General features: G+C 73.6%; 54 protein-coding genes, 1 tRNA gene and 1 pseudogene (1 of these 56 cut by a window edge). 27 read left to right on the forward strand and 29 right to left on the reverse strand.

Features of this window, described 5'->3' with window-relative positions:
• Positions 1 to 185 precede the first annotated feature (185 nt).
• Complete coding sequence (locus ACIQG9_RS11185; protein ID WP_400400352.1) at positions 186 to 1,706, reverse strand: FAD-binding oxidoreductase; 1,521 nt, start codon at positions 1,704 to 1,706, stop codon at positions 186 to 188.
• A gap of 83 nt (positions 1,707 to 1,789) precedes the next feature.
• Here ACIQG9_RS11185 and ACIQG9_RS11190 point away from each other — a divergent pair, with 83 nt between their 5' ends.
• Positions 1,790 to 3,886, forward strand: coding sequence for a S9 family peptidase (locus ACIQG9_RS11190; RefSeq protein WP_400400354.1), 2,097 nt, complete (start codon positions 1,790 to 1,792; stop codon positions 3,884 to 3,886).
• Positions 3,887 to 3,968: 82 nt separating this feature from the next.
• Here ACIQG9_RS11190 and ACIQG9_RS11195 read toward each other — a convergent pair whose 3' ends face one another.
• From ACIQG9_RS11195 to ACIQG9_RS11210, 4 genes and pseudogenes are all read right to left on the reverse strand, one after another.
• Positions 3,969 to 5,489, reverse strand: a complete 1,521-nt coding sequence (locus ACIQG9_RS11195; protein WP_400400356.1) for an FtsX-like permease family protein — start codon at positions 5,487 to 5,489, stop codon at positions 3,969 to 3,971.
• Positions 5,486 to 6,186 (reverse strand): annotated as a pseudogene (locus ACIQG9_RS11200) (ABC transporter ATP-binding protein). Before ACIQG9_RS11200 ends, ACIQG9_RS11195 begins: the two are co-directional and overlap by 4 nt.
• Positions 6,183 to 6,719, reverse strand: a complete 537-nt coding sequence (locus tag ACIQG9_RS11205; protein ID WP_400400359.1) for a PadR family transcriptional regulator — start codon at positions 6,717 to 6,719, stop codon at positions 6,183 to 6,185. The pseudogene ACIQG9_RS11200 and the gene ACIQG9_RS11205 overlap by 4 nt, the downstream one beginning before the upstream one ends.
• 46 nt (positions 6,720 to 6,765) lie before the next feature.
• Entirely contained in the window at positions 6,766 to 7,332 is a 567-nt protein-coding gene (locus tag ACIQG9_RS11210) for a TIGR03086 family metal-binding protein (protein ID WP_400400361.1), read from the reverse strand.
• Positions 7,333 to 7,363: 31 nt separating this feature from the next.
• On the opposite strand from ACIQG9_RS11210, the gene ACIQG9_RS11215 reads away from it, so the two are divergent.
• Positions 7,364 to 8,176, forward strand: a complete 813-nt coding sequence (locus ACIQG9_RS11215; RefSeq protein ID WP_400400364.1) for a DUF6597 domain-containing transcriptional factor — start codon at positions 7,364 to 7,366, stop codon at positions 8,174 to 8,176.
• A gap of 79 nt (positions 8,177 to 8,255) precedes the next feature.
• Here the strand turns inward: ACIQG9_RS11215 and ACIQG9_RS11220 are convergent, their stop codons facing one another.
• From ACIQG9_RS11220 to ACIQG9_RS11245, 6 genes are read right to left on the reverse strand one after another with little or no spacing between them, the layout of a single operon-like run.
• Positions 8,256 to 9,794, reverse strand: a complete 1,539-nt coding sequence (locus ACIQG9_RS11220) for a SpoIIE family protein phosphatase (protein ID WP_400400366.1) — start codon at positions 9,792 to 9,794, stop codon at positions 8,256 to 8,258.
• A gap of 2 nt (positions 9,795 to 9,796) precedes the next feature.
• Complete coding sequence (locus ACIQG9_RS11225) at positions 9,797 to 11,149, reverse strand: ATP-binding protein (RefSeq protein ID WP_400400367.1); 1,353 nt, start codon at positions 11,147 to 11,149, stop codon at positions 9,797 to 9,799.
• Positions 11,146 to 12,162 carry a SpoIIE family protein phosphatase gene (locus ACIQG9_RS11230; protein WP_400400948.1) on the reverse strand — a complete coding sequence of 339 codons (1,017 nt, stop codon included), beginning with the start codon at positions 12,160 to 12,162 and terminating at the stop codon, positions 11,146 to 11,148. The genes ACIQG9_RS11225 and ACIQG9_RS11230 overlap by 4 nt, the downstream gene beginning before the upstream one ends.
• Positions 12,159 to 12,575, reverse strand: coding sequence for an ATP-binding protein (locus ACIQG9_RS11235; RefSeq protein ID WP_400400370.1), 417 nt, complete (start codon positions 12,573 to 12,575; stop codon positions 12,159 to 12,161). Before ACIQG9_RS11235 ends, ACIQG9_RS11230 begins: the two co-directional genes overlap by 4 nt.
• Positions 12,572 to 12,991: an STAS domain-containing protein gene (locus ACIQG9_RS11240; protein WP_400400373.1), complete on the reverse strand. Its 420-nt coding sequence runs from the start codon at positions 12,989 to 12,991 to the stop codon at positions 12,572 to 12,574. The genes ACIQG9_RS11235 and ACIQG9_RS11240 overlap by 4 nt, the downstream gene beginning before the upstream one ends.
• Entirely contained in the window at positions 12,991 to 13,851 is an 861-nt protein-coding gene (locus tag ACIQG9_RS11245; RefSeq protein ID WP_400400376.1) for an STAS domain-containing protein, read from the reverse strand. Before ACIQG9_RS11245 ends, ACIQG9_RS11240 begins: the two co-directional genes overlap by 1 nt.
• Positions 13,852 to 14,010: 159 nt before the next feature.
• On the opposite strand from ACIQG9_RS11245, the gene ACIQG9_RS11250 reads away from it, so the two are divergent.
• Entirely contained in the window at positions 14,011 to 14,367 is a 357-nt protein-coding gene (locus tag ACIQG9_RS11250; protein ID WP_088642031.1) for an STAS domain-containing protein, read from the forward strand.
• A gap of 9 nt (positions 14,368 to 14,376) precedes the next feature.
• Here the strand turns inward: ACIQG9_RS11250 and ACIQG9_RS11255 are convergent, their stop codons facing one another.
• Positions 14,377 to 15,531, reverse strand: coding sequence for an MFS transporter (locus ACIQG9_RS11255; protein WP_400400950.1), 1,155 nt, complete (start codon positions 15,529 to 15,531; stop codon positions 14,377 to 14,379).
• Positions 15,532 to 15,688: 157 nt separating this feature from the next.
• Between ACIQG9_RS11255 and ACIQG9_RS11260 the strand changes: the two genes are divergently transcribed.
• The 4 genes from ACIQG9_RS11260 to ACIQG9_RS11275 all read left to right on the forward strand — a co-directional run bounded on the left by ACIQG9_RS11260 (position 15,689) and on the right by ACIQG9_RS11275 (position 17,636).
• Positions 15,689 to 16,372, forward strand: a complete 684-nt coding sequence (locus tag ACIQG9_RS11260; RefSeq protein ID WP_400400380.1) for a FadR/GntR family transcriptional regulator — start codon at positions 15,689 to 15,691, stop codon at positions 16,370 to 16,372.
• Between the two features lie 39 nt (positions 16,373 to 16,411).
• Positions 16,412 to 16,882, forward strand: a complete 471-nt coding sequence (mscL, locus tag ACIQG9_RS11265; protein ID WP_400400382.1) for a large conductance mechanosensitive channel protein MscL — start codon at positions 16,412 to 16,414, stop codon at positions 16,880 to 16,882.
• 80 nt (positions 16,883 to 16,962) lie between these two features.
• Positions 16,963 to 17,232, forward strand: a complete 270-nt coding sequence (locus ACIQG9_RS11270; RefSeq protein WP_400400384.1) for a hypothetical protein — start codon at positions 16,963 to 16,965, stop codon at positions 17,230 to 17,232.
• Positions 17,233 to 17,261: 29 nt separating this feature from the next.
• Positions 17,262 to 17,636 (forward strand): hypothetical protein, encoded by a 375-nt coding sequence (locus ACIQG9_RS11275; RefSeq protein WP_400400387.1) that lies wholly within the window; start codon positions 17,262 to 17,264, stop codon positions 17,634 to 17,636.
• A gap of 30 nt (positions 17,637 to 17,666) precedes the next feature.
• Here ACIQG9_RS11275 and ACIQG9_RS11280 read toward each other — a convergent pair whose 3' ends face one another.
• On the reverse strand, positions 17,667 to 18,959 hold the full coding sequence (locus ACIQG9_RS11280; protein ID WP_400400390.1) for a benzoate/H(+) symporter BenE family transporter: 1,293 nt from the start codon (positions 18,957 to 18,959) through the stop codon (positions 17,667 to 17,669).
• A gap of 60 nt (positions 18,960 to 19,019) precedes the next feature.
• Between ACIQG9_RS11280 and ACIQG9_RS11285 the strand changes: the two genes are divergently transcribed.
• Positions 19,020 to 19,580: a helix-turn-helix domain-containing protein gene (locus ACIQG9_RS11285; protein ID WP_400400392.1), complete on the forward strand. Its 561-nt coding sequence runs from the start codon at positions 19,020 to 19,022 to the stop codon at positions 19,578 to 19,580.
• Here ACIQG9_RS11285 and ACIQG9_RS11290 read toward each other — a convergent pair.
• Positions 19,565 to 20,599, reverse strand: coding sequence for a LuxR C-terminal-related transcriptional regulator (locus tag ACIQG9_RS11290; protein WP_400400395.1), 1,035 nt, complete (start codon positions 20,597 to 20,599; stop codon positions 19,565 to 19,567). The two genes, ACIQG9_RS11285 and ACIQG9_RS11290, sit on opposite strands and share 16 nt — an antisense overlap.
• Before the next feature lie 63 nt (positions 20,600 to 20,662).
• Between ACIQG9_RS11290 and ACIQG9_RS11295 the strand changes: the two genes are divergently transcribed.
• The 4 genes from ACIQG9_RS11295 to ACIQG9_RS11310 all read left to right on the forward strand — a co-directional run bounded on the left by ACIQG9_RS11295 (position 20,663) and on the right by ACIQG9_RS11310 (position 25,326).
• Positions 20,663 to 21,382 carry a PP2C family protein-serine/threonine phosphatase gene (locus ACIQG9_RS11295; RefSeq protein WP_400400398.1) on the forward strand — a complete coding sequence of 240 codons (720 nt, stop codon included), beginning with the start codon at positions 20,663 to 20,665 and terminating at the stop codon, positions 21,380 to 21,382.
• A gap of 51 nt (positions 21,383 to 21,433) precedes the next feature.
• Positions 21,434 to 22,618: an enhanced intracellular survival protein Eis gene (gene eis, locus ACIQG9_RS11300; protein WP_400400401.1), complete on the forward strand. Its 1,185-nt coding sequence runs from the start codon at positions 21,434 to 21,436 to the stop codon at positions 22,616 to 22,618.
• A gap of 406 nt (positions 22,619 to 23,024) precedes the next feature.
• Positions 23,025 to 23,774 (forward strand): ZIP family metal transporter, encoded by a 750-nt coding sequence (locus tag ACIQG9_RS11305; RefSeq protein WP_400400404.1) that lies wholly within the window; start codon positions 23,025 to 23,027, stop codon positions 23,772 to 23,774.
• A 355-nt stretch (positions 23,775 to 24,129) separates the two neighbouring features.
• Entirely contained in the window at positions 24,130 to 25,326 is a 1,197-nt protein-coding gene (locus ACIQG9_RS11310) for a hypothetical protein (RefSeq protein ID WP_400400952.1), read from the forward strand.
• Between the two features lie 118 nt (positions 25,327 to 25,444).
• Here the strand turns inward: ACIQG9_RS11310 and ACIQG9_RS11315 are convergent, their stop codons facing one another.
• The 3 genes from ACIQG9_RS11315 to ACIQG9_RS11325 all read right to left on the reverse strand — a co-directional run bounded on the left by ACIQG9_RS11315 (position 25,445) and on the right by ACIQG9_RS11325 (position 27,757).
• Entirely contained in the window at positions 25,445 to 25,924 is a 480-nt protein-coding gene (locus tag ACIQG9_RS11315) for a DUF1772 domain-containing protein (protein ID WP_400400407.1), read from the reverse strand.
• Positions 25,925 to 26,171: 247 nt separating this feature from the next.
• Positions 26,172 to 26,657, reverse strand: a complete 486-nt coding sequence (locus ACIQG9_RS11320) for a hypothetical protein (protein WP_400400410.1) — start codon at positions 26,655 to 26,657, stop codon at positions 26,172 to 26,174.
• Positions 26,658 to 27,100: 443 nt separating this feature from the next.
• On the reverse strand, positions 27,101 to 27,757 hold the full coding sequence (locus tag ACIQG9_RS11325; RefSeq protein ID WP_400400412.1) for a winged helix-turn-helix transcriptional regulator: 657 nt from the start codon (positions 27,755 to 27,757) through the stop codon (positions 27,101 to 27,103).
• Between the two features lie 169 nt (positions 27,758 to 27,926).
• Between ACIQG9_RS11325 and ACIQG9_RS11330 the strand changes: the two genes are divergently transcribed.
• On the forward strand, positions 27,927 to 28,313 hold the full coding sequence (locus ACIQG9_RS11330) for a VOC family protein (RefSeq protein WP_400400415.1): 387 nt from the start codon (positions 27,927 to 27,929) through the stop codon (positions 28,311 to 28,313).
• Positions 28,314 to 28,488: 175 nt separating this feature from the next.
• On the opposite strand, the gene ACIQG9_RS11335 is transcribed toward ACIQG9_RS11330, so the two are convergent.
• The 3 genes from ACIQG9_RS11335 to ACIQG9_RS11345 all read right to left on the reverse strand — a co-directional run bounded on the left by ACIQG9_RS11335 (position 28,489) and on the right by ACIQG9_RS11345 (position 32,950).
• The gene (locus ACIQG9_RS11335; RefSeq protein ID WP_400400418.1) at positions 28,489 to 30,534 is read right to left on the reverse strand and encodes a S8 family serine peptidase; all 2,046 of its coding nucleotides are present in this window, start codon (positions 30,532 to 30,534) and stop codon (positions 28,489 to 28,491) included.
• Between the two features lie 360 nt (positions 30,535 to 30,894).
• Complete coding sequence (locus ACIQG9_RS11340; protein ID WP_400400421.1) at positions 30,895 to 32,229, reverse strand: MFS transporter; 1,335 nt, start codon at positions 32,227 to 32,229, stop codon at positions 30,895 to 30,897.
• 88 nt (positions 32,230 to 32,317) lie between these two features.
• Entirely contained in the window at positions 32,318 to 32,950 is a 633-nt protein-coding gene (locus ACIQG9_RS11345; RefSeq protein ID WP_400400424.1) for a hypothetical protein, read from the reverse strand.
• Between the two features lie 240 nt (positions 32,951 to 33,190).
• Here ACIQG9_RS11345 and ACIQG9_RS11350 point away from each other — a divergent pair, with 240 nt between their 5' ends.
• Positions 33,191 to 35,767 (forward strand): LuxR C-terminal-related transcriptional regulator, encoded by a 2,577-nt coding sequence (locus tag ACIQG9_RS11350; RefSeq protein ID WP_400400427.1) that lies wholly within the window; start codon positions 33,191 to 33,193, stop codon positions 35,765 to 35,767.
• A gap of 107 nt (positions 35,768 to 35,874) precedes the next feature.
• Here the strand turns inward: ACIQG9_RS11350 and ACIQG9_RS11355 are convergent, their stop codons facing one another.
• The 7 genes from ACIQG9_RS11355 to ACIQG9_RS11385 form a co-directional block, all read right to left on the reverse strand.
• The gene (locus ACIQG9_RS11355) at positions 35,875 to 37,206 is read right to left on the reverse strand and encodes a thrombospondin type 3 repeat-containing protein (RefSeq protein WP_400400429.1); all 1,332 of its coding nucleotides are present in this window, start codon (positions 37,204 to 37,206) and stop codon (positions 35,875 to 35,877) included.
• Positions 37,207 to 37,610: 404 nt separating this feature from the next.
• The gene (locus ACIQG9_RS11360) at positions 37,611 to 38,027 is read right to left on the reverse strand and encodes a type II toxin-antitoxin system VapC family toxin (protein WP_400400431.1); all 417 of its coding nucleotides are present in this window, start codon (positions 38,025 to 38,027) and stop codon (positions 37,611 to 37,613) included.
• Complete coding sequence (locus ACIQG9_RS11365) at positions 38,009 to 38,263, reverse strand: FitA-like ribbon-helix-helix domain-containing protein (protein WP_400400434.1); 255 nt, start codon at positions 38,261 to 38,263, stop codon at positions 38,009 to 38,011. The genes ACIQG9_RS11360 and ACIQG9_RS11365 overlap by 19 nt, the downstream gene beginning before the upstream one ends.
• Before the next feature lie 112 nt (positions 38,264 to 38,375).
• Positions 38,376 to 38,447, reverse strand: a tRNA-Lys gene (locus ACIQG9_RS11370).
• Between the two features lie 291 nt (positions 38,448 to 38,738).
• The gene (locus ACIQG9_RS11375; RefSeq protein ID WP_400400437.1) at positions 38,739 to 39,518 is read right to left on the reverse strand and encodes a hypothetical protein; all 780 of its coding nucleotides are present in this window, start codon (positions 39,516 to 39,518) and stop codon (positions 38,739 to 38,741) included.
• A gap of 363 nt (positions 39,519 to 39,881) precedes the next feature.
• Positions 39,882 to 41,399 (reverse strand): chitinase, encoded by a 1,518-nt coding sequence (locus ACIQG9_RS11380; RefSeq protein WP_400400440.1) that lies wholly within the window; start codon positions 41,397 to 41,399, stop codon positions 39,882 to 39,884.
• A gap of 225 nt (positions 41,400 to 41,624) precedes the next feature.
• The gene (locus ACIQG9_RS11385) at positions 41,625 to 42,119 is read right to left on the reverse strand and encodes an FBP domain-containing protein (protein WP_400400442.1); all 495 of its coding nucleotides are present in this window, start codon (positions 42,117 to 42,119) and stop codon (positions 41,625 to 41,627) included.
• A gap of 100 nt (positions 42,120 to 42,219) precedes the next feature.
• Between ACIQG9_RS11385 and ACIQG9_RS11390 the strand changes: the two genes are divergently transcribed.
• From ACIQG9_RS11390 to ACIQG9_RS11405, 4 genes are all read left to right on the forward strand, one after another.
• Complete coding sequence (locus ACIQG9_RS11390; RefSeq protein WP_400400445.1) at positions 42,220 to 42,774, forward strand: TetR/AcrR family transcriptional regulator; 555 nt, start codon at positions 42,220 to 42,222, stop codon at positions 42,772 to 42,774.
• Between the two features lie 217 nt (positions 42,775 to 42,991).
• Positions 42,992 to 43,420 carry a hypothetical protein gene (locus tag ACIQG9_RS11395; RefSeq protein ID WP_400400448.1) on the forward strand — a complete coding sequence of 143 codons (429 nt, stop codon included), beginning with the start codon at positions 42,992 to 42,994 and terminating at the stop codon, positions 43,418 to 43,420.
• Positions 43,421 to 43,562: 142 nt separating this feature from the next.
• Complete coding sequence (locus ACIQG9_RS11400; protein ID WP_400400450.1) at positions 43,563 to 45,332, forward strand: protein kinase; 1,770 nt, start codon at positions 43,563 to 43,565, stop codon at positions 45,330 to 45,332.
• The gene (locus ACIQG9_RS11405; protein ID WP_400400452.1) at positions 45,329 to 45,925 is read left to right on the forward strand and encodes an FHA domain-containing protein; all 597 of its coding nucleotides are present in this window, start codon (positions 45,329 to 45,331) and stop codon (positions 45,923 to 45,925) included. The genes ACIQG9_RS11400 and ACIQG9_RS11405 overlap by 4 nt, the downstream gene beginning before the upstream one ends.
• A gap of 173 nt (positions 45,926 to 46,098) precedes the next feature.
• Here the strand turns inward: ACIQG9_RS11405 and ACIQG9_RS11410 are convergent, their stop codons facing one another.
• Positions 46,099 to 46,881 carry an SAM-dependent methyltransferase gene (locus ACIQG9_RS11410; RefSeq protein WP_400400455.1) on the reverse strand — a complete coding sequence of 261 codons (783 nt, stop codon included), beginning with the start codon at positions 46,879 to 46,881 and terminating at the stop codon, positions 46,099 to 46,101.
• A 151-nt stretch (positions 46,882 to 47,032) separates the two neighbouring features.
• On the opposite strand from ACIQG9_RS11410, the gene ACIQG9_RS11415 reads away from it, so the two are divergent.
• Together ACIQG9_RS11415 and ACIQG9_RS11420 are read left to right on the forward strand one after the other, a co-directional pair.
• Positions 47,033 to 47,503: a hypothetical protein gene (locus ACIQG9_RS11415; protein WP_400400458.1), complete on the forward strand. Its 471-nt coding sequence runs from the start codon at positions 47,033 to 47,035 to the stop codon at positions 47,501 to 47,503.
• A 194-nt stretch (positions 47,504 to 47,697) separates the two neighbouring features.
• On the forward strand, positions 47,698 to 48,324 hold the full coding sequence (locus ACIQG9_RS11420; RefSeq protein WP_400400460.1) for a phosphatase PAP2 family protein: 627 nt from the start codon (positions 47,698 to 47,700) through the stop codon (positions 48,322 to 48,324).
• Positions 48,325 to 48,412: 88 nt separating this feature from the next.
• Here ACIQG9_RS11420 and ACIQG9_RS11425 read toward each other — a convergent pair whose 3' ends face one another.
• The gene (locus ACIQG9_RS11425; RefSeq protein ID WP_400400463.1) at positions 48,413 to 49,141 is read right to left on the reverse strand and encodes a prepilin peptidase; all 729 of its coding nucleotides are present in this window, start codon (positions 49,139 to 49,141) and stop codon (positions 48,413 to 48,415) included.
• A 547-nt stretch (positions 49,142 to 49,688) separates the two neighbouring features.
• Here ACIQG9_RS11425 and ACIQG9_RS11430 point away from each other — a divergent pair.
• From ACIQG9_RS11430 to ACIQG9_RS11460, 7 genes are all read left to right on the forward strand, one after another.
• Positions 49,689 to 50,252, forward strand: a complete 564-nt coding sequence (locus ACIQG9_RS11430; RefSeq protein WP_400400466.1) for a hypothetical protein — start codon at positions 49,689 to 49,691, stop codon at positions 50,250 to 50,252.
• Positions 50,246 to 51,190, forward strand: coding sequence for a hypothetical protein (locus ACIQG9_RS11435; RefSeq protein WP_400400468.1), 945 nt, complete (start codon positions 50,246 to 50,248; stop codon positions 51,188 to 51,190). The genes ACIQG9_RS11430 and ACIQG9_RS11435 overlap by 7 nt, the downstream gene beginning before the upstream one ends.
• Before the next feature lie 115 nt (positions 51,191 to 51,305).
• Positions 51,306 to 51,959: an SAF domain-containing protein gene (locus tag ACIQG9_RS11440; RefSeq protein WP_400400471.1), complete on the forward strand. Its 654-nt coding sequence runs from the start codon at positions 51,306 to 51,308 to the stop codon at positions 51,957 to 51,959.
• 2 nt (positions 51,960 to 51,961) lie between these two features.
• On the forward strand, positions 51,962 to 52,765 hold the full coding sequence (locus ACIQG9_RS11445; RefSeq protein ID WP_400400473.1) for a ParA family protein: 804 nt from the start codon (positions 51,962 to 51,964) through the stop codon (positions 52,763 to 52,765).
• Complete coding sequence (locus ACIQG9_RS11450) at positions 52,755 to 54,302, forward strand: CpaF family protein (protein ID WP_400400475.1); 1,548 nt, start codon at positions 52,755 to 52,757, stop codon at positions 54,300 to 54,302. Before ACIQG9_RS11445 ends, ACIQG9_RS11450 begins: the two co-directional genes overlap by 11 nt.
• Positions 54,254 to 55,198 carry a type II secretion system F family protein gene (locus ACIQG9_RS11455; RefSeq protein ID WP_400400477.1) on the forward strand — a complete coding sequence of 315 codons (945 nt, stop codon included), beginning with the start codon at positions 54,254 to 54,256 and terminating at the stop codon, positions 55,196 to 55,198. The genes ACIQG9_RS11450 and ACIQG9_RS11455 overlap by 49 nt, the downstream gene beginning before the upstream one ends.
• A protein-coding gene (locus tag ACIQG9_RS11460) for a type II secretion system F family protein (protein WP_400400954.1) crosses the window boundary here: on the forward strand, positions 55,198 to 55,667 show its 5' portion. 391 nt of this gene lie beyond the right edge of the window; 470 of the gene's 861 nt are visible here — the first part of the coding sequence; the start codon lies at positions 55,198 to 55,200; the stop codon falls past the right edge of the window. Before ACIQG9_RS11455 ends, ACIQG9_RS11460 begins: the two co-directional genes overlap by 1 nt.

Below are 55,667 nucleotides of genomic sequence, written 5' to 3' on the forward strand. Positions count from 1 at the left end.
AGGTCGACCGGCGGGCAGGTCGGCGGACAGGCAGGTCGACCGGCGGGCAGGTCGGCGGACAGGCAGGTCGACCGGCGGGCAGGTCGGCGGACAGGCAGGTCGACCGGCGGGCAGGTCGGCGGACAGGCGAGGGCTCCGGCGGCGGGCGCACAGGCCGGGCGGGTGGTCAGAGGCCGGGCGGGTGGTCAGAGGCCGCCGGGCAGCCGCCCCGGGGCGAGCCGGCGGTGCGGGTCGAGGTGGTCCTTGGCGGCCCGCAGCCGGGGGATCACCGCCGCCTCGCCCCACACGTCGACCGCCCGGCGCACCGCCGGAGGCGCGGCGACCACCACGCATCGGCCCCGGCGGGCGAGGAGCACCCCTCGGACGGCGGCGAGGATCGAGGCCACCCGGTCGACCGGGAGCCCGCCGGGCAGCGCGGCGTGCACCACGCCCAGGCCGGCGGAGCCGCGCACCGGGACGGGGGTGCCGGCGGCGTCGCGCAGCGCGTACACGGCGGCGTGCAGGTCGGTGTTCGGCACCTCGACCCGGAGCGCGGTGTCGCCCGGGGCGAACGGGTAGCTCCGCCACCACGGCGGCGCCGCGTGGGCGAGCGTCGCCGTACCGCCGAGCAGGTGCAGCAGGGAGTCGGCCCGCTCGGCCACGTCGGTCGGGCCGCCCTCCAGCAGGATCGCCAGCTCACCCGCGCCCTCGCGGGCCGCCGACGGATCGGCCCGGCGGCCGGCCATCGCGGGATGGTTGGCCCGGGCCGCCGCCTCGGCGGCGGACATCGGCCGGCCGGCAGGTCCCGACGCCGATCCCGAGGCCGATCCCGAGGCCGATCCCGACGCCCATCCCGACGCCGACCCCGACGCCGACCCCGAGGCTGATCCCGACGTGGGGCTCGCCGCCGAGGCGGCGACCGCACGCGCTCGGGGGCCGGCGGCCGGTAGGTCCAGTTCGACGGCCGCCGGGTCGAGCCCGGCGCCGAGCACCACCCGCAGGAGGTCGTGCACCTCCAGCGGAGTCCACACCGGCCGGGACACCCACACCCGGCTGGCCGGCACGGCCTGCGCCCGCAGCGTGGCCGAGACGAGCACGCCGAGCCCGCCGTGCGAGCCGCAGAGCAGCCGACCGAGGTCGAGACCGACCGTCGCCGGGCCACCGGACAGCTCCGCCGCGCCCCGACCGGCGCTGATCAGCTCCCCGTCGGCGTCCAGCCAGCGCAGGCCGACCAACTGCTCGCAGGCGGTGCCGTGCCGGTGCCGCAGCGGGCCGGCTTCGTCGGCGGCCAGCACCCCGCCGAGGGTGGCCCCGGGCGAGGGCGGGTCCAGCGCCAGCCGCCGGCCGGTGCGCTCCAGTGTGGCCTGCACCGCGCGCAACGGGGTGCCGGCGCCGACGTCGACCACCGGGGAGCCCTGCGGCTGGTGGCCGACCCCGGCCAGCCGGCCGGTGTCGAGCATGATGTCGACCCGGGCCGGGGCGGCCCCCCAGTCGATCTTCGTGCCGGCGCCGCGCGGCACCACGGTCAGGTCGTGCCGGGCGGCCAGCCGGAGTACCTCGGCGGCCGCCCGGGGCCCGCCCGGGACGGCCACCCACCGGGCGGGCCGACCGGCCACCTCGTCGGCGGCGCCCGCGAACCGGGCGAAGGAGGGACCGCAGATCCCGGCCAACCGCCGGGTGATCTCCGCTGCGCCGGTCGAATCCGCTGCCATCGCCATGGCCGTCATCGTACACATGTTCTAATGGCTTGGCGGCGGGTCGCGCAGACGAGGCCCCGCCACCGACGGCGGCGGGCCGGTAACGTGACGCCGTGACCACCGAGACCACCCCGCCCGTCGCCCGACGGGTCCCCGCGGAGCGCGCCCACCACGGCGACACCGTCGTCGACGAGTACGCCTGGCTCGCCACCAAGGACGACCCGGCGACCATCGCCCACCTCACCGCCGAGAACGCCTACACCGAGGCCCGCACCGCGCACCTGGCGGAGCTGCGCGGCACGCTGTTCGAGGAGACCCGGCAGCGCACCCAGGAGACCGACCTGTCGGTGCCCACCCGCAAGGGCGGCCACTGGTACTACACCCGCACCGTCGAGGGCCAGCAGTACGGCGTGCACTGCCGCCGTGCGGTCCGTGACGACGAGACCACGCCCCCGGTCAGCACGGACGGCTCCCCGCTCGACGGCGAGGAGGTGCTGCTCGACGGCAACCAGCTCGCCGAGGGGCACGACTTCTTCTCCCTCGGCGCGTTCGACGTCAGCCCGGACGGACGCTGGCTGGCGTACTCGACGGACTTCTCCGGCGACGAACGGTTCACCCTGCGGGTCAAGGACCTCACCACCGGCGAGCTGCTCGGCGACGAGGTGCCCGACACCTTCTACGGCACCGCCTGGTCGGCCGACGCCTCGGTGCTGTTCTACGTCACGGTCGACGAGGCGTGGCGACCCAACCGGGTCTGGCGGCACACCGTCGGCACCCCGTCGGGCGAGGACGTGGTGGTGCACGTCGAGGACGACGAGCGGTTCTGGGTGGGCGTCGAGCTGACCCGCTCCGAGCGGTTCGTGCTCATCGACATCCACAGCAAGGTCACCAGCGAGGTCCGGGTGATCCCGGCCGGCAACCCCACCGGCGAGCCCGCCGTAATCGCCCCCCGCCGGCAGGGCGTCGAGTACGCCGTCGAACACCACGGCCACCGTTTCCTGATCCTGCACAACGACGGCGCGGAGGACTTCGCGCTGGCGTACACCTCGGCGGACGCTCCCGGCGACTGGGTGCCACTGATCGAGCACTCCCCCGGCACCCGGCTGGAGTCGGTCGACGCGTTCGCCGATCACCTCGTCGTCTCGCTGCGCAGCAACGGCCTCACCGGCCTGCGGGTCCTGCCCGTCGGCGGCGGTGACGGGCACGACATCGACTTCCCGGAGCCGATCCACAGCGTCGGCCTGGACGCCAACCCGGAGTACCGCACCCGGCAGATCCGGTTCCGCTACACCTCGCTGGTCACCCCCGACTCGGTGTACGACTACGACCTGGTCACCCGGGAGATGGAGCTGCGCCGGCGCAAGCCCGTCCGGCCCGGCCCGGACGGGCGGGAGTACGACCCGGCCGACTACGAGCAGCACCGCGACTGGGCGCTCGCCGACGACGGCACCCGGGTGCCGATCTCGCTGGTCTGCCGCGCCGGCACCCCGCGCGACGGCTCCGCCCCGGCCGTCATCTACGGCTACGGCTCGTACGAGGCGAGCATGGACCCGTGGTTCTCCATCGCCCGGCTCAGCCTGCTCGACCGGGGCGTCATCTTCGCCGTGGCACACGTCCGGGGCGGCGGCGAACTGGGCCGGCGCTGGTACGACGAGGGCAAGCTGCTGGCCAAGAAGAACACCTTCACCGATTTCGTCGCCTGCGCCCGGCACCTGGTCAAGGCCGGCTGGACGGCGAGCGACCGGCTGGTCGCCCGGGGCGCCTCGGCCGGTGGCCTGCTGATGGGCGCGGTGGCCAACCTCGCCCCGGACGCGTTCGCCGGGATCGTCGCGCAGGTGCCCTTCGTGGACGCGCTCACCTCGATCCTCGACCCGTCGCTGCCGCTGACCGTCACCGAGTGGGAGGAGTGGGGCAACCCGCTCGCCGACCCCGAGGTGTACGCGTACATGAAGTCGTACACCCCGTACGAGAACGTCACCGCCGCCGACTACCCGGCGATCCTCGCGGTGACCAGCCTCAACGACACCCGGGTGCTCTACCACGAGCCGGCGAAGTGGATCGCCCGGCTGCGGGCGGTCGCCCCGCAGGGCGACTACCTGCTCAAGACCGAGATGGGCGCCGGCCACGGCGGCCCCAGCGGCCGGTACGACGCGTGGCGCGAGGAGGCGTTCGTCAACGCCTGGATCCTGGACCGGCTGGGCCGCGCCTGAGCGGGGACCACGACCGACGGTGGCCGGGCGGCCGACGAGCCGCCCGGCCCCGGCGTACCCGCCGGGGCGTCGGCGGCCCGGCTCAGGTGGCCCGCAACTCCTCCAGTTCGGTGCTGGCGCGCAGGAAGAGCAGCCCGACCGCGACGGTGACCAGCACCGCGACGAGGGCGCCGGCACCGATCCACGCTAGCTGCGCCACGGGTACGCCGGGCGGGACGGCCACCTCCGGCACCTCCACCAACCGCAGGTAGGGCCGCCGGGCGACCGGGTCGTCGCAGACCGACCGGGCGGCGTCGCAGACCATGGTGGAGTGCCCGCCGCCCGTCGCCGGACGGCCGCCGACGGCCCTGCTGAGCAGGAATCCCACCACCAGTGCGAGCCCGATCGCGGGGACCGCCGGGGCGATCGCCTGCCAGGCGATCGCCCGACCGATGGTGGCCCGGGGCACCCCGGTGGCGACCAGCGCGGCGTACGCCCGTCGTCGGGCGACGATCCCGTCGACCAACGCGACGAGGAGGCCACCGGCGGCGATCGCCACCGCCACCCCGACCGCGAGGTCCACCAGGTCGATGCTGCGCAGGTAGAAGGCGTTGTTGGGGTTCGACTCCTGGAAGGTGAGCCGGTCGACCGCGATGTCGGCGTGGACGGACGCCCGCAGCCCGGCCGCGCCGGCACCCACCAGCACCGCCATCAGCAGCGCGGCGAAGGTGCGGCTGCCGGCCCACGGGTCGGTGGTCAGCCGGCGGGACGCCAGCAGCGCGGCGGGCCGGCGGGCGTACCGGTGCAGCAGCCGGCCCGCCGTGTACGAGAACCAGCCGCTACTCAGCACCACGCCCACCATGGCGGCGGTGGCGCCGCCGGCTATCAGCAGCGGCGGCAGCAGCACCGGCGGTTCCCGGTGCCGGACGGTGAACCAGTCGAGCACCCGGCCGAACGAGGCGAAGGTGGCCAGCCCGGCGACGAGCAGCACCCACGCCCAGGGGCCGGGCGCGTGTTCCCGGGTCCGGCGGAGCACGCCGAACGGCGTGGCGCTAACCCCGCGCAGCAGCACCGCGCCGACCAGCCCGGTCAGCACCGGCAGCCCGAGCACCACCGCCCCGATCGCCACCGGCGACGGGAGCACGTCGGTGGGCAGGGGCAGCCGCCCCCGCGCGTCGGGCTGGTCGAGCGGCACCCGGCCGATCAGGTAGACCGCCAGCCCGACGAGGGTGCCGACCAGGCTGGCCAGCCCGGTCTCCAGCACGACCAGCCGGGTCACCTGCCCGGGGGTGGCCCCGGCCAGCCGGAGCCCGGCCAGCCGCCGGTCCCGGGCCGGGGCGCCGAGCCGGACGCACTGCCCGGCCAGCGTGAGCACCGGAATGGTGAGCAGCAGCAGCGCGATCGCGGTGCCGCCGCGCAGGCCGGGCTCGCGGAGCAGCGCGTTGGCGTACTGCGCCGAGTCGTTGTTGCCGGGACCGCCGGGTGGGGTCGGGATGGCCAGCACGGTCAGCGCGGCCAGGCCGGCGACGGTGGCCAGGGCGACGCTGAGCGCGGTGAGCGTGACCCGGGCGGAGTCGGTGCGGTTGCCGGCCAGTGCGAGCTGGAGCGCGACGGTGGGTTTCACCGGACGCCCCCGGTGAGCGGCTGCTCCAGGCCGAGGCCGGTCGGGTCGACCACGCCGTCGCGGAGCATCACCTCCCGGTCGGCGTAGGCGGCGATCCGGGGCTCGTGGGTGACCAGGACGACGGTGGTGCCCTGGCCCCGGGCGAGCCGGACGAACCGGGTGAGGACCTCCTCGCCGCTGAGCGTGTCCAGCGCTCCCGTCGGCTCGTCGGCGAAGACCACCCGGGGCTCGGTGATCAGGGCCCGGGCGACCGCGCAGCGCTGCTGCTGCCCGCCGGACATCGCCCCGGGCCGGACGTCGGCCAGCTCGGCGACGCCCAGCCGCTCCAGCCAGCCGAGCGCCGCCTCCCGCGCTCCTCGCCGCCCCGTGCCGGCGAGGAGCAACGGGAGGGCGACGTTCTCCGCCGCGGTCAACTCGGGGACGAGCTGACCGAACTGGAAGAGCACCCCGAAAGCGGTACGGCGCAGCCGGGAGCGGGCGGCCTCGGGCCAGGTGTCGATCCGTTCGCCCCGCCAGCGCACCTCGCCGCCGTCGGGCGCAGGATGCCGGCGAGGCAGTGCAGCAGGGTCGACTTGCCGCAGCCACTGGGCCCGGTCACGGCGACGATCTCGCCCTCGGCGACGTCGAGGGTGACGCCGCGCAGGGCGGGGGTCGGGCCGTACGACCTGACCACGTCGCGGGCCTGGAGTTCACTCACGAGTGCACCTCCCGGTGCCAGTCGGCGACCCGGTCCAGGGTGGTCCGCAGCCACCTCAGGTCGGCGTCGAGGTGGGCGACGGCGTAGTCGGCCGCGACGACGTCGTCGAGGGTGGCCGAGGGGGCCGTCTTGACGGCGGTGAGTTCACGCAGCCGGTCGGTGTGCGCCCGCGCCTGGGCGACCAGGTACGACCGGGCGGTGTCCGGGTCGGCGGCCAGCAGCCCCACCACGACCTTGGTGAACAGCGTGCTGGTCACGTACGGCATGGGCGGCTCGACGGCGGTGAGCCAGCCGGCGAGGGCGGCTCGCCCCTGGTCGGTGAGCGCGTAGGCGGTCCGGTCCGGACCGGCCTCGCGTTCCTGGCCGGCGGCCACCACCAGGCCGTCCCGTTGCAGCCGGCCCAGGGTGGCGTAGACCTGCCCGAAGGCGAGCGGCTTGGCCCGGGGCAACCGGCTGTCGTGGGCCCGTTTCAGCTCGTAGCCGTGCCGGTTGCCGGCGGCCAGCAACCCGAGCAGCACATGCGACGTGGACACCCGCCCACTATTCATTCAATGAATAGTGGGCGTCAAGCGGCCCAGGTCAGCGGCCCCAGTCCGGGTCCCGGCCCATCCGGCCCAGCAGCCGGTCCAGTTCGGTCCCGTCGGCACCGGTCGGCACCTCCGCGCCGAACGCGCCCATCTGCCGCCCCGTCGGGCCCATCTCGTCCATGAAGCCGTGCAGCGCCCCGACCGTCTCCGGTGCCGGCCGGTACGGCTGCCCGGTCGCCCGGGCCAGGTCCCAGCCGTGCACCGTCAGGTCGGCCACCGCCATCAGCCCGACCGTCGCCTGGGGCAGGCCCATCCCGGCGGAGACGCCCTGCTCGCTGGCCGGGTCGGCCCAGGCCGCGGCGAGCCGTTCGGTGTCGGCCGCGAACCGGTCCCGCCAGCCCTCGGTCAGGTGGTCGGGCTTCGCGGACCAGTCCACCGCCCGCCCGGCGGCCAGCCGCTGGAAGTTGACGGTCACCTCGTACAGGTGGTTGAGCAGGTCCCGGACGGTGTAGTCGGGGCACGGCGTGGGCAGGTCGAACTGGTCGTCGGTGATCGCGCGGACCAGCGCCACGGTGCCGGGCGCGGCGGCGGCGAGCAGCTCGCTAGTCTTTGTTGCCATAGGGCCAGCGTATGAGGGTGGTCTTGAACGAATGCGACAGCCACGTGGGGACAACCGGGGCATCCTCGACCCCGGCCGGCTACGCCGGGAGCTGCGCTTCCGGCGGCACCTGGCCGCCCCCGCGCTGCGCCCCTGGGTGGAGCACTACTGGCTGGTCGACTGGGCGCTGAGCACACCGTTCGAGCAGCAGGTGGTGCCGCACCCGGCGGTCAACGTGGTCTTCCGACGTGCCGCCGACGGCCCGGAGACCGCCGAGCTGTCCGGCGTCGGCCGGACGTTGTTCTCGATCACGCTGACCGGCACCGGCACGGTCAGCGGCGTCCAGTTCCGTCCCGGCGGCTTCCGGCCGTTCTGGCGACGCCCGGTCGCCGAACTGACCGGCCGCCAGGTCCCGCTCAGCACCGACCCGGCCGCCGCCCACGCCGCCGGGTCCGCCGTCCCGCCGACTCGTTGCGAGGGTACGGACGACCAGCGCCGCCGCGCGCTGGACGCCTTCCTGCTCGCCTGGGCACCGGAGCCCGACCCGGCGGCGGCCGAGGCGATCATGCTGGCCGAGACGATCCGGACCGACCGGAGCGTGCTGCGGGTGGACGACTTCGCCCACCGGCACGGCCTCTCCGTCCGGCGGTTGCAGCGGCTCTTCCTGGACCACGTCGGCGTCGGCCCCAAGTGGGTGATCCGTCGTTACCGCCTCCAGGAGGCGATCGAACAGGCCGCCGCCGGGCCGCCCGACTGGTCCGCGCTCGCCGCCGACCTGGGCTACAGCGACCAGGCCCACCTGGTCCGCGACTTCGTCGCCGTCACCGGCCGCACCCCGGCCGCCTACGCCCGCGCACTGCACTGAGCCGGCCCCGACCGGACGAGGACTGGTAGGCGGCGACCGGCACCAGGCCCCGTCGCACCTGCGGACAGGTGCGGGACGGTCAGCGGCGGCGGACCGCGACCACCGCGACGTCGTCGTGGATCTCCGGCGGGGCCAGTTCGACCAGCAGCCGCCGGCAGAAGCCGTCCAGGTCGTCGTCCACCACGGCGGCGGAGGCCGCCAGGGCGGCCAGTCCGTCGTCGATGGTGCTGTCCCGCCGCTCGATCAGGCCGTCGGTGTAGAGCACCAGCGTGGCCCCGGCCGGCAGGGTGAACTCCAGGTCCTCGGGGCGGTCCGCGCGCACCCCGAGCAACGGCGCCGACTGCTGCACGAACTCCACCCGGCCGTCCCCGCTCACCAGGGCCGGCAGGTGCCCGGCGCTGGCCAGCCTGATCCGGCCGGTCGGCGGATGCAGCAGCAGGACGCACAGGGTGGCCAGCTCGTTGCGGAGCAGCGTCCGCATCAGCACGTTGAGCCGGTCCAGGATCACCCCGGGCTGGTGCCCCTCCACCGCGTACGCCCGCATGGCGTGCCGCAGCTCGGCCATCACGGTCGCCGCGTGCAGCGAGTGGCCGGCGACGTCGCCGATCGCCACCAACAGGTGACCGTCGAGCATCACCAGCTCGTAGAAGTCCCCGCCCACCTCGGTCTGCGCGCTGGCCGGTTCGTAGCGCACCGCCAGGTCGAGACCGGCCACCTCGGGCAGCCGGCGGGGCAGCAGGCTCCGCTGGAGGGTGACCGCGATCCGATGCTCCTCGTCGTAGGAGCGCTGCGCCTCTACCGCCGACGCGACCGCCTGGGCGAGCTGCACCAGCACCGGCGTCCGCGCGGTCTGCGTGCTGGTCGGCACCACCACGTAGAGCGGGGCGCGGTCCTCCCGCAGCCTGGCGGCGGCCACGGTCACCGTGTCACCGGCCGGCCACCGCACCAGGTTCCAGCCCGCCGGGTCGTCCACCCGCACCGTGGCGCCGGTCGGCACCCCGGTGTCGTCGACCACCCATGTCACCACCTCCGGTTCGGCGTCCGGGCCGGCGGCGATCCCGGCCAGGCACTCCCCGTCGAAGGTCTCCGCGATCACCGCGGCCGGGCTCCTGAAGATCTGCGCCGCACCGGCCGCCGCCTCCTGCAACAGGCGGGCGAAGTTCGGCGCGGCGTGCACCGCGACAGTGGTGTCGGCCAGCCCGGTGAGCCGCTCGGCCAGCAGTTCGGCCCGCTGCCGCGCCTGGTAGTACCGCAGCACCGCGTGCGCGGTGGCGACCAGCTCCTCCGGCTCGATCGGCTCGGCCAGGTACGCGTCCGCGCCCCGGGTCAGCCCCTGGGCGCGGTCCACCACGTCGACCGCGTGCGCGGACACATGGATCACCGGGATGGACGGGTGCCGCGCCTTGATCTGTTCGCACACCTCGAAGCCGCTCAGGTCCGGCAGCCGTACGTCGAGCACCACCAGGTCGACCGGGTCCACCCCGACCCGCGCCAACGCCTCGGCGCCGGTCTCCGCCTCGCGGACCGCGAAGCCGGCCCGGGTCAGCCAGCTGACCAGGAGGTAGCGCTTGGTGGGGCTGTCGTCGACCACCAGGACCGTCGCCGGGCCGCCGGCCACCGTCACACCCCGCCCACGGGCAGGTCGACCGTGAAGGTGCTGCCCCGGCCCGGCGCACTGGTCAGCTCCAGGGTGCCGCCGAGCAGCGTCACCAGCCGCCGCGCGTACGGCAGGCCGAGCCCGGTGCCGCTGCGCCGGCTGGTCCCCGGCACCTGGTAGAACTCCTCGAAGATGCGCTCGTGCAGCTCCGGCGGGATGCCGGGGCCGGTGTCGGAGACGACGATCCGCCAGCGGTCGGCGTCCCGCTCGGCACGCATCCGCACCTCGCCCCGGTCGGTGAACTTCACCGCATTGTGCAGCAGGTTGCGCAGCACCTGGGCGAGCAGCACCTCGTCCGAGCGGAGCACCGCCGGGGCCGGCGGCTCCTCCACCAGCAGCTCCACCTCGGAGTGGAGGGTGAGCGCCCGCAGCGTGCCGCGCAACTGCCCGAACAGTGCCCGCAGGTCGACCTCCGCCCACTCCGGCTCGATCCGGCCCGACTCGGCCTTGGCCAGGTCGAGCAGGTCGTTGACGAGCGACAGCAGGTCCGCCGCCGAGTCCCGGATCAGGTCGACCTGTTGGGCCTGCTCGGCGGTCAGCGGGTCGGACGCGGAATCGGTGAGCAGCCGACCCAGCCCGATGATCGCGGTCACCGGGGCCCGCAGCTCGTGGCTGACGTTGGCCAGGAAGCGGCTCTTCGACTCGCTCGCCGCGCGGAGCTGGGCCGACTTCTCGTCCAGCTCGGCGTAGAGCGCCACCACCCCCCGGTTGGTCTCCTCCAACTCCTCGGAGAGCTGGGTGTAGAGCGCCAGCACGCCCCGGTTGGTCTCCTCCAGCTCGGCGTTGAGCACGGACAGCTCGTCCCGCTGGCTGCGTACCTCGTCGAGGGCGGCGATCAACTGCTCGTTCTGGGTCGCCAGCTCGTCCAGGGCGCTGGCCGGCGCGCTGTTGCCGAGCTCGGCCCGCAGCTCGGCCAGCCGCGCCGTGGTCAGCGCCGCAGCGGCGGTCGGGATACGTCGGGACATCCTCACGACCGTATCCCCCTCCGAGCCGGCGAGGCCCAACGTGTCCACCAGACGCGCGACCGCGCCGGACTGCGGCTCGTACCGGTTGTCGGGGAGGGGCCGCACCGGGGCCAGGTCGATCCGGAGGACCGGCCGGCCGGCCACCTCCTCCACCAGGGAGAAGGTGACGTCCGCCCCGTCGACGACGCGCAGCAGGTCGCGGGCCACCTCGCTGAGCGCCGTGGCGACCCGGATCTGGTCCTGGTGCTCCAGGCCGACGGCCGCCGCGACCTCCCGGCCCCGCTGGCGTACGCCGAAGATGTCCTGCTCCACCCGGAGAGCCATGCGCAGAAGGGGCTCCCGGCCGGTCATGCCGGGGTCCTCGCCACCAGCACGCAGGCATCGTCCCGGCGCACCCCGGCGTCGCGCAGCAGGGTCGCGGCGATCACCAACGGCGACCGGCCGGTCAGTCCGGGGTGGTCCTCGACCCGCCACCGGTCGACCACGCCGTCGCTCTGCATCACCAGCGTCGCGCCGGACGGGAACGGGTAGTCGTACTCACGTACCACCGGGCGCTGGTGACCGGCGATGCCGGGCAGCGAGACCAGCCCCCGCCGGGTGCCGTCCGGGCCGAGGACGGTGCCGGCGATGTTGCCCAGCCCGGCGTAGCGGAGCACGCCGGCCGCCGGGTCCAGCTCGGCCACCGACAGGGCCGCCCCCCGGGTGTGCGACATCGCCCGGTGTAGGTGCTGCACCACGGCGGCGGGCGGCGCGGCCGGCGCGCCCCGGAAGGCGGCGATGGCCGCCTCGGTGGCGGCGTTGGCCAACGGCCCGTGCCCGAGGCCGTCGCAGACCAGCACCTGGTGCCGGCCCTCGGCCACCCGGACGGCGTGGCCGTCCCCGCTGACCTGCTCCCCGGTGATCGGCCGGGTCAGCCCCGCCGCCCAGGCGGGTACGACCACGGCGGGCTGCGGCCACACCTGGACGACGAAGACGGTGCCCAGACCCGGCCGGGACCAGGCGTCGTACCAGCTCGCCTGCCGGGTGATGGCACCGAGCCCGATGCCGAGGGTGCCGGTGGTGGAGTGCCCGTCCCGGGACGAGACGGTCAGATCGGCCATGCCGGGGCCGGAGTCGATCGCCACCAGCTCGACGCCGGCGGCGTCGAAGGACCGCACCGGCCGCAGCAGCAGGACGCCCTCCTGGGCGTGCTTGACCAGGTTGCTGGTCAGCTCGGCGGCGACGATGGCCAGTTCGGCGATCCGGTTGTCGCCGATGCCGAGCTGCCCGCCGAGGCGTTCGGCCGCCCGCCGTACGGTGCTGGCGGCGCCGCCGCTCTCCACCCGGTACCAGTGGCCCGCGTCCGGGACCACCTCGGCGGTCAACGCGACCACTTGGTGATGGTGATCCGGGTGCCCTCGCCGACGGCGGTCTGGATGTCGAAGTCGTCGACCAGCCGGCGGGCGCCGCTGAGGCCGAGACCGAGCCCGCCGCCGGTGGTGTAGCCGTCGGTGAGGGCGAGGGTCAGGTCGGCGATGCCCGGCCCGGAGTCGGCGAAGAGGATCCGGATCCCGCGTCGCCGGCCGTCCTCGACCGTGGTCACCTCGGCGGTCCCGCCGCCGCCGTAGATCAGGGTGTTGCGGGCCAGTTCGCTGGCGGCGGTGACCAGTTTGGTCTGGTCGACCAGGGAGAGCTTGGCGGCCACCGCCACGGTACGCACGAGCTGGCGCACCCGGACGACGTCCTCGTCGCTCCCGATCGCCTGGGTCCTCGGGCCCAGGTCGACGCCGGCGGTCATGCTGATGTCGCCGCCGTCCCGGCGTCCGCGTCCTCGGGATCGTCGCCGTACCCGAGGTCGTCCTCACGGGTCGCCGCGATCAGCTCCATGCCCCGCTCCACGTTCAGCGCGGTCCGGATGCCGTTGAGCGACAGGCCCAGCTCGACCAGGGTGATGGCGACCGCCGGGCGCATCCCGACGACCACCGTCTCCGCGTCGAGCACCCTGGAGATCGAGGCGATGGTGGAGAGCATCCGGCCGACGAAGGAGTCGACGATGTCCAGCGCGGTGATGTCGATGATGACGCCGTGGCAGCCGGTGGCCACGATCCGCTCGGCCAGGTCCTCCTGGAGGGCCAGGGCGGTCTGGTCGGACATGTCGATCTGGATGGAGACGAGCAGGATGTCGCCGATCTTCAGGATCGGCACCCGCTCCATCACGCCTCCCGGCGTGGGTGGCGGCGGGAGGTCTCGGCGCCGGTGAGCCGCAGCACGTGCCGGAGGGCGTCGGCCAGGCTGGCCTTGGTGGCGATGTCGCCGAACTCGATGCCGAGCGCGACGATGGTCTGCGCGATCTGCGGGCGGATGCCGGAGATGATGCAGTCGGCGCCCATCAGCCGGGCGGCCACCACCGTCTTGAGGATGTGCTGGGCGACCTGGGTGTCGACCGCCGGCACGCCGGTGATGTCGATGATGGCGTACGGCGAGCCGGTGTCGACCAGGGTCTGTAGCAGTCGCTCCATCACCACCTGGGCGCGGGCCGAGTCGAGGGTGCCGACCAGCGGCACGGCGACCACGCCGTCCCAGATCTTGACCACCGGAGTGGAGAGTTCGAGAAGCTGCTCGGCCTGGTCGGCGATCAGTCCCTCGCGGGTCTGCACGTAGGTCTCGAAGGTGAGCAGCCCCATCCGGTCGACCAGGCCGGTGAGGTCGATGACGTCGCGCAACGACAGCTCGACGCCGCCGGTCTCCACCAGTTCGACCAGCACGTCCTTGAGGGCGTAGATGCTGACCGCGGTCTCGGTGGCGGAGAAGCTCTGCCGGGCCCGGCTGCGGGAGAGGTCGGCGAGCACCGCCCGCAGCTCCCCGGCCTGGGGGGACTGGAGGTCCGCCAGGCCGGCACCACCGGCGTTGACCATGCTGGCGTGCAGCTCCTGCACCTGGAGCCGTAGCTCGGCCTGGCTGAGCCGGCCGCGCAGCGAGGCGGCGACGACCTCCGTCCACCGCTGGATGATCCGCTCCGCGTGCTCACCCAGCATCCCGGCGAGCCGGTCGCCCCCGTCTGCGGTCAACGCCATGGTTACCTCCTGTGAGCTGGGCCGGCCGGACTCTATCACCGGAAACATGCGCGGTAGTTGTCACGAGGCAAAGGAATGACGAGGCCCACCCGGACCCGCTCCCGTTCTGCGGTTGAGCCCCTTCGTGGGATACCGTTCCACCTCTAACAGGAGGTCCGAATGTCCTTGACGGTGCACACGGAACAGCGCGGCGACGTCGTCGTCGTGTCGGTCGCGGGCGAGCTCGACATGGCGACCGCACCGCAGCTTCAGGACCAGATCACCGACCTGCTCGACAAGGGCCGCAGCCGGCTGGTGTTCGACCTGGCGGAGGTGTCGTTCTGCGACTCGACCGGGCTGTCGGTCTTCGTGCGCGCGAAGAACAGCTGCGACGAGGCCGGCGGCGTGGTCCGGCTGGCCGCCCCGCAGCGCGGCGTGCTGCGCATCCTTGAGGTCAGCGGTCTGGTCGAGGTGCTGCACACCTACCCGACGGTCGAGCAGGCCGTCGCGGGTGACCCCACCCCGGCCTCCTCCTGACCGACCCCTCTATCGCTCGTCCTCGATAAATCGGGGGCGGGCGATCAGCATTCCCGCAGTCGCCTGCACGGCGAGGGCGGTGATCAGGAAACCGAGCGGCGCCGTCCAGCCCCCGGTCGCCTCGTAGAGGATGCCGACCAGCAGCGGACCGAGCGCGGCGATCACGTACCCGGTGCTCTGCGCGAAGGCGGAGAGCGCCACGGTCCCGTCCGCCGTACGGGCGCGCAGGCCGATGGTGGTCAGGATCAGCGGGAACGCGCCCTGGCCGATGGCCAGCAGCATGACCCAGAGCACCGCCCCGTCGTGCGGCGCGAGCGCCAGCCCCAGGTAGGCGGCGGCGGAGAAGGCGGTCAGCCCGAACACCAGCGGGCGCAGGGTCCGCATCCGGCCGGCCAGCGTCGGCATCAGCAGCGCCACCGGCACACCGAGCGCGGTGACCCCGGCGAGCAGCAGACCGGCGGTCTCGGGGACGAACCCGGCGTCCCGGAAGAGCTGGGCCAACCAGCCCATGATCGCGTAGCCGCTGAGCGCCTGCACCCCGAAGTAGACCGCCATCGCCCAGCCGAGCCGGGTGCGGCCCGGCCGGACCCGGCTCCGGGTGGCCGGGGCCGGCGTCGTGGTCGCGGCCCGCCGGGCGGCCCGGGCCCGCAGCGCCAGTGGCACCCACGCGAGTACGGCCACCGCCGCCAACGCCGCCCACACCCCGAGTCCGGCCCGCCAGGAACCGAAGGCGTGCGCCACCGGCACGGTGGCGGCGGCGGCCACCGTGGTGCCTGCCGTCAGGGCCATCGTGTACGCCCCGGTGACGAGCCCGGTGCGGTGCGGGAAGTGCTGTTTGACCAGCATCGGCAGCAGGATGTTCGCCACCGCGATGCCGGCGAGGGCGAGCGCGCTGGTGAGCACGAAGACCGCCGCCGAGTCGGTCACCACCCGCAGCACCTGGCCGACGGTGAGGGCGAGCATCGCCAGCACCAGCACCCGGGCGGCCGGCCAGCGGCGGACCAGCCACGGGGTGAGCGCGCCGAGGCCGGCGAAGGCGATGGTGGGCAGCGTGGTGACGAAGCCGGCCATCGCGCCGGAGAGCCCGAGCCCGGTGCGCACCTCGTCGAGGAGCGGGCCGAGGCTGGTCACCGCGGCCCGCAGGTTGGCCGCGACCAGCAGCATCCCGACCAGCACCAGGGCGCCGCCGGTGACCGGCGACGGGGTGCGGTGGGGCCGGTCGGCCACCGGATCGACGACGGGGGCCTCGGCGCTGGCGGTTGGCGGGGTCATGGCCTCGAACCTACAATCATGGGATGAATTTTGTCAGCAGGTGTAACCGGTGACACCGTCGGTCGATTCCGCCGCCGTGCCCCCACGCGGCCACCGGGTACGCCAGACCATCGAGCAGCTCCGGGGCCGGATCCTCGGCGGCGAGTGGCCGGTCGGCGGGCGCATCCCCACCGAGCCGCAGTTGGTCGCGGCGCTGGGGGTGGGCCGCAACACGGTCCGCGAGGCGGTCCGGGCGCTGGTGCACGCCGGGGTGCTGGAGTGCCGGCAGGGCTCCGGCACGTACGTGGTGTCGACCGACGAGCTGGCCCCGGTGGTGGCCCGCCGACTCACCGACGACCGGATGGCCGAGGTGATCGAGGTCCGGCGCGCCTTCGAGGTGGAGGCGGCCCGGTTGGCCGCGCTGCGGCGTACCCCGGAGGACCTGGCGGCGCTCGACGGCGTGCTCGCCGAACGGGAGGCCGCCTGGCGGTCGGGCCGGGTCGGTGAGTTCGTGGAGGCGGACGCCGCGCTGCACACGGCGGTGGTCGCCGCCGCCCACAACGGGATGCTGGCCGAGCTCTACGCCTCGGTGGGCACGGCGCTGCGCAGCACCGTCGCGCACGCGATGGGCGACGCCCTGGAACCCGAGCGGTACGTCGACCACGGCCGGCTGGTGGCGGCGATCCGGGCCGGCGACCCGGTACGGGCGGCGATCGAGGCCGGTGCTTTTCTGGAGCACCCGTCCGGGGCATAGGTTGTCCCGGACGGAGAATCGGACAGCATGGGAGTGCGGATGCTCAGGGGCTTCAAAGACTTCATCATGCGCGGCAACGTCGTCGACCTGGCGGTCGGTGTCGTCATCGGTGCCGCGTTCACCGGCGTGGTCACCCAGCTCACCAAGTCGTTCCTCGAACCGCTGGTCCGGGTGTTCATCGCGTTGCTGACCGGCAGCAAGAACGGCCTGACCGGCTCCACTCCGACGTTCCGGGAGATCCCCTTCGACTGGGTGGCCTTCGTCAACGCGGCGATCACCTTCCTGTTGACGGCGGCGGCGCTGTACTTCCTGGTGGTGTATCCGATGAACCGGCTCGCCGAGCGGCGCAAGCGCGGCGAGGAGCCGCCGCCCGCCGCCCCGAGCGAGGAGGTCAAGCTGCTCACCGAGATCCGGGACGCGCTGCTGGCCGGCGGCCACGCCACCCCTGGACAGCGTGGCGCGCTGGACGACGTGCTCGGTCGGCGTACGGAGCCGCCCGCCCCGCGCTGACCCCGCCCCCGCACATCGGCCCCTGTGGGAATCCCACAGGGGCCGTCCCATGTCGTACACATGTTCGATAGAGTCCGGCCATGGAGCAGCGTAGGCACTGGTGGAACGGCACATGGGGACGACTGGCCCGGCGGGACGTGTTCCTCCGGGTGGACGCCGACCGCTGGCACGTGGAGCAGCGGGCCGGCGGCGCGGAGGGCGTCTCCCAGTTCTACGAGTACGGCAGCGCGGAGGAGGCCGAGGAGACCGTCCGGGCCCTGCTGGCCGGGACGGACGCCTGGCGGGAACTGTCCCCGCGTCCGCCCAGCGCCTGGGGCCCCGACCCGACCGGCCCCGGTGGGGCGGTTTAGCACCGGCCGGGGCCGGGAACCGCTCGGGGATGGAGCAGCAGGGCACCGAACAACGCACGGTTCTCTCCCGGGTCACCACCGGCATGCGGGTGGTCGACACCGTCGGGGTCGAGGTCGGCACCGTCGACCTCGTCCAGCGGGGCGACCCGAACGCGGTGACCGTGCAGGCGTCGACGGCCGACCCGGGCGGCAGCCTGAACGAGCTGATCGAGTCCGCGGCGGTCGAGGAGCCGGACGTCCCGGCCGACCTGGCCGCCCGGCTGCTGCGCACCGGCTACCTCAAGGTCTCCACCGAAATGGCCCGCACCGGCGCGGTGTACGTGCTGGCCGACCAGATCGCCACGGTCACCGACGGCCAGATCCGCCTCGAAGTCCCCGTCGGTGACCTCCCGCCGGAGGAGTGAGACTTCCGGGCTCCCGCCGCCCACCCCGGGTCAGCGCGACGCGGGAGCCGGTGGCGACGCGGGCTCGGAGATCGCCGGCGCGACAGGGGCGGAAGCCGGCGTTGCGGGGACGGAAGCCGGCGTTGCGGGGGCGGGGGCCGGGTCGGTGCCGGGCGAGTCCGTCCCGGCGCGGTGGGTGGCCCGGGGGCGGAAGAGCAGCAGCATCAGCCAACCCGCCAGCAGCCCCCAGAACGCGCCGCCCACGCCGAGCAGGCTGACCCCCGAGGCGGTGACCACGAAGGTCACCACGGCGGCCTCCCGACCGGCCGGGTCGGCGACCGCCGAGGAGAGCGCGGCGGCCAGCGCGCCGAGCAGCGCCAGGCCGGCCACCGCCTCGATGAGCACCGGCGGGGAGAGCAGCACCAGGGTGGTCGCCACGCCCGCGCCGAGCCCGAGCAGCGCCAGGCCGACGCCGGCGGTGACCGAGGCGATCCAGCGCCGGTCCGGGTCGGGGTGCGCGTCCGGGCCGGCGGCCAGCGCGGCGGTGATCGCGGCCAGGTTGACCGCGTGCCCGCCGACGGGTGCGCCGAGCACGGTGGCCAGCCCGGTGACCCGTAGCGCCGAGGCGAGCGGCGGCCGGTAGCCGTAGCCGCGCAGCACCGCCGTACCGGGCACGTTCTGGGCGGCCATGGTGACCAGGAACAGCGGCAGCGCCAGGCCGACCACGGCGGGCAGGCTGAACGCGGGCACGGTCAACGACACCACCGGCCGGAGCCCACCCACGCCCCCGCCCGACGTGGTCAGCGCGATCGCCAGCGCCGCCACCACCAGCGCGGCCGGGACGGCCCAGCGCCGGGCGAACCGGTGCAGCACCAGCCAGGTGACGATCACGGGTGCGGCCAGCGCGGGCACCTCGACCAGCGCGCGGACCGGGGCGGTGCAGAGCGGCAGCAGCACCCCGGCCAGCATCGCCGCCGCCACCGGGGTGGGGATGGCGGCGACCGCCCGGCCCAGCGCGGGGAAGAGGCCGGCGGCGGCGATCAGCAGCCCGCAGAGCACGAACGCGCCCACCGCGGCGGGCCAGCCGCCGGGGACCGGCCCGGTGGCGACCAGCAGCGCCGCGCCCGGGGTGGACCAGGCGGTCGCGATCGGCATCCGGTGCCGCCACCCGAGCCAGACCGCGCAGATCCCCGCGGCGACGCTCACCGCGAGCAGCCCGGAGGCGGCCTGTTCCTGGCTGGCCCCCACCGCCCGCAGCCCGGCGAGCACCACGGTGAACGCGCTGGCGAAGCCGACCACCGCGGTCACCGCGCCGGCCAGCACCGGTTGCAGACGATCACCCACGGCAACCTCCCCCGATCATCGTTCCGTTTACGGAACAGCGCCGTGTAGCACCATAGCGGCATGACCCGGCCCCGACCAGACCGCAGGTCCCCGCTCGACGCCGACACCGACGCGGTCGGCCGCCGGATCCGCGCCCTGCGCGAGGAGCGCGGGATCTCCCTCTCCACGCTGGCCCGGGCCGCCGGGGTCGGGAAGGCCACCCTCTCCGCGCTGGAGAACGGCACCCGCAACCCGACCCTGGAGACGCTCTACGCGATCACCGCCCAGCTCGGCGTACCACTGGCCGCCGTGCTCTCCGGGCCCGCCGCGACCCCGACCGTCCGGGGCGCCACGGTCACCGCCACCCTGCTGGAGTCGTTCACCGACCGCGACGCCAGCTTCGAGCTGTACCGGCTGCGGGTGACGCCCGGCGGGGAGCAGCTCTCCCCCGCCCACCAGACCGGGGTCACCGAACACGTCACGGTCTTCGCCGGCACGCTGCGCGCCGGCCCGGCCGACGCCCCGCTGACCGCCACCGTCGGCGGCCACCTGCGCTGGACCTCCGACGTGCCGCACGTGTACGCCGCACTCGGCGACGAGGAGGTCGCCGCGAGCCTGCTGCTGCGTTATCCGCGCACCTGACCCACGTCCGGCGCCCGGTGCTGCACCGCCCAGAGCGCCGCCTCGGTCCGGGACGCCGACCCGGTCTTGCGGAGCAGGTTCGACACGTGCACGGTCACCGTCCGCACCGAGATGCCGAGCGCCCGAGCGGCCTGCTTGTTGGACATCCCGGCGACCAGGCAGCCGAGCACCTCCACCTCCCGGCCGGTCAGCTCGGCGTCGGGCGGGACGGCGACCCGGGGCGCCGGCATCCGCAGGTGCTCCGGCAGCGGCTCCCGGGCCAGCGCCTCCGGCCCCCGCCCGGCGTGCACGGCCAGCAGCTCGGTGAGGGCGTACGGGTTGCCGCCGGTGCGCTGCCAGACGGCGAGGCTCACCCGCCCCGGCGGCGCGCTGCCGTCGTACACCTGGGTGAGGATCTCGGCCACCTCGGCGGGGCCGAGCGGGCCGAGGTGCTGGCGCACCGCGCCGCGTACCCCGCACAACCGGGCCAGGGCGCGGAGGGTGAGGTCCGGCGCGACCGCGTCGGCCGGCGGCCGGCTCGCCACCACCAGCAGAGCCGGCAGCTCCGGCGCGGTGGCCAGCTCGACCACCAGGTTGAGGCTCGCCGGGTCGAGGGCGTGCAGATCCTCCACCACCAGTACGGCCGGGCCGGCGCCGACCAGCAGCCGGACGGTACGCACGGCGAGTCGGAGCAGCGTGCCGGGCGCGTAACGCTCGCGGGGCGCGGTGGGTTGCTGGGCCAGCCAGGCCAGCGCGTCGGGCGGCAGGTCGAGCCCGCTGGTGTCCCGGACGCTGAGCACCGCGGCCAGCCAGTCGTAGGGAGCCGGATCGTGCACCCGCGCCGCGCCGGAGAGGATCACCGCCGGCCGGGGGATGAAGCCCTCCACCGCCGCCGCGACCAGCAGACTCTTGCCCACCCCGGCGACGCCGGTGATCACCGTGACGGCCGGCGACGGCCGGCACCCGGCGACCACGGTGGACCACGCCCGGTCGAGCTCGGCCAGCTCGACGGCGCGACCCACCATCGACACCGGGATCATTTCTCCAACCCTACGTACTAGTGCGTAGAGACGGGCGGAGGGTGTTTCCGGCAAGCTTGACGCATGACGCTGATCCTCCGCTCGGCCATCCTCAACGACGTCGGCCTCGTCCGCACCAACAACGAGGACTCCGCCCTCGCCGGTGAACGCCTGGTGGCGGTGGCGGACGGCATGGGTGGGCTCCCCGCCGGCGAGGTGGCCAGTGAGATCGTCATCCGGATCCTGGACGAGCTGGTCCCCCCCACCGTCGCGGACGAGGCCGCCGAGGCGCTGCGGGCCGTGGTCTCCACCGCCAACCGGCGCATCCGCGCCGCCATCTCCGCCGACCCGGCCCGCGACGGCATGGGTACGACGCTGACCGCCGCCCTGCTCGCCGGGGACACCCTGGTCCTCGCCCAGGTCGGCGACTCCCGCTGCTACCTGCTGCGCGACGGTGAACTGACCCAGCTCACCCGGGACGACACCTTCGTGCAGGCGCTGGTCGACCAGGGCACGCTCTCCCCCGACCAGGCCCGGCACCACCCGCAGCGGTCCCTGGTCACCCGGGCGGTGCAGGGCGCGGACGCGCCGCCCGCGATCGGTGTGCTGACCATGTTCGCCGGCGACCGGGTGCTGCTGTGCAGCGACGGGCTCTCCGACTACGTCGCCGACCAGGCGATCCACGCGGCGCTCACCACCTACCAGGACCGGCAGCAGTGCGGCGAGCAACTGGTCAAGCTGGCCCACCAGGCCGGCGCGCCGGACAACGTCACCGTCGTGGTCTCCGACGTGACCGGGGGCTGAACCGGACCAAACCGGGTTGCGGCGGGCGGTCGGCCGGGTTGGGATGGACGGATGCTCATCCGTCGCCTGGCCGCCGAGGAACGACTGACCACCAGCTTCCCGCTCCAGGCGTACGCCTTCGAGGCGTCCCCGTTGACCGCCGAGCGGGTCGAGGCGTTCCACCGCTACCTGCCGTACAACAAGGGCAACCGGACGCTGATCGTCGAGGAGGGGGGCGAGACCCGGGCCACCGCCAGCGCCGTCCCGATGCGGCAGAACCTGCGCGGCGCGGTGCTGCCGATGGCCGGGGTGGCCGGGGTCGCCACCCATCCGCTGGCCCGCCGGCAGGGGTACGTCCGCGCACTGTTGCGGCAGCTCCTCGACGAGATGCGCGACGGTGGGCACCCGCTGAGCGCGCTCTACCCGTTCCGGGCCAGCTTCTACGAGAAGTTCGGCTACGTGGGGCTGCCCCGGGCGCGTACCGTCCGGTTCTCCCCGGCCGACCTGGCCCCGCTGCTGCGCACCGCGCTGCCGGGCACCGTGAGCTGGGAACGGATCGGCACCGGGTACGCCCGCTTCCGGTCGTTCACCGAACGCTGCCTGCGGGAACGGCACGGCTTCGCGCTCTTCCCCGACTTCCGGGACGTCGGCCTACGGGACCGGGACGACCGCTGGCTGGTCACCGCGACGGTGGACGGCGGCGTGGTCGGCGCGCTCACCTACCGGATCGACGACCACGGTGGCGAACTGGTCGGCGACGACCTGCTCGCCACCGACCCGTACGCCCGCGCCCTGCTGTTGCAGTTCCTCGCCCGGCACGTCGACCAGGTGGACCGGATCAGCCTCCAGGTCCCCGCCGACGAACTGCCCGAACTCTGGCTGACCGACCTGGCCGTGCAGGTCGAGGCCCGGGTGTCCCGCCCCGGCTCGCTGGCCCCGATGGCCCGGCTGCTCAGCGTGGACTCCCTCGCCGGGCTCCCCGCCGGCCCCGGCCGGGTCCGGATCGAGCTGGTCGGGGACCGCTGGCTCGCCGGGACCCACCTGCTCGACGGGGCCACCGGCCACCTGGAGCTGACCTCCGGCGGCCCGGCACCGGAGGCGACCCTCACCGCGGCCGGGCTCTCCGCGCTGGCATACGGGGTGCTCGACCCGGCCGAGGTGCACATCCGGGGGCTCGGCGACATCGGACCGGAGGCGGCGACCGAGCTGCGCCGCCTCTTCCCCCGCGTCCTCCCCTACCTCTTCGCCGACTTCTGACCCTGCCCGCCGACGTCCAGCCCCGCCTCGCCCGACTTCTGCACGACCAGGCACAGAGCCGGGCCAGGCCCGGCCCGGCCCGGGCCGGGCCGGCCGGGCCAGGCACAGAGCCGGGCCAGGCGCAAAGCCGGGAGCCGTCCGAGGATCCGCGCACCCTGCACCTGGTGACCGCGCCCGCCCTCCCACCCGGGCTGGCCTTGCCAGGCGCAAAGCCGGGCCAGGCACAGAGCCGGGGCAGGCCGGGCCGGCGCAAAGCGGGGCCGGGCACAGAGCCGGGGCAGGCCGGGCCGGCGCAAAGCCGAGCCGCACCGCATGCCGAGCCGCACCGTGTGCCGCAAGGCGCCGCGTGCGAGCCGGTCCGGTCCGGTCCGGTTGTCAACGTCGACGGCGGGGTACCGTCCGCGGAATGCCGGAGTGGTTGCAAGCGGGGGCGTGGGGTCTGCTGGCCGGTTCCGCCCTGCTGATCGGGGCGGTCACCGGATTCTTCGCCCGGGTGCCCCGGAAGGTCGTCGCGTCGATCATGGCGTTCGGCGCGGGGGTGCTGCTCTCCGCCGTCTCGTTCGAGCTGATCGCCGAGGCGCACGAGCAGGGTGGCCTCCTACCGACCGCGATCGGGGCGGCGGCCGGGGCGCTGGCGTACACCGGGGCGAACGTGCTCCTCGCCCGACGGGGTGCCCGGCACCGCAAGCGTTCCGGCGACGAGCAGCCCTCCGAGCAGGAGCAGCCCGGCTCCGGCTCGGCGATCGCGGTGGGCGCGCTGCTGGACGGCGTACCCGAGTCGGTGGTGATCGGCGCGAGCCTGCTCACCGGCGGCCCGGTCAGCCTGGTCACCGTCGCCGCGGTCTTCCTCAGCAACGTGCCGGAGGGGCTGTCGAGCGCCGCCGGGATGCGCCAGGCCGGCCGCTCCCGGCGGTACGTCTTCCTGCTGTGGACGGCGATCGCCCTGATCAGCGGCGTGGCGGCGCTGCTCGGCTACACCCTGCTCGGCGGCGCGCCGCCGGAGGTGCTGGCCGCCATCACGGCGCTGGCGGCCGGCGCGATCCTCGCGATGATCACCGACACGATGGTGCCGGAGGCGTTCGAGGACGCCCACCTGCTGGTCGGCCTGATCACCGTCCTCGGTTTCCTGGTCGCCTTCGCCCTCTCCCACACCTGACCCACCCCTGTCCCCACCCGACCGCGCCCACCTCTGTCCCACCCGACCGCGCCCACCTCTGTCCCCACCCGACCGTGCCCGCCACCGGACCGCGACCCGCCACCCGCCACCGGACCGCGACCCGCCACCCATCCCCTGCCCCACCCGACCGCCACCCGCCGGTCACCGCCCGCCCGCAGCCCGCAGCCCGCAGCCCGCAGCAAGATCGTGCTACTTCCTGGTTGTAGTGGTCTCCTCGGGCAGGGACACCACTACAACCAGGAAGTAGCACGATCTTGCCGGCTTAGGACTGGGTTAATCCTCGACGGGCACCGACACCGGGGGACGGGACTCCTTCTAACATCGGCGGGTGCGCGTGAAGAGCCTCGTCGTCCTGCTCGCCCTCGGTGTCGCCACCGCCACCCTGCCCGCGTGCGGGCGCCCGGACGACCCCGGGGCGGGGCGTCCGGTGGCGGCGACGGCGGCCGTGCCGAGCGCCGTACCCTCGAACGGCACCGCGCCGAGCGGCAGCCCGCCGGCCCGGGTCGGGTTCGGCGGGCCGGGGCGGACCGCGTCGCCGAAGCCCGCCGACGCGGTGCCGAGGGCCGGGAATCCCCACGGCGGCGCGGCCGTGCCGGCGCAGGCGCGGGCGGTGGACACCTCCCGTCCGACCAGGACGGTCGGCAACGGCACGCCGGCCGGCTGCACCTCGGCGGCGGTGGTGCGGGCGGTCGCGGCCGGCGGGATCATCACCTTCGACTGTGGGCCGGACCCGGTGACGATCACCATGACGGCCACCGCCAAGGTGGTCAACCGGGTGGGCGGCCGGGTCGTCCTCGACGGCGGCGGGAAGGTGACCCTCTCCGGCGGTGGCAGCCGGCGCATCCTCTACCTGAACACCTGCGACGGCGCACAGAACTGGACCACCTCGCACTGCCAGAACCAGGACCACCCCACGCTCGTCGTGCAGAACCTGACCTTCCGGGACGGCAACTCCACCGGTGAACGGGCCGAGGGTGGCGGGGGTGGCGCGATCTTCGTCCGGGGCGGCCGGTTCAGGGTGGTCAACTCGCGCTTCGTCGACAACCGCTGCGACCGGACCGGCCCGGACCTGGGCGGTGCCGCCCTGCGGGTGCTCAGCCAGTACGACAACCAGCCGGTGTACGTGGTCAACAGCACCTTCACCGGGGGGATCTGCGCCAACGGGGCGGCACTGAGCAGCATCGGCGTCTCCTGGACGGTGCTGAACAGCGTGTTCCGCAACAACCGGGCGGTCGGCAGCGGCGCCAACCCGGCGCGGGGCGGCACTCCCGGCGGCGGCAGCGGCGGGGCGATCTACTGCGACGGGAACGCGTTCACCGTACGGATCGCCGGCACGATCATCGAGGACAACCGGGCCAACGAGGGCGGCGGCGCGATCTTCTTCGTCAGCAACGACCGCACCGGCACCATGCGGATCGAAGGCTCGACCCTGCGCCGCAACCCCAGCGCCGGCTTCGAGACGAAGGGTCTCCCCGGCATCTTCTTCCTCGGCGCCCGCGCACCCACGCTCACCACCTCCCACCTCACCTGACCCGGACTGGAGGCGGCACCACCAGGCTGGTGCAGCGGCGGGGCGGCCGTCGGGACCGTCCGGCCCCGACGGCGGGCCACCAGCTCCGGCGGCTCGGCGTACCGGAGTCGACCGCCCGTCAGGCGCGGCGGGACAGCAGCGCGGCGACCAGGCAGCCGAACGCGGCCACGTTGGTGAGCGTCCGGACCAGGTTCCACCGCACCCAGGGCACCTCGAAGGCCGCCCGCACCGAGGCGAGGTCGGCGATCCGGTCCACCGGCCCGGCCGCGTCGAGCCGGTCGTTGAGCGGCACGTTCAGCCGTATCGTGATCAGCAGGGTGCCGGCGTACAGCGCCAGCGCCGCGACCGTCCAGGCCAGCACCCGACCGCCGACGGTCAGGTGCAACGCGACGGCCAGGCCGATCAGCAGCACCGCGCCGAGGAACGCGGCGAGGAACCAGCCGTTGAGGATCCGCCGGTTGATCGACTGCATGGTGCCGACGAACGTCCGGTCGTCGACCGCGGAGAGCCCCGGCATGACCGCACAGGTGAACGCGAAGAAGAGCCCCGCCATGAGCCCGGTGGCCAGGGTGGCGGCGGCGAGGGAAAGAGTTCTCATGCCTCCATTCCAGCCGCCGACCGGGCCGGCGGCCATCGCTGGGCGACTCGTCGGCATACGTACGCGTCTGCCGCGGACGGCGGACAGCGGACAGCGACGGCGGACAGCGACGGCGGACGGCGACGGATCAGCCCGACGTGGCCAGAGCAAAAGCGGGCTAGGGCGAGGCGGGTCAGAACGAGGCCGGTCAGAACGAGGCCGGTCAGAACGAGGCCGGTCAGGGCGAGGTGGGCCAGAGCTAGGCGGGTCAGGGTGAGGTGGAGATGGCGGCGACCAGGCCGAAGCCACCGCAGCAGAGCACCCCGACCACGGCCAGCGTGACGAGCATGATGCTGTAGTTCGACCACATGCCGAACCTGGTCACGTCGGTGCCGTACCCGTCGTGGACGCGGTTGCGCCAGCCGCCGAAGCGGAACGACAGGTGGTGCAGGGCCCCGGGCTGCGCTACGAGCGTGGTGGTGATGACGGGGATGCCCATGAAGTCGGTGTACCGGATGTCGTGTGACCCCGCCGGAACGGCCACGTGCCAGGTGCCCTCGCCGGGGATCGGCACCGCCCGACCGTCGACCTTGAACCTGCTGGTGGTCGGGGCGGGCACGAGGTACGGCCCACGGTTGACCGAGACGGCCAGCACCGCGTGGCCCGGGGGCGGGGAGATCGGGTGGGGGTAGGCGGTCAGCGGCGTCACCGCGCCGGGCATGGGTGGGTGTGACGGATAAGGAGGGTACGACACCGCCACATCCTGGCACGGACCCGCACCTCCGCCGGCCCGCCGGAGATCACGAATTGGACGCTCGACGGAAGCAGCGAACGGTCGGCAGCGCCGAGTGACGACACGGTGGTCGGCAGCGCCGAATCCGGATCGGGACTCGTCGGCCGTCGCCCCCGCCGTCGCGGCACCCGACGCTGATTTTGCACTTCTCTTTCCATTCCCCCACCTCGTCAGAACCGACCACGCACGCGTGGCCGCGCATCCGGCGCATGGGCGACAATATCCGTCTATATCAAACTGGCTGGTTGCGGGCACCGCCGGGCGCACCTCGTCGCTGCCCGCCCCATCCGCGAACGGTGCGGACCGGCGGCGTACCGCAATGCCGCCGCCCGGTGGATTACGAGCCGGCCGAAATCCCACGGGTCGTCGGCGGCGGAAGCGGGTGGCGCGGCGCGGCGCGGTGGCTACCCGGCGGCGGAAGTCGGGGCGGTGATCGCTTGCAGGAGCCTGGGTAGCGCGGACGGGTCGCCGGTGACGACGAGACTCCCATCGGACACGGCGGCGTCGAGCATGGTCGGATCGGCGAGCAGCGCGTTCAGTGTTGCGGGGTCGGTGCGGAAATCGACCTCTGCGCTGGTGGGTTCGCCGGGCTCGACCTGCACCTGGCCCTCGGCGGCGCGCAGTGTCCACACCCGGTCGTCGAGCTGGACGCGGTACGTGGTGGGGGGCGCTTCCGGGTCGGGATGCGCGGCTCCGCGCAGATAGAGCAGGACGGAGGTGGCGCTGAGGGTCGGCGCGGGTGGTAGCGGGACGCGGAGACCCCAGCCACCCAGGGCCAGTACGACCGGTTCCAGCTCGCGGCCCCAGTCGGTCAGTTCGTAGACCCACGAACCGGCCGGCGGGGGTAGTTTCCGGCGGCGGATCACGCCGCGGCCGTCGAGCTCGCGAAGCCGGTCGGAGAGCAGGTTCGAACTCGCGCCGGCCAGCGCGCGCCGCAGGTCGGAGAAGCGTTGCGGTCCGAGGAGCAGCTCGCGTACGACCAGCAGCGCCCAGCGTTCCCCGACGACGTCGAGTGCGCGGGCTATCCCGCAGGCGTCTCCGTAGCTACGGCTCGTGGGCATGACCGCCTCCGCCGACTTCCCTCCACTTTGGTTCAAACTTACTACAAGCAGGTTGTTTTAAACAACCACGGTGGTTATGGTGATGACTCCAGCCAGGTCGACGTACAGCGAGGGCTGTGCCCGGCCGAACACCGTCGAGGCCGGGCGAGCGGCGCGGAAAGGATCGATCATGGGGCAGCCGGTTGTGCACTTCGAGATCATCGGGAACGATCCGAAGAACCTGCGTGCGTACTACGGCGACCTGTTCGGGTGGGAGTTCGACACGAGCGGTCCGGTCGCGGAGGCGATCTCCCAGCCGGGCAACTACGGGTTCGTGCACAGCGACACCGCCGGCGAGGGGGTCGGGATCCCCGGCGGTGTCGGTGGAGGCGAGGGCTACCAGGGTCACGTCGTCTTCTACATCAGCGTTCCCGACGTAGAAGCGGCGCTGCGAAAGGCTGAAAGCCTCGGCGGGACGCGACGGATCGGCCCCGTTCAGGCGCCGGGTTCGCCCCTCGTGGTCGGCCACTTCACCGACCCCGAGGGCAACCTGATCGGCGTTGCCGGAACGGCGTAGCCGTCGGCGCCGACCGTCCACGATCGCGAACGGTCGGGGCCGCACCTCATCGGCTACTTGCCTCCCGGGGCCTGCCCAGCTCGAAAGTAGCGCTGCCTCTTCGCCAGGTTCAGCCCCGGTACAGCAGTGGCGGCCCGGGGCAGGATGTCCCGGGCCGCCACTGTCTGGGCGGGTCCTACTTGAACAGGAAGTTCGCCGAATGGGTGGTGCCGTCGATCAACGTGACCTCCAGGCGTCCACAGCTACTCGCCAGAGACTTGTCCGTCTTCCAGACGTACTGGTACTGCTTGCTGACCGGGTCGTACGTCAGGGTGCTCGCGCCTGCGGTCGCCGTCTGCACGGCCACCTCCTGCGTGGTCGACGTACCGCACACCGTCGCACGCAGCTTGGGAGAGCCCACGGCGAGGATGTCCAGACCCTGGTCACCACCGAGGCCGAACTTCACCGGAACAGCGCTGCCGGCCTTGACGGCGTTGACCTTGTCGGCGCTGACCGGCGCGGCGAAGGGCCGCCAGTCGTACACCACCTGGTAGGTGACGCTGACCGGGGCGGCCTTGTTGCCGGCGCGGTCCCGACCGCCCGCGCAGGTGGCGGTGAAGAACCCGACGCGCGGTCCACCGGTGACGGACAGGGCGGCGACGGTTGCCACGCCGCTGGCGTCGTCGGTGGTCGAGCAGCCCGGCGTCACCGACGTGCCGAGCGTGATCTGCTGGCCCTGGCCGACCCCGGTGACCTTCACGGTCGGCGGCGTCACGTCCTCGTCCTCGGTGACCGCCTTGTATGCGTTGACCAGCCCGTAGCCGAAGAACCCGTTGACCTTCGGGTTGTCCGGGTCGACCTTGCACCGGCCCTGGGTGTAGTCGGTGCCGGAGGTGGGGCAGGCCAGCGGGATGGCCTGCTTGCGCAGCAGTTCCGCGAGGTAGTCGGGAGTGGCCCCGGGGTGCTTCGACGCCAGCAGCGCGGCGACGCCAGCGACGTGCGGTGAGGCCATCGAGGTACCGGACAGCGTCCGGTAGCTGGCCACCCCCGTCGAGGGCGAGGTGGAGTAGATGCCCGAACCGGGCGCGGCCACGTCCACGACCCCCAGACCGAAGCTGCTGAACGACGAGCGTGCCGGCTGCGTGGTCAGGCCCGGGTACCACGGTCCGACGGCGTTCGCGGGAGCGGCGGGCTGGGTGGTCGACGACACCGACACCACGTTGGGCAGCTCCGTCGGCAGGTTGAGGCAGCTCGGGTCGAGGGTACGCCGGATCGGGGTGGTGTCGTCCGGGCTAGTGGAGTCGACCGTCTTGTTGGCGAGGTCCTGGTTCTCGTTGCCCGCCGCCGCGACGTTCAGGATGCCGTGCTCGGTGGTGTAGTTCACCGCGCGTCGGACCGCCTCGACCACCGGCGCCTGGTCGGGCTGGCTCTCACACCAGTAGAGCCACGGGTCGATGTAGTAGCTGTTGTTCGTGATCTGGATGTCGTGCTGGGCCGCCCATACGAACCCGCAGATCGCGTACTCCGGGTAGATGAACCCGGAGGAGTTGACGACCTTGATGGCCGCCAGCTTCACGCCGGGCGCGACGCCAGCGATACCGACGTCGTTCTTCGCCGACGCGATGGTCCCGGCCACGTGCGTTCCGTGGTAATCGGCGGTGAGGCTGGTGGGTCGCCAGGCGCCCGGCGTGGTGTCCGGAGCGCCGGTGCCGACGCAGTTCACCGACTTCGACTGATCCACCACCGGGGCAAGGTCCTGGTGGTTGGCGTCGATGCCGTCGTCCAGCACGCCGACGGTGACCGTCGAGCTGCCCAGGTTGACCTCGTGGGCCGCGCGGGCACCGATGAGGATCATGTCGCTCTGCCGGGTCGCGTTCTCCAATGCGTCCGGCACGTACGCGTCGACGTCCTCGGTCTCCTCTGCCATGGCGGGCAGGGCAGCGGTCCGGGTCGTCCCGGCGGAGTGGACGGCAGCGCCGTGCGCGACGGCCCTCACCTTCTCGGCGAAGGCGGCGTCGGTGGAACGGGCGATGACCACGCCGATCTGCGCGTACGAGACCATCACCTGGCCGCCGGCCTCGGTGACCGCGGTGGCGGCATCCGCCGTCCGGGCCCTGTCGACGGCGTTGACGACGTAGCTGAGGGTGGGACCGTCCGCCGCCGCGGCGCTCGGCGCGAGGAACGCGCCGAATGCCGCGACGAGACTGGTCGTTGTGGTGACGATGAGGGTTCGTCTGCGCAACCTGGAGTGCATTCCGGGCCTTTCGGAAGGGTGAAGGGGGGGGCACCCGATCTTGAGTTGAGCGATAATATGGCAGATTCTCCACATCACACACTCCGCTGGGCGGCTGGCGGGCTCGCCCAGGTAAACGCATACCTCCTGGCAGGTCGGGTGGCTGCCAATCGGTCTTGTCGGCATTTCCACGTCCGCCAGACACGCGCGGGTGGCGACCAATTTCGAAGCGGATATGCCGCAGCGTCATATTTATGCCGGGAAGGCATACCGGCGTCCGGGCGTGGTGTCGGCCGGCACGGGAGGTTGGTGCCGAATCTCCGTTTCCGTGGGCCCGCCACCCCCAACCGCCACTGACACCACTGCGCGTCAAGCGCCGGCGCCGCCTGCCGACTGGGACGAACCGACGGCGGTCTCCCGCACCGCCGGCTCGGATCGCCGGCCCGGCTGGTCCGGCCGGTCCCCGTCCAACCGGTTCCGTTCCCGATCGGCCGGTCCCGGGCGGACGGCCAGGAGGGCGGCGCCAAGGCAGAGTGCCGCCGCGAGCAGCAACGGCAGTCGGCGGTCCAGCAGAATGAGGGCCGCGCCCACCGGGGTGGCGACGGCAACCGGCGCGAAGAGCAGGGTGCTCGCGGTCGCGGAGACCCGGCCGAGCAGGGCCTCGGGGGTTCGGGTCTGGATCGCGGTCATGGCGGCCACCAGGGTCCAGGGCAGGCCCAGTCCGACGAGGACGGAGCAGCCGATCGCCGCCGGCCACCACGGGATGCAGCGGGCCACGGTGCCGACGGCGAACAGCACCGCGCCGAGCGCGCCGACAGCGAGGGCGCCTCGGGTACGGAGGAGCCGGCCGACGATCAGACCGCCCAGCAGCGACCCGGCGCCCTGTGCCGAGGCCAGTACGCCGACGAAGGTGGCCGGCCGGTGCAGGTCCTCGATGATGACGGCGTACACGGCGGCGGTGGTCAGCCCGGACATCGCGATGGTGAGCGAGCCGATCAGGACGGTGATCCGCAGTTCGGGAAGCGACCAGAGGAACCGGATGCCCTCCCGGATCCGTCCGGTCGACCGTCCCGCCGCCTCGGGCTCGGCCGTCGCCGCCCGGGGCTCCGGCGTTGTTCCGGGCCCGGGTGGGCGGATCCGGACCAGCGGGTAGAGCGCGGCGGCGACCGCCAGCGTCCCGGCGGTCACCACGGCGACCGAGTGGCCTCCCCACCAGGTGAACAGCCCGGCACCGACCAGCGGCGCGACCAGTTTCACCCCTTCCTGCGCGCTCACCCGCAGCCCGTTGACGTTGCCGAGGGCGTCCGGTGGCAGGGCCGCGGGCAGCAGGGCCGCCTCACCGGCGTCGACCAGCACGAAGCTGACGCCGTAGCCGAGCATCACGGCGTAGATGAGCCACACCTGCGCTTCCGCGCGGACGGCGAGCAGCGACAGCACGGTGGCCGCGGTGACCAGGTGGGTCCAGATGATCAGTCGTCGGCGGGGGAGCCGGTCCACGATAGCGCCGAGGGCCGGACCCGCCAGCGTGGGGACGAAGAGGAAGAGCCCGGCGAGCGCGGCCAGGCTGCTGGACCCGGTGAGTTCCAGCACCCAGACCCCGGCAGCCAGCAGCATGAGGGCGCTGCCGAAGCCAGAGAGCAGGGAGATGCCGACGAACAGCAGCGTGTTCCGGTCGCTCGTGATGCCCTGTCGTTTCGCCCGCACGAGTGTCTCCCCGAGTGGTTGAGTCTCAGCGACTCACATCCTCGGGTCAACTGCCGTCGATGTCAATCAGAACCTTAGTCAGTGCGGCTCAACTCTGGCCGGTGTTCGTCGGTGTGGCCGCGTCGACCGCCCGGCGAAGCCGGTCCAGGGCCGCCGGCAGCGGTGCCGGCAGCCGGTCGATCGGGATCGCCCCGAGATCGTCGATCACCTGGCTGGCCAGGGCGAACAGCGCGCCAGGGTCGGCCGAACCGGCCAGCGCGAGGGTGCTCCGGGCCAGGCCCGCCCGGGGGTGTCGGCCGTCCCAGTCGGGGTCCGCGCACAACTGCCCGTGTACGGCGCGGACCGCCGCGCGGAGCTGCCCGATCGGTACGCCAAACGGTGCATCAACAGATCGTTGACGCTGCCGATCGCCGCGCACCCGCTCCGGGTCCCGGGTCGCCGCGCCGGACAACCGCAGCCAGCGCTGCTCGGCGGCCTGGCGACTGGCCAGCCCGAGCGATCCGGCGATCTGCCCCCAGCTCGCCCGCTGTTCCCGGGCGGATTCGATGAGCTGCCGCTCGGCGTCGTCGAGGCGCGCCCGTACCGCGCCGAGCAGTCGCAGCGCCGCCAGCGACTCCGCTCGTCCGACATCCGCCCCGTACGCGGCGGCGAGCACCGCCGGGTAGTCATCGAGCAACCGCCATTCCGTCGCCGCCTCACCGGGCTGGCCCGCACGTCGCATGGCCCCATCGTGCGGAACCCGACGAGCCATGTCAACGATTCGTTGACGAGATGGTCGCCGCGAACCTGCCGTCGCGGGCGCTGCGGCTGCGCTGCTCCTGGGCCGCCGCCCGGGCCCGCCGCGCCCATCGATCTCGTCAACGTCTCGTACGCGTTTGGTGAACCTATCCGGCTCACGAGCGCCGGGGGCGCCGGTCGTCACGGTGTATGCACCACCGGGGGGTGGGAGATGATCCCCGGCATGACGATGATCGGCCGGGCCCAGGAGTTCAGCGACGTCCTCGCCGCAGTGCGCGATCCACAGACGAACGTGGTCCTGATCACCGGCGAGGCCGGCGTGGGCAAGACCCGGCTGCTCGACGCCGTGTCCACGTCTCTCCCGGCCGTCCGCGCCTGGGGCACGCGAGGGCTGTCGCACGTCCCACTGGCGGCTCTGGCGCACCTGGTCGACCCTGCCACGACGTCACTCGCGGAGATGGTCGCCCAGGTGCTCCGAGCGGTCCCAGCCGGAGCGGTGCTCGCCGTCGACGACCTGGACGGGTGCGACGAGGTCTCCCTGGCCGTCGCGGTGCGGGTCGCCCGCGACGCCGGTCGCACACTGGTCGGTACCGTGCGGACCGCCGACGGTCGCGTGCCGCCCGCCGTGGCCGAACTCGCGGCGTCGTCGAGCACCGTGGTCCTGCCGATTGCGCCGTTCGACCGGACATCGACGGAGAAGCTCGTCGACGCGCTGCTCGACGGCCCGGTGGACGCCGGGGTGGTCGACGACGTGTGGCGGCGGACCGGCGGGAATGCCCTGTTCGTCACCCAGTTGCTCGACGGCGCGCGGCGCTCCGGCGCGTTGCACCGTTCGGCGGTCGGCTGGCACGCCGTCGGGCCGCTCCCGGTCCCCACCGGGCTGCGCAGCCTCCTGCCGACCCGCCTGGCGGGCCTGCCCGACGACGCCGTCGCCGCCGCCCGCTTCCTGGCCGCCACCGGCCGGGCGCACGACGACGAGATCGCACAGGCCGGGCACCTCGCCGGAACCGAGCACCTGGTCACCCACGGGATCGCGGTCTGGACGGCCGAGACCGCGCGGTTCGTCCACCCGTTGTTCGCCGAGGTGCTGTGGGACGGGCTGTCGCCCGCCCGCCGGCGGGCGGTGCTCCGCGAGCACCTCGCGGTCGCCCGGACCCTCGCGCCGCACGACCACGTGCGGTGCACCGTGCTGAGCCTGGACGCCGGAGAGGCCGCAGAGCCGGGGCCGCTGCTGGCCGCGGCGCGGGTCGCCGCCGGGGGCGGCGCGACAGACGTCGCGGTACGGCTGGCCCGGGCGTGCCTCGACCGGGTCCCCGAAGTCTGGACCGCCCACCCTGAGGTCGCCGTCGGTGCCGCCCTCGTCCTCGCGGTCAACCTCTGGGAGACCGGGCGTGCCGACGAGGCCGTGGCCGTCCTGCGCGACGCGCTGGACCACACCCCACCCGGCAAGGACGCCGCCCTGCTCGCCGTGACCCTGCACAAGGTGATCCTCTGGGGCCGCTACGACCTGCCCGCCGCCCGGGAGGTGCTGCGGCAGCAGTCCGCCCGGTATCCGGCCGGTGCACCGGTCGGAGCCCTGTTCGCGGTCGCCGAGGCCGACGCCCTGGCATACGCCGGGTTCCCGGACGAGGCGCTGGCGCTCGCGTCCGTCATCGGGGACGGCGCCAAGCTGCCGCTGCCGGTCCGGACCATGCTGGCGACGAGCCGCAGCAACGCGCTGGCCCACATCGGACAGACAGGCGAGGCGGTCGCCGTCGTCGAGGAACTGCTCGACCAGGTCACGGCCGCCGGGCCGGAGGCGGCTGCCGGGACCCGCGACAAGCTGCTCGTGTACGCGAGCCACGCGCTGCGCGAGCACGGTCGGCTCGACGACGCCGCACACACCGCCGAGCGTGCGTACCACAGCGCGCTGGCCGACGGCGTCGTCTTCGAGCGCGCCTGGGCCGCCGTGTGCGTCGGCGCGGCCCGGTTGCAGGCGGGGCACCTGGACGATGCGACGCTCTGGGCGCGGCGGAGCCTCGTGACCTCGGTGGCCGCCGGGATGACCGACTGCACCCGGGTCAGCCTGTCCGTGCTGACGGTGGCCCACGGCTCACGCGGTCTGACCCCGGAACCGGCGTGGGTGACCCACCTGCGCTCGCCACAGGCGGGCCTGGGGTTCCTGCGCCACACCGTCCCGATCGCCCTGGGCTGGGCCGCGTACGCCGAGGGTCACCACGCCCTGGCCCGCGACCTGCTGCGGCAGGGCCAGGCCAGAGCCGCGCAGGAACGGGCGGTGGCAGCCGAGTCCTGGATCCTGCACGAGCGCCTCCGGATGCACGACGGCACCGGGGTACGCGCCCGGCTCACGTCGCTCGCCGTCGGGTCCCCGGTCGGCGCGGCGCGGCTGGCCCTGGCCACCGGGCTGGAACGTGCCCGCCCCGAGACCCTGCTGGAGGCCGCGGTGGCCTTCGAGGCCGTCGGTTCGCCCCTGTACGCGGCGGAGGCCGCAGCGGCGGCGGCCCGGTGCGCGTCCGGTCGGGCCGCGGCTGCGGCCCGACGACGGGCCGACGAGCTTGCGCACGAGGTGGGTGACCCGCCCACCCCCCTGCTGGGCCGGTCACCCGTGCCCGCCGACCCGCTGACCTCCCGTGAGCGCCTCGTCGCCGAGCTGGCCGCGGGCGGGGCGACGAACGCCGAGATCGCCGAGCGCCTGGTCCTGTCGGTGCGGACGGTGGAGAACCACCTGTCCCGTGCCTATGCGAAGCTCGGGATCACCTCCCGGGGTGACCTCGCCCGGTACGGGATTCCGCACCGGTAGGCACCCTGTCCGTTAGCGGTGCGATTGTCGGTGGCGGTGTGATTGTCCGGTGGCGGGGCGGCGGGCGTCGGCGACGACAGCCGCACCGCCGTCGGACAGCAGCGGTCTCAGCAGGTACCGCCGCCGGCGCCGCAGCCTCCGCTGCCGGGGGCCCCGCCGCCGGTCGCCCCGTCGAGCGGATTGGGCAGGTCGGGGCGGGTCTCCGGCGCGGCGGTGTTCCAGCCGGCCCCGACGACCATCGCCCCGACGTGGGTGCTGATGTCGTCACCCGAGAACAGGGAGATCAGGTCCCGGTGACGCAGGGCCGCCTTGACGTCGTCGTCGGTCAGGACGCCGACCACGGAGGGTGCGTCCTGGACCGGGGTGACCGTCGCGCCCTTCATCGTGAGCAGCTTCTTGAGCGCGGCGGCCGCCTCCGTGTGCGAGAGCCAGGCCGTGCCGGGCAGGGCCGGGCCGGTGCCCTCCTCGCCGGTGGTCATCGCATCGGTGCAGTTCTCACCCTTGGCGTCGCACTTCTGGGTCTTGGTGGTCGAGGAGGTCTCCTTGCCGTTCTTGTCGACCGTCCGCTCGGTGTGGGTCTTCGTCGTCCCGGTGACCTTGCCGTTCTTGTCGCGCTCGTAGTCGGTGGTGTCCTTCGTGATCGTCGTGCTGCCGTCCTTGTTTCCCGTGTGGATGGTCTCCGTCTCCTTGACGACGTTCCCGTTCCCGTCGCGCTGCGTCCGCTCGGTGTGGTACCTGCCGCTCAGGTCGTAGTACGCCTCGTCGGTCGACTCCCCTGCCTTGTTCAGCTCCGGGTCGTAGTACTCGGTCCGGCTGCTCGACGTGCACAGCTCCTCGCACCCCGGCGTGCCGGGAAAGGTTCTCGACGAGGACCCGTCGCCGTACTCGGTGACCCTCGTCTCCTTGTCGGTGCCCGTGCTCTTCTCGCCGCCGTGGCTGGCCGCCCACCAGGCGGTCACGCCGTCGTACGCGCCGTACCAGCTGCCGTTGAACCGGCCGAGGTCGATCCCCAGATTCTTGCCGCCGCTGTCGAGGGTCAGGCCGAAGGTCAGGCCGGCCTTCCAGGGCGCTTCGACGCCGAGGCCCTTGAGCAGCCCGTCGTCGATCCCGGCGAGCGCGAGGCTGCCCCTACGGGTGGGAATCCCGAAGACCTGCGACGGAAGGCTCGGCTCGCCACCCCCGGGCAGGTCCTGCAGGTGGAGCCACTTCTTTTCGAGGCCCTTGACGATGTCCTCCGGGAACACGGCCCAGGTGCCGTACCCGAGCGCGTAGGTCGGCAGCTTCCCGTCGAACGTCGCGCCCAGGACAAGGGACAGCGGCGGGGTGCTGGCCGGGTCGAGCGGGTCGTAGCCGAGGGCGATCTCGTCGGCGTCGGCCACCCCGTCGCCGTCGGAGTCCACGACCCCCAACGCCAGATAGCAGGCGGACAGGTCGCACACCCGCAGGTCGGAGAGCCTGTCGCCGCGTCGACCGTCGTCGGCGCTGGCCGACGAGGCGAGGATCGTAGGGAGCAGAAGGGCACCGCAGGTCAGGGTCGTCAGTGCGCGCCGGAACCACGTATTGGAGGAAGTGACGGATTGAGAGGACATCATGGGTGCGAACCTAAGGAACCGTCGCAGGCACGTCCTGAGTAGTGCGTACTCAAACGTGCGCCGCCCGCGCCGTGATCGCCTCAGGCCGCCGCGTTGCGGGGCTCGAAGCCCACGTCGGGGCTGACTTTCAAACCCGTGGTGGGCCGGAGGTACCACCATGCGAACCGCAGTACGACGATCGTCGGTGAGCCGCTTCCACTCAGGTTGGCCGGTCCAAGGGCGTCAGGCCGATGATCCTCGGGCGGCCACTGTCAGGACGCCGCGAGCAGTCGGATCTCGCAGCGGACGCCGCTGGCCTTGGCGAGCCGACCATCACCGGTCACGAGTGGGCAGGCCATCAACTCCGCCGCCGCGACGTAAGCCGCGACGTACGCCGTGACATTGCCCCGCAACTGCCACATCCGGTCAAGCAGCATAGCGACGCCAACCTCATCGATGACCAACGAAGGCAGAGTGTCGATCGCCTCCTGCGCCCGAGCAAGGGCGAGCTTCCCCCCGAGGACCTTGCCTCTGATCACGGACATGACCTCGACCAGAAGATGGCTCGGCGCGGCCCAGTGCGGATCTCCGGTCAGTTCCGCCCGCGCCGCGTCGCCGACCGGCCCGTCGTCAACCAGGGCATCGGCCAGAACCGACGCGTCCACGACGATCACGCGGCGCTTCCCCACGGTCCGCGCTGCTCCCGCTGGTCATTCAACTCGGCGGCACTCTCCCCCGGCAGGGAGCGAGCACCGTCCGATCGGCCGGCGAAGCGATCAAGGGCCGCCGTGTTGCGCAACCGTCGAGCCTGCGTCTCCACCAACTCCAGCAGGTACGCCTGGAGTGACTGCCCGCGCGCCTTGGCCTGGGCCGCCAGGGCGTCTCGCACGTCTTCCGGCACGTCCCGAATCTGGAGAGCAACCATGCATTCATTATGCATGCAGCATCGCTCACTTGCCAGGGAAACTCGAACCCTCGATCAACCGGTTCGAATGGCGACTGCAGCAAGGCCAGAAACCGCAGGTCAGAGAAGTGCGTGGGCCGCCTGGGACTCGAACCCAGAACCTAAGGATTAAAAGTCCTCAGCTCTGCCATTGAGCTAACGGCCCGCTGGCTCAGAGGCTACCCGAACGCCACCCCCGGGTGGATATCCACCCGAGATACCCATCGACGAGGTAGCCCACCACGTTGGCCGGGAACACCGGCCGCCCCACCCCGCCCGAGACGAGTCACCCACCGGCGGACCCGCACCGAGGGGTACGGGTCCACCGCCGTCGCGCCGGTTCGGTCGGTACGGGTGCTCGTTGATCGGGCGAAGGAGGAACGACCCGACGACCGGGGCGCAGGTGCCTACTGACGAGCCCCGGTCTCACCGGAACCTCTGGCGCCGGGTACGAACCTCACGGCGCGGTGACCGCGCCACTCAGCGTCTCCGAGGTGATCTCGCCGACCCGGCTGTTCACGAGCACCTGGAAGTGGGTGTTGGCGTCCTGGTCGGCGAGCACCAGCGACATCCGCCCGGTCCCGGGTTGGGCCGGTACGACGATGGACGCGGTCACCGGCTCCAACCAGGAGTAGTTGTCCTCCCAGTGCCGACGCAGATAGCTGAGCGTGACCAGGTACGACGTCTCGTCGGTCGCGTTGTCCGTCCAGGCCAGTCGCAGTGTGCTCCGGTTGTAGTTGCTCTCCGCCGACAGCACCAGGTCGGTCGGCTTCGACGGCCGCGAGTCCACGCAGCCCAGTGGCACGGACGGTGCCGCCGGCGTGCTGCCGTCCGGCACGTTTCGGGCGGTCGCGCACAGCCGCCGGACCGGCCCGGTCGGCGGGACGACGACGGTGTGCGTGAACCCGATCGGCCCGGCCGGCAGCCGAACCCGGAAGTCGCTGGCCGGCTTGGACGCGACCAGCGCCCCGTCGAAGGTGATGTCGACGGTGACCGGCCCACCGTTGCTGTCGGTGGCCCACCCGGTGATGCCGAGAATTCCATTGTCCTGTACCCCGGTGGCCTGGGCCGCCCCGGTGGGCGCCTTGTCGGTCCGGGCCGGAGGCGGCGGGGGCGGCGGGGGCTCGCATCCCATCGGGTTGGTCTCACAGATCGGGCTGGCACTCGCCGCTCCCGACGTCGCCAGCACCCCGAACACCAGGAGAAGGGCAACGGCCCGGGCAATCGTACGTTTCATGGGGAGAATCACCACACGATCGACTTGGCGTCCGCTTGGCGTCGGCTTGGTGACCACCTGCCGCCCGACTCGGCGCACCTGCTTGGCGCGGGGGGTCACGAGAAGCGCCGCCGGCCCGGGACTCGGGAACGGCGGAATCCCTGGTGGCCGAGCCGACGACACCCGTCCACGAACCGCCGAGCGCGGGCGCTCCCCCGACGCCGGCACCGGGCTTCATCCTGAGCGGCATGGTGTCGGAAGACTACGCGGCAGCGCAGGCCAGGACGACGAGGGACGCCCGGACTCTCCGGGATGTCTGCGCCGCCGACTGACCACGGACGCCGCCGTCACCGGCGGCGTCCGCGACTGGTCCGGCAGCTCGGGTCAGGGCAGCGCCTTCAGGAAGGGGCCGTGGCTGAGCCGGAACTCCCAACTGGAGAACCGGTCCCAGTTGATCGACCAGGTCATCAGACCCCGGAAGCCGGGGTTGGTGCCGCTGCGCGGGGTGTAGCCGCCGCAGTTCTGGCCCTTGACCAGGCAGGTCACCGCCTGTTGTACGCCCGCCGGGCCGAGGTGCCCGTTGCCGGCGTTGGTCGAGGCGGGGACCCCGAAGGCGACCTGGTCCTCCCGTAGCGGCGGGAAGACGGCGCTGGTGTTCCCGGCCACCGGGAAGCCGGCGAGCAGCATGTCGGTCATCGCGATGTGGAAGTCCGCGCCGCCCATGGTGTGGTACTGGTTGTCCAGCCCGACGATGGGGCCGGAGTTGTAGTCCTGCACGTGCAGCACCGTGAGGTCGTCGCGCAGCGCGTGGATCACCGGCAGGTACGACCCGGCCCGGGGGTCCTGTCCACCCCACGGGCCCGACCCGTAGAACTGGTAGCCGAGCTGCACGAAGAACGTCTCCGGTGCCATGGTCAGCACGAAGCCCGCCCCGTAGCGCTGCTTGAGGGTGCGGATCGCCGAGATCAGGTTGACCACGACCGGGGTGGTCGGGTTACGGAAGTCGGTATCCCCGGCGTTGAGGTAGAGGGAGTGGCCCTCGAAGTCGATGTCCAGCCCGTTGAGGCCGTACCGGTCGATGATCGCGGACACCGACCGGACGAACGTGTCCCGGGCGGCGGTCGTGGTGAGCTGCACCTGCCCGTTCTGGCCGCCGATCGACAGCAGCACCTTCTTCCCCTGCTGCTGCTTGGCGCGGACCGCCGCGGTGAACTCCGCCTCGGTCTCGACGTTGGGGCACTCGGTGACCGGGCAGAGCTGGAAGCGGATGTCACCGGAGGTGACCGAGGTGGGTTCGCCGAAGGCGAGGTTGACGATGTCCCAGTCCGCCGGCACGTCGGCCATCCGCAGGTAGCCCGCGCCGTTGGCGAAGCTGGCGTGCAGGTAGCCGATCAGCGCGTGCTTGGCCAGCCCACCGGCCGGTGGGCTGGTGGGCGGCGGGGTGGTCGGGGGCGGGGTGGTCGGGGGCGGGGTGGTCGGCGGCGGGGTGGTGGGGGTGCCGCCGCCGCACGGGGCCCCGTTGAGGGCGCAGTCTGTGGGGGAGCCCGCGCCGGTAACCAGGAAGCCGAACGACACCGAGGCGCCGGGGGCGACGGTGCCGTTCCAGGACCGGTTCGTGAAGGTGTGCCGCTGGCCGGCGCTGCTCACCGTGGCGTCCCAGTAGGTGCCGAGCGTCGTGCCGGGCGGCAGCGTGAAGGCGACCTGCCAGCCGGTGATGGTGCTCGGGCCGCCGTTGGTGATGGTGTAGCGACCCTCCCAGCCGGTGCCCCAGTCGGAGGTCTTGGTGAACACGGCCGTGGGACCGGCGGCTCGGGCCGGGGTGGCCAGGGCCAGGGTCGCCGAGGTGGCGGTGACGAGGGCCGCCAGGACGGCCAGGAGCGGTGTTCGGAGACTGCGCTGCATCCGCTTTCCTCACGGTAGGGGGTTGCCCCGCCGGAGGGGTATCGACGGGTGACTAATTATTAGGTTTGTTAACTGTAGTTGTCCAGGCAGGATCCGCAGGCCGGACGGGCGGCACCGGCCGGGCGGCACCAGGTCGGCGGCGGGGGCGGCGGGCGAGCGGCGGCCACCTGCGGGGAGCGGACCCAGCGGCCGGCGGGTCGGCGATCGCGGCGGGTGTGCCCCGGGTCACTCGACCACCTTGTCCAGGAACCCGGCCAGGTTCGCCGCGATGCGCTCGATCTTCTCCGCCAGCGTGATCGACTCGTGCAGCCGACCGCCGAGCCCCGCCACCTTCCTGCCGCGCAGGTAGAGCGAGCAGGCCAGGTCGGCGCAGATGTAGACGCCCACCGAGTTGCCCTGCTGACCGCTCCGCCCCGCCTTGCGGGCCGTCATCAGCGAGACGCCGCCGCCGGTGTGCGTGGTCAGGCACAGCGAACACATGCTGCGCCGGGTCTGCCCGGCCCGGGGCGACGCCAGCCGCAGCGCCACCCCCACCAGCCCGACGGCGGACCCGGCGACCAGGTAGGCCCGCTGCGGCGCGGCCGGGTCCCGCCAGCCGAGGAAGTCCAGGTCACCCCACGGCCGTTCGGCCAGGTCCCTGGGCATGGCCAGGCGCTTCGACTCACCCTTGGTGCAGTTGACGAACGATGCGCGGATCTGCTGCTCGGACAGGGGTTCCATAGCCGAAACCGTACCGCCACTAGGAGAAAGCGTCTAATGATTAGGTGGTAACCTAGAGTCCCTAGGTTGAGGGCAGGGGTAACGCATGACACGTGCGAGGGTGACCGTCGAACGCCTGACCCAGGCGGCGGCAGAGCTGGCCGACGAGGTCGGCTTCGAGAAGCTGACCGTCTCGGCGCTCGCCCGCCGTCTCGGCGTCCGGGACGCGAGCCTGTACTCGCACATCACCAACGCGCAGGACCTACGGATGCGGGTGGCGGCGCTGGCCCTGGCCGAGCTGGCCGACCGGGTCGCCGCCGCCCTGGCCGGCCGCGCCGGCAAGGATGCGCTGGTGGCCTTCGCGAACGCCTACCGGGACTACGCGAAGGAGCATCCGGGCCGGTACGCCGCGGCACAGATCGAGCTCGACCCGGAGACGGCAGCCGCCAGCGCGGCCCGCCGGCACTCGGAGATGACCCGGGCGGTCCTGCGCGGCTACCCGCTGCCCGAGCCCGACCAGACCGACGCGGTACGGCTCCTGCACGGCACCCTGCACGGGTACGTCAGCCTGGAGAAGGCGGGCGGGTTCCGCCACCATCCACGCGCGGTGGACGCCTCGTGGCGCAGGTCCCTGGACGCCCTCGACGCCGTCCTGCGCAACTGGCCGCCCGCCTGACGACCCCGTTACCCGGGCCTGGGAACGGCGTGGCGCACAGCGGTGCCGCCCAGGGCCGGGCAGGGCTCGTCCGGCGATGTACGCGCACCCGACGGGGCGACCGGAGGCGTACGGCGGGGAGGAAAAGGTCGACGGTTCGGCACCTGTCGGCACCGCGCCGGGCCTGGTTCGCTGGTCAGCAGTTGATCACCGTTCACCCCAGCAGAAGGCAGGCCAGATGTCGATCCTCCGCCGTTCCCTCGCGACCGCTGCCGCGGTCCTCGCCACCGGCGCCGTCGCCCTCGTCGACGCGTCGCCCGCACTGGCCAGCACGCCGGCGAGCTGCTCCAGCGTCCGGCAGATCGGGACGACCCGGGTGCTCACGGTCGGCGGCATGCAGGCGGCGTCGGTGAAGCAGTACTACGGCTGCGGCTACAACTACGCCTACATCTACGTCTGGGAGCAGTACCGCGCCTCGCACTCCACCTGGGACCTCTACGTCCACGTCATCGACGAGTCGGACAGCGGCACCGACTACGGCGTGGGCGAGCTGAACAACACCAGCCGGACGGAGTTGTGGGGCAAGCCGGCCAACACGGCCGCCCACTGCACCCACGTCACCGGCTACCTGAACTCGACCGGCGGCTCGACCAGCACGGTCTGCTGAGCCGGCCGACCGTCACTCGGCCCGGGTCCCCCATGCCGGGGACCCGGGCCGGTGGCGTCATCGGGTCGGAGGCGAACGGGCCACGGGTGCCGTCCCACGCCATCGGTAGCATTCAGCGGCGATGGTCCACTCAGAACAGTCGGTGACATACCCAGGGTCGTGCCTCGGCGTCGAGGGCTGCACCGACGCCGTCGAGGTGGGTCGGGGCGGCTTCGGCGTCGTCTACCGGGCCTGGCAGCCCGCCTTCTCCCGCTCGGTGGCGGTGAAGGTGCTCGCCGCCGACTGGCACGGCCCGTCCCGCGCCCGCTTCGAGCGGGAGCTGCGGGTGCTGGGCCGGCTCTCCGACCATCCGCACATCGTCACCCTGCACCAGGCCGGTCGGACCGCCGCCGGCCACCCGTACCTGCTGATGGCGTACGAGGAGGGTGGCTCGCTGGGCGACCGGCTGGCCGGCGGCGCGGCGGGCGACTGGGCCGAGGCGGTGGCCGGCGGGGTCCTGGTCGCCGGTGCGCTGGAGACCGCGCACCGGGCGGGTGTGCTGCACCGGGACGTGAAGCCGGAGAACATCCTGGTCTCCGGCTACGGCGAGCCGAAGCTCGCCGACTTCGGGCAGGCCCGCCCCCGGTCCGGGCAGTCGGGCGGCACTCGCGGCCGGGTCACCGCGAGCGTGCTGCACGCCGCCCCGGAGGTGCTGCGCGGCGAACCGGCCACGGTCGCCGCCGACGTCTACTCGCTGGCGTCGACCGTGCTGCACTGGATCCGGGGCACCCCGGCGTTCGCGCCGGCCGAGGGCGGTTCGCTGGCCGCGTTGCTGCGCCGGATCACCGTCGACCCGGTGCCCGACCTGCGCCCGCTGGGCGTACCCGACGGGGTGTGCGCGGCGCTGGAGCGGGCCATGGCCAAGGATCCTGCGCTGCGCCCGCCCACCGCCGCCGCGTTCGCCGAGGAGCTGCGCGCGGCGCAGGCATCGGCCGGGCTGGTGGTCACCCCGTTCGTCCTCGGCGACGCCGGCGCCGGGCGACGGCCGGGCGGCCCCACCCCGGGCCGGTGGCTCGCCGAGCGTCGCCGGGCCGCGCTGGTCCTGTCGGCCACCGTCGCGCGCCGGCCACCCCGGGTACGCCGGCACGCGCTGCTCCGCGCGGTCGGGCTGGCCGCCGCGCTGGCGGCGGTGCTCGCCACCGGCTGGTCGCAGGCCCTACCGACGCCGGCACCGGTGGTCCTGCCGGCGCGGCTCGCCTTCGGCGCGCAGGAGGTCAACCGCGATTCGCCGGAGCAGGTGCTGGTGGTACGCAACCGCGACGACCGGCCGGTCCGGCTGACCGGGGTCGGGGTGACCGGGCCGTCCCGCGCGGACCTGCGGATCGTGGCGGACGGGTGCAGCCCGCGCCCGCTGCCCCCGGGCGCCCGCTGCGAGCTGCGGTTGGTGGCCACCCCGCTGGCGGTCGGGCCGATCCGGGCGGCGCTGGAGCTGAGCGTGGCCGGCCGACGGCTCTCCACCACGCTCACCGGCGCCGGTCAGCCGCGCCCGGCCAGCCGGGACGACGCCCCGCCCGGCCCCTGCTACGCCGACGCCTACCAGGTCGGCGCGTCGGCGTACGGGTACGCGGGCGGGCTGAAGGCGATCTCCGTCAAGCAGTACTGGTCGCCGGGCTGCCGGGCCACCATGGCGTACGTCTGGGTGTGGAAGCAGTACCGGGACAACGTGGCGACCGACGGCGGCACCTGGTCCGTGGCGCTGGGGGTCGGGGACGCCGGGGGCACGTCCCGGCAGCGGGCCGCCGGGCAGCCGTACGAGCTGTGGACCGAGCCGCACCGGTCGGCGGGCCGGTGCACCACCGCCACCGCGACGCTGACCGAGACGCGGTCGGGGGCGGCGACCTCGGCGGCCACCGGGGCGTGGTGCGACCGGTGACCGAGGGCTGGTTCGAGCTGCACCTGGCGGGGTCGAGCCGCCAGGTGCCGCTGCCGGCCGGAATGCTGACCATCGGTCGGGCCCCCGGCAACGAGCTGCCCATCGACAGCAAGCTGGTCTCCCGCCTGCACGCGCTGGTCGAACGCTTCCCGTCCGGCTGGACGATCCGCGACCTGGGCAGCACGAACGGCACCACGGTCAACGGCGGCCCGCTCCGGGGGGCACGGCTGCTGCGCGACGGCGACCGGGTGGAGATCGGCCCGGCCCGGCTGGTGTTCCGCGCCCCCGCCCAGCTCACCGGCACCCGCACGGTCGGGGTCGAGCCGGCACCGCCGGCACCGGCGCTGACCCGGCGGGAACGTGACCTGGTCACGGCGTTGTGCCGGCCGTACGTCGAGGGCGGCACCGCCTTCCCGGAGCCGCCCACCGTGCGCGTGCTGGCCACCACGTTGGGGGTCAGCGAGAGCGCGGTCAAGAAGCACCTGACCCACCTGTACGACAAGTTCGGGCTGGTCAGCAACGACGATCGGCGGCGGGCCCGGCTGGCCGGCGAGGCCGTCCGGCGGGGCGCGGCGGTGCCGGCCGGGAGCTGACCGGCGTGTGCCCTCCGGGCCGCCGCCCCCGTGGCCCGAAGGGCACACTCCCCCCAGTTCGACGGGCGTCGCTCCCGCCGCGAGGGCGGGACCGGCGCGACCGTCCGGAAGGAATCACAGCAGCGCGGGCGACCCGGCGACAGGTGTCGGAACGGGGAGGTTCCCGGGCGCGGTCAGCGCCGCAGGCCCATCCCGGCGTACCCGTGGGAGACCTGATCGCCCGGCTCGCCGTCGGGCCGCCACCCGGCCGTCTGCACCAGTCCCGGGTCGACCAGGTCGTACCCGTCGAAGAAGCGCAGGACGTCGGCGTGCGGCCGGGGCACCAGCGGGGCGCTGCTGCGCCGGTAGACGGCCTGTCCCTGCTGGGCCACGGCCGGCGGGATGCCGTCGAAGGTCAGGTGGGAGACGACCAGCGGGCTGCCGGGGACGGTCGCGTCCCGCAGCCGGGCGACGGCGGCGTACGGGTCGTCGGCGTCGGTGACGAAGTGCAGCACCGCCACCAGCAGTACGGCGACCGGCCGGTCGAAGTCGATGGTGGCCCGGACGTCGGGGTGGGCCAGCAGGTCGTCGGGCCGGCGCAGGTCGCCCCGGACGACGGTGGTGCGGCGGTCGACCGGCAGCAGCCGCCGGGCGTACGCGACGGCCACCTCGTCGTAGTCGACGTAGACCACGGTGGAGTCGGGGGCGACCTGGCGGACGATCTCGTGCACGTTGCCCTGGGTGGGCAGCCCCGCGCCGACGTCGAGGAACTGGCGTACCCCCAGCTCGGCGGCGTGGCGTACGGCCCGGCGCAGGAAGTGGCGGTTGGCCTGGGCGGCCACCCCGGTGTCCGGGAAGATTCGCAGGACCTGCTCGGCGGCGGCCCGGTCGGCGGCGAAGTTGTGGCACCCGCCGAGGAAGTAGTCGTACATCCGGGCCACGTTCGGCCCCTGCTCGGCGTCGGTCGGCGTGGTCACCGGGCCCTCCCCTGCCTCGCGGTCATCGTCGTTGCTTGATGTCTAGCATCCGGGGCGACGAAACGCCGACCCGCCGTGTCGGGCATCCGGCTGCGCCGGGGCGGTACGTCCCGGTATGACGGTGAGACGACCGTCGGCGAGGAGGTACCCGATGACCGCTGAGCGGGAGACCGTGGAGGTGGACCCGGCCCTGTTCCGGGCCGTGTACGACTCACCCGCCTCGCTGCCCGGACGGCACCGCTGGACCACGCCGGAACACGACGTACGCCGGCTGGAGAAGCTGCTCGGCATGCCGGCGCAGAGCATCGGGGCACCGCTCTGGGTCAGCGGCGACGAACCGGACTGCCCGAAGTGCGGCCGGCGGGTCACCTGGCTGGACATCGTCTCCTCGGCCCTGAAGGGGGTGCACGACCCGGCGATGATCGCCACGGTCATCCTCGGAGAACGCCGGTACGTCAACACCGAGGTCCCGGACGCGATCGGCGGGGTGCACTGCGTCGACTGCCACACCCCGATCGGCGGGCTGCGCAGCTTCAAGTGCCACAACTGGGCGTACGCGTTCGAGGAGCTGGCGGCCGTACGGGAGCGGATGGCCGGCGGGGTCGGCCGGCAGACGCCCTGACCGTCCCGCCCGACCCGCCGTGACCCGGTGACGGCCCGGCGCTCCGGCACCGGCCGGACGCCGGGCCGCTGTGGGCCTGCTGAGACGAAGGTCAGGGGCGACTCCTCACCATCGCACACTGTGCCCTGGTTCTCGCGTTTCCTACCCTCCCGTGGAGCTGAACGCGGTATGAACACTTGGTGAGGTGAGCCGTGGTGCAGACCGGCACGACAGATATTCCCGACATCAGCGTGGAGTGGTACCGCGACGTCGTCGAGGTGGCGGACGCCGCCCCGACCCCGGTGCAGTGGTTCGCGGTGCACTTCACCGAGGGGGTGATCCTCCTGCTCGGCCTGCTGCTGGTGGCCGCCGCCGCGCCCCGGCTGCGCCACGCCGACCCGTGGGGCCGGGCGCTCGCCCTGGTCGCGCCGGTCACCGTCGTCCTGGCGTACGGGTGCAGCGAGGCGCTCAAGTCACTGGTGGACGAGGACCGGCCGTGCCGGGTCGCGGGGCCGATCCTGGCCGGGCGGTGCCCACCGGTGGGCGACTGGTCCTTCCCGAGCAACCACGCCACCATCGCCGGCGCGCTCGCCGCCGCCGTGCTGCTGCTCTCCCGTCGGCTCGGGCTGGTCGCCGCGCCGTTGGCCCTGCTCGCCGCGCTCTCCCGGGTCTTCGTCGGGCTGCACTACCCGCACGACGTCCTCGCCGGCCTGCTGCTCGGGGTCGCGGTGACCCTGCTGGGCACCGCGCTGGCGGTGCACCCGGTGGCCGAGGCGCTACGTCGGCGGACCACCGCCGCCACCTCCGCCCCGCTGCCCGCAGGCCGCTTTCCCCGCCCCTGAGCCGGCCCTGCTCGGCGTCGGATTGCCGCCGGCCCGCAGGGTGCCGAAGCCACTGCCGAGCCGGCCCTTCCTCGCCCGCTGAGTCGGCTCAGCTCGCCAGTAGCAGGGCCACGCAGGTGCCGGCCACCAGGAACGGGCCGAACGGCAGATGGCTGGACCAGCCGACCCGGCGGGTCGCCAGCAGCGCCACGCTGACCAGGGCCGACAGCAGGAAGGTCAGGACCAGGCCGGTGACCGGCAGCGCCCAGCCGTGCCAGCCGAGCAGCGCGCCCACGCCCAGCGCCAGCTTGGCGTCGCCGAGGCCGAAACCGCGCCGACCGAGCAGCAGCGTGGTCGCGGCGAAGGCCAGGCCGAGCGCCAGCCCGACGGCCACCGACCGCAGCCACGGCCCCGGACCCGCCCCGGTGAGCGCGGCCACCCCGAGCAGCAGCCAGACGCCCGCCGCCGCAGGCCAGGTGAGCCGGTCCGGCAGGCGGTGCACCGCCAGGTCGATCAGCACCAGCGGGACCGCGCAGCCGAGCCACCAGGCCAGCGCCGCCCGCTCGGCCAGCGAACCGTCGACCAGCGCCAGCACCGCCACGGCCACGGCCAGCACCGCCTCGACCGCGAGCGGCGGCGCGCCGACCCGGGCCCGGCAGTCCGGGCAGCGGGCCGTCGGGCCGAGCGCCGGCAGCGGGCGGGCGAGCCCGACCGGTGCGCCGCAGCCGTCGCACCCGGCTCTGGTCGCCGACCCCGTGGGTACGGCGTACCGGGCGACCAGCAGCCGGAGCACCGGTACGACCGCCAGGGTCGCCAGGACCCGCCGGGCCGGCGACACGGAGGGTAGTCCTCCGACCGGGCTGGCGTAACGGTCCGGTGTCGAAACGGTGTCCGGGACGGGTGCGGACGGCGCCTCGACCGCCCCGCGCGGCTCCTCGGCGGCACCCGTCGCGCCCCCCGGACGGATCGGACGAGATCGATCGACAGGCCGCAAATCCCCGGGTGACGCGACCGCTTCGACGACCGGGTCGATCCGATCGGTGCGGACCGGCCCACGATCGGGTGCCACCAACCGCACCGGCCGGCCCCCCTGGACATCGCCCACGCCTGACCGCCTCCGATCATCACTCAACGTGTTCGGTTGAATTGCCTCTGTTGCATCGGCGCACGTCAGCCTATGCTCGCCCCTTGGGTACGACGCAACCCCCGAGAAGCGCGTCGGAAGCCACACCAGACACCCACGCTCCACAATTTCCATAAGATCCGCACAGGTAAATGCGACAGCATCCCTGAACGAGGTCCGGACGGCATCATCCGGGCGCGCTGTCGCATGCCCGGAGACTGCCGGGATCGCAGTCGCCGGGTGTACCGAGGAGGGCACGGCATTGCGTACAGGGCATCCCCGCCGCTGGACCACCTGCCTGGTCATCGCCGCAGTCGCCGGCTCCACCGCCGGCTGCGGCGACCCGCCGGATACCGCCGCCGCACCCGCTCGCCGGCCGGCCAGCGACACCCACCAGCCGACCGTGGCGGAACGGGCGGCGGAGCAGGCCGCCCTGGCCGCGTACGCCGGCTACCTGGAAGCCTCCCGGGAGGCGAGCCGGGACAGCGACCCCCGCCATCCCAAGCTGACCCGGTTCCTGGCCGACCCGCTGCTCACCCGGGTCCGGGTCGCCATCGACGACACCCGCCGGCACGGGGCGGTGCGCACCGGGACGCTGCGGTCCGACCCGACCGTGACCTCGGTCAGCCTGGACGGCGTCCCGCAGACCGTGGAGATCCAGGACTGCCTGGACTCCACCGGCTACCGGCTGGTCTACGTCAAGGACAAACGGGTGGTGCCGGGCTCCGGCGGCAGCCGGTACCTGGCGACCGCCACCGCGACCCGGTACCCGGACGGCCGGTGGCTGATCAACTCCGGCGCCGCACACGAGGACCAGCCGTGCTGACCTGGGGAGGAGGGCGCGTCCCGACCCGCCCCGCGCGGGCCGGGACGCCCCGCCGGCTGCTCGCCGGGACGCTGCTGGCCCTGCTGGTGGCCGTCGTCGCGCCCCCACCGGCGCAGGCCGCGGGCCCAGGTGCCGAGTGCCCGCCGGGCCAGCACGACTGCAACGTCTGGGACGACGACCCGGGCGTGCCCGGCGGCCCGGGCGGCCCGAACGACCCCGGCGGCTCCAACGGCCCGGGCGCCACCCCGAAGTGCCAGTGGAACGGCAAGCCGCTGCCCTGCTACAACCCGTTCCTCGGCTGGTTCAACAACGCCAACGGCTGCTACTACAAGCTGGCCGAGCCCCAGCCCGACGCCCCGGCCGGCCAACAGTGGTACGTGCAGACCTGCAACGGCGGCGACCTGGGTGCCCAGACGGTCGTGCTGCTCGACGACGCGCCGCCCGGTTACGGCGCACCGCCGGATCCGGAGGAGCTGGCCCGCCGGGCGCTCGCCTCGATCAGCCTGCTGCCGCCCCGGGCGTCGGTCGCACCCCGGCGCAGCCAGGGTCCCGGCCTGGTCGGCCTGCCGGTCTGGATGTGGGCCAGCCCCGGCCCGGCCTACTTCGGCCCGCTCCACGCCCGCGCCAGCGACCGGGGCCTGACCGTCCGGATCACCGCCAAGGTCAACCGGATCGTGTGGACCATGGGCGACGGCAAGAAGATCACCTGCCGGGGTGCCGGCACCCCGTACGAGGTGAACGGCCCACACGCCGGCAAGCCGTCGCCGGACTGCGGCTACAAGACCGGTTACCCCCGGGCCGGCACCTACCGGGTCAGCGCCACCACCTTCTGGAACGTGCACTGGACCGGCGGCGGCCGGAGCGGCGACATCGCGCAGACCCGGACCAGCGGCACCGTCGAGATCCAGATCAAGGAACTCCAGGTGGTGACCCGGTGAGCGTGCGGTGCGCACCCGTCCGACGACCGCTGCGGTCGCGTACGGAGATGGCAGCGGTGAGCGCGAGGCGTACGCCGGTTCGGCGAGCCCCGCAGGCGCGAACGGAGATGACACGGTGAGTCTGGCTACCACCCGCAACGGAATCCCGGTGGACGCCCCGGTCGCCCCACCCAAGGTGGTCCGGCAACGCCGGACCCGGCCGGGCCTGCTCGGCCTCGCCGTGCTGCTGATCGCGTTGGGCGGCCTCGGCGCGGCCTTCGCGGTCACCTCGGTCCGGGCCACCGGCAGCTACCTGGCGGTCGCCCGCCCGGTCGAGGTGGGCCGCACCCTGACCGCCGACGACCTGGTCAGCGTGCAGGTCTCCGGGGGCGCGGGGCTGTCCCCGGTGCCGGCGAAGAAGCTGGACGAGGTGGTCGGCAAGCGGGCCGCCGTGTCGCTCGTCCCCGGTTCGCTGCTCACCATGGGGCAGCTCACCGACGCCCCGCTGCTCGGCCAGGGGCAGCAGCAGATCGCGCTGGGCCTGGAGCCGAGCAAGGTGCCGGCCCGCAAGCTCCACCCCGGCGACAAGGTGCTGCTGGTCAGCACCCCGGACCAGAACACCGACGAGCAGCCGTCGGGCACCCGGTTCACCGGCACGGTGATCGACGCGGTCGCCCCGGACAACGACGACGTGGTGGTCTACCTGGCGCTCGCCGTCCGCGACGTCCCGGCCGTGGTGGTGCTGGCCGCCCAGGACCGGATCGCCCTCGTACTGACCGAGGCGGCCTGAGCATGGCGATCATCGCGCTGGTCTCGGCGAAGGGCTCACCCGGCGTCACCACCACGGCGTTGGCCTGCACGCTGAGCTGGCACCGGCGGCTGGTGCTCGCCGAGTGTGACCCGGCCGGCGGGTCGGTGCTGGCGGGCTACCTGGGCGGCGTGCTGGACGGGCCGCGCGGCATCGGCGAGCTGGCCGTCGGCGAGCTGCGCGACGGCAGCCTGGAGGCCACGTTCTGGTCGCAGCTCGTCGACCTGGACGCGCCGAGGCGGGAGCGGCTGCTGCTGCCCGGCGTGGTGGACCCGGCCCAGGCCGGCAGCGTGGCCCCGCTGTGGCGGCGGTTCGCCGACTTCTTCGGCAGCCTGGAGAAGGGCCAGCCCGGCTACGACGTGATCGTCGACTGTGGACGACTTCAGGTGTCCGGGCCACCATGGCCGCTGCTGCGGGCCGCCGACGTGGTGCTGCTGGTCACCCGGGCACAGCTACCCGACCTCTCCGGCACCCGGTCGATGATCCGGGCCATCGAGCGGGATTTCACCGACCACCGGGTGCCCCAGGGCACGCTGCGGCTGCTGGTGGTCGGCGACGGCCACGGCAAGGGCGAGATCAGCAAGACCCTGGGGGTGCCGGTGATCGCCCGGCTACCCGAGGACCGGCGTACGGCCGAGGTGCTCAGCCTCGGCGGCACGGTGCGGGCCGGACGGCCGCTGATGCGCGCCGCCGGCGCGCTGGAGGTGCCGGTCCGGGCACTGCTGGACCGGCGGCGGGCGAGGCTGGCCTGGCCGGTGCCGGTCCAGGGGGTGCCGGATGCGGTTTGAGCCGGTCTCCCACGACCCGCGCGCCCAGCAGCCGGGGGCCACCTCGACGATCCCGCCGATGCCGCCGGTGAACGGCCGGCACCATGCCGCCGCTCCGCCGGTCGCCCCGCCCACCCCCACCCCCGTTCCCGCCCCGCCGCCCCGGCCGAAGGTCGACTTCGCCGTGGTCCGCGAGCTGCGCCGGGAGCTGAGCGAACGGCTCACCCAGTGGCAGCGCGGCCGGGAGTTCGACGCCGACGCCGAGGAGGTCGAACGGGCCCGACTCGCGGTCGCCGTGGTCTCCGGGTACGCCGACGCGGTGCGCCGGGCAGGAACCCCGCTCACCGCCGACGAGGAACGCCTGCTGCTCGACCAGGTAACCGCCGAGCTGGTCGGGCTGGGTCGGCTCCAGACGCTGCTGGTCGACGACACCATCGAGGAGGTGCACATCCTCGGCTGCGACCAGGTGCGCATCACCCGGCACGGCGGCGGTGTCGACTGGGGCGAGCCGATCGCCGACAGCGACGACGAGTTGGTGGACATCCTCCAGGCCGCCGCCCGGCGGGCCGGTGCCACCGAGCGTTCCCTGTCGACGTCCAAGCCGACGCTCGACCTGCAACTGCCCGACGGCAGCCGGCTGGCGGCGGTGTTCCTGGTCAGCCACCGCCCGTACGCGGTGATCCGCAAGCACAACACGCTGGACGTCAGCCTGGACGACCTGGCCGGCAGCCGCCCCGACCTGGACGAGATGATCGACCCGCTGCTGCGCGACTTCCTCCGCGCGTCCATGCGGGCCGGGTTGAACATCATGGTCGCCGGGCTGGCCGGGGCGGGGAAGACCACGGTGATCCGGGCGCTGATGGACGAGATCCCGCCCGACGAGCCGTACGTGCTGCTGGAGGAGAGCCGGGAGCTGCTGCCGGCCCGGCGCGGGCAGAAGCACCGGGCGGTGATGAGCTTCGAGTCCCGGGAGGGACACGGCGAACGCGGCATGGACGGTCGTCCGGCCGGCGAGGTGAGCATCGCCGACCTGATTCCGGTGTCGCTGCGGATGGGCGTACTGCGGATCATCGTCGGCGAGGTCCGGTCCCGGGAGATCGTGCCGATGCTCCAGGCGATGACCACCAGCCGTGGGTCGATGTGCACCATCCACGCCCGTACCCCGGCCGGGGTGAGCGAACGGATCATCGAGCTGGCGCTGGCCCACGGCCGGGAGATGACCGTCGACCAGGCCCGCCGGATGGCCGGCAACGCCCTCGACCTGATCGTCTACGTCACGGTCGAGGACGAGACCGCGATCGGCGGACGCAAGCACCGCTTCGTCTCCCACGTGGAGGAGGTGATCGGGGTCGGCGAGGCCAACCGGATCACCACCACCAGCGTCTTCGGCCCCGGCCCGGACGGCCGGGCCATCCCCCGCCACCTGCCGGAACGCATCCGGGGGCAGTTGCTGCGGGTCGGCTACGACGCCCGGCTGCTGGCCCGGTTCATCGAGGCCGGGGCGGGCGCGTGGCGTCGCCCCCGGCACAGCCGCCTCGCCCCGATGGTCCGCCGATGAGCACCATCGAACTGCTCGCGGTGGTTTCCGGGGCGGCCTGCGTCGGCGGCATGGTGCTGGCCGTGGTGGCGCTGTTCGGCACCCGCACGCCGGTCCGGCCGGCCCGGACCTCCGGCAACGGGCTGCGCCGGCTCTGGCTCGGCGCGGGGACGAGCCGCCGCGACCAACGGTCCCACCAGGTCATGCTGGGTGCGGCGGTGGTGGCGGGCGCGCTGGCGTTCCTGCTGACCGGGCTGCCGGTGGTGGGGCTGATCGTGGCGGTGGCGGTGCCGGGCGTGCCGTGGCTGTTCGCGGTGGGCCGGGCCGAGGAACGGGCGATCGCCCGGATCGAGGCGGTCGGCGAGTGGACCCGCCGACTCAAGGACGTCTCCAACACCGGGCAGGGCCTCCAGCAGGCCATCATCGGCACCATCGCCACCGTCCCCGACGAGATCCAGGAGGAGGTACGGCTGCTCGCCGCCCGGCTCCAGGCCGGTTGGCTGGCCCGCTCCGCCCTGCTGGCGTTCGCCGACGAGATCGGCGACCCGGTCTGCGACCAGGTGGTCGCCGCGCTGATCCTGCATCTGACCGACCGGGGTGAACGCCTCGGCGACGTACTCGGCTCGATCGCCTCGGCCGCCTCCGCCGAGGTGGCTACCCGACGCGAGGTGGAGGCGAAGCGCACCCAGCCCCGGTTCGCGGTCCGCTTCCTCACCGGGATGACCCTGGCCGTGCTGGCGTACGGCCTGGTCAACACCGAGTACGTCCGCCCGTACGGGACGTTCTTCGGCCAGGTGCTGATGGCGCTGCTCGGGGCGGCGTTCATCGCCCTGCTGGTGTGGGTGCGCTCGATGAGCCAACCCCCGCCACCGGCCCGGTTCCTGCCGGCACCCGACCCGGCGGAGGTGGCCGCGTGATCCTCAACTGGCAGCTCGCCACCGCCGTGCTCGGCGGGGCCGCCATCGGGCTCGGCCTGTTCCTCCTGGTCCGGGAGGCGCTGCCGGCCTCCCCGGCGCTCGGCCCCGCACTCCGCCGGCTGCACCAGCCGCCGGGCACCGCCGTCGCCGCCCGTCGGGGGCCGGACTGGCTGGGTGGCTTCTCCCGCTGGCTCAGCCCGCCGCACCGCCAGCTCGCCCTGCTGGATCAGACCCCCGAGCAGTACGCCATGTCGATCCTGCTCTCCGCCCTGGTCGGGCTGGCCACCCCGACCGTGGCGGGCGCGCTGCTCTTCCTCGCCGGGGTGGGCATGCCGGTGGTCGTACCGGTGCTGGGCAGTCTCGGGCTGGCGCTGGTCAGCGCGCTGCTGGCGCACCGCGCGGTGCTGGCCAAGGCGGACGCCGCGCGGGACGAGTTCCGCCAGGTGGTCTGCACCTACCTGGACCTGGT

The organism is Micromonospora sp. NPDC092111, assembly GCF_044755745.1.
Taxonomy (GTDB): Bacteria; Actinomycetota; Actinomycetes; order Mycobacteriales; family Micromonosporaceae; genus Micromonospora.

Bases quoted from the DNA above. Each gene is read 5' to 3' on its own strand.
- ACIQG9_RS11185 (WP_400400352.1), bottom strand. From the start codon at position 1,706: ATGACGGCCATGGCGATGGCAGCGGATTCGACCGGCGCAGCGGAGATC.
- ACIQG9_RS11210 (WP_400400361.1), bottom strand. From the start codon at position 7,332: ATGGCAACAAAGACTAGCGAGCTGCTCGCCGCCGCCGCGCCCGGCACC.
- ACIQG9_RS11215 (WP_400400364.1), top strand. From the start codon at position 7,364: ATGCGACAGCCACGTGGGGACAACCGGGGCATCCTCGACCCCGGCCGG.
- ACIQG9_RS11225 (WP_400400367.1), bottom strand. From the start codon at position 11,149: ATGACCGGCCGGGAGCCCCTTCTGCGCATGGCTCTCCGGGTGGAGCAG.
- ACIQG9_RS11235 (WP_400400370.1), bottom strand. From the start codon at position 12,575: ATGACCGCCGGCGTCGACCTGGGCCCGAGGACCCAGGCGATCGGGAGC.
- ACIQG9_RS11240 (WP_400400373.1), bottom strand. From the start codon at position 12,991: ATGGAGCGGGTGCCGATCCTGAAGATCGGCGACATCCTGCTCGTCTCC.
- ACIQG9_RS11245 (WP_400400376.1), bottom strand. From the start codon at position 13,851: ATGGCGTTGACCGCAGACGGGGGCGACCGGCTCGCCGGGATGCTGGGT.
- ACIQG9_RS11250 (WP_088642031.1), top strand. From the start codon at position 14,011: ATGTCCTTGACGGTGCACACGGAACAGCGCGGCGACGTCGTCGTCGTG.
- ACIQG9_RS11255 (WP_400400950.1), bottom strand. From the start codon at position 15,531: ATGCTGCTGGTCGCGGCCAACCTGCGGGCCGCGGTGACCAGCCTCGGC.
- mscL (WP_400400382.1), top strand. From the start codon at position 16,412: ATGCTCAGGGGCTTCAAAGACTTCATCATGCGCGGCAACGTCGTCGAC.
- ACIQG9_RS11270 (WP_400400384.1), top strand. From the start codon at position 16,963: ATGGAGCAGCGTAGGCACTGGTGGAACGGCACATGGGGACGACTGGCC.
- ACIQG9_RS11275 (WP_400400387.1), top strand. From the start codon at position 17,262: ATGGAGCAGCAGGGCACCGAACAACGCACGGTTCTCTCCCGGGTCACC.
- ACIQG9_RS11285 (WP_400400392.1), top strand. From the start codon at position 19,020: ATGACCCGGCCCCGACCAGACCGCAGGTCCCCGCTCGACGCCGACACC.
- ACIQG9_RS11290 (WP_400400395.1), bottom strand. From the start codon at position 20,599: ATGATCCCGGTGTCGATGGTGGGTCGCGCCGTCGAGCTGGCCGAGCTC.
- ACIQG9_RS11295 (WP_400400398.1), top strand. From the start codon at position 20,663: ATGACGCTGATCCTCCGCTCGGCCATCCTCAACGACGTCGGCCTCGTC.
- eis (WP_400400401.1), top strand. From the start codon at position 21,434: ATGCTCATCCGTCGCCTGGCCGCCGAGGAACGACTGACCACCAGCTTC.
- ACIQG9_RS11305 (WP_400400404.1), top strand. From the start codon at position 23,025: ATGCCGGAGTGGTTGCAAGCGGGGGCGTGGGGTCTGCTGGCCGGTTCC.
- ACIQG9_RS11315 (WP_400400407.1), bottom strand. From the start codon at position 25,924: ATGAGAACTCTTTCCCTCGCCGCCGCCACCCTGGCCACCGGGCTCATG.
- ACIQG9_RS11325 (WP_400400412.1), bottom strand. From the start codon at position 27,757: ATGCCCACGAGCCGTAGCTACGGAGACGCCTGCGGGATAGCCCGCGCA.
- ACIQG9_RS11330 (WP_400400415.1), top strand. From the start codon at position 27,927: ATGGGGCAGCCGGTTGTGCACTTCGAGATCATCGGGAACGATCCGAAG.
- ACIQG9_RS11345 (WP_400400424.1), bottom strand. From the start codon at position 32,950: ATGCGACGTGCGGGCCAGCCCGGTGAGGCGGCGACGGAATGGCGGTTG.
- ACIQG9_RS11350 (WP_400400427.1), top strand. From the start codon at position 33,191: ATGACGATGATCGGCCGGGCCCAGGAGTTCAGCGACGTCCTCGCCGCA.
- ACIQG9_RS11365 (WP_400400434.1), bottom strand. From the start codon at position 38,263: ATGGTTGCTCTCCAGATTCGGGACGTGCCGGAAGACGTGCGAGACGCC.
- ACIQG9_RS11375 (WP_400400437.1), bottom strand. From the start codon at position 39,518: ATGAAACGTACGATTGCCCGGGCCGTTGCCCTTCTCCTGGTGTTCGGG.
- ACIQG9_RS11380 (WP_400400440.1), bottom strand. From the start codon at position 41,399: ATGCAGCGCAGTCTCCGAACACCGCTCCTGGCCGTCCTGGCGGCCCTC.
- ACIQG9_RS11385 (WP_400400442.1), bottom strand. From the start codon at position 42,119: ATGGAACCCCTGTCCGAGCAGCAGATCCGCGCATCGTTCGTCAACTGC.
- ACIQG9_RS11395 (WP_400400448.1), top strand. From the start codon at position 42,992: ATGTCGATCCTCCGCCGTTCCCTCGCGACCGCTGCCGCGGTCCTCGCC.
- ACIQG9_RS11415 (WP_400400458.1), top strand. From the start codon at position 47,033: ATGACCGCTGAGCGGGAGACCGTGGAGGTGGACCCGGCCCTGTTCCGG.
- ACIQG9_RS11445 (WP_400400473.1), top strand. From the start codon at position 51,962: ATGGCGATCATCGCGCTGGTCTCGGCGAAGGGCTCACCCGGCGTCACC.
- ACIQG9_RS11450 (WP_400400475.1), top strand. From the start codon at position 52,755: ATGCGGTTTGAGCCGGTCTCCCACGACCCGCGCGCCCAGCAGCCGGGG.